This window comes from Geminocystis sp., from assembly GCF_041753295.1.
Taxonomy (GTDB): Bacteria; Cyanobacteriota; Cyanobacteriia; order Cyanobacteriales; family Cyanobacteriaceae; genus Geminocystis.
Map to the genome: position 1 here is coordinate 1 of NZ_JBGSUU010000104.1, position 57,671 is coordinate 57,671.

Annotated in this window: 44 protein-coding genes (1 of these 44 running past the window's edge); 28 read left to right on the forward strand and 16 right to left on the reverse strand. The window is 32.7% G+C overall.

Annotated elements, in window-relative coordinates:
* Positions 1 to 202: 202 nt before the first annotated feature.
* The 3 genes from ACEW8E_RS11650 (at position 203) to ACEW8E_RS11660 (ending at position 3,384) form a co-directional block, all read left to right on the forward strand.
* A complete protein-coding gene (locus tag ACEW8E_RS11650) occupies positions 203 to 760 on the forward strand; it encodes an FKBP-type peptidyl-prolyl cis-trans isomerase (RefSeq protein ID WP_373480513.1) in 558 nt (185 codons plus the stop codon).
* A 79-nt stretch (positions 761 to 839) separates the two neighbouring features.
* Positions 840 to 2,039 (forward strand): DUF4336 domain-containing protein, encoded by a 1,200-nt coding sequence (locus ACEW8E_RS11655; protein ID WP_373480514.1) that lies wholly within the window; start codon positions 840 to 842, stop codon positions 2,037 to 2,039.
* A 427-nt stretch (positions 2,040 to 2,466) separates the two neighbouring features.
* Positions 2,467 to 3,384, forward strand: a complete 918-nt coding sequence (locus ACEW8E_RS11660; RefSeq protein WP_373480515.1) for an NAD(+) kinase — start codon at positions 2,467 to 2,469, stop codon at positions 3,382 to 3,384.
* A 5-nt stretch (positions 3,385 to 3,389) separates the two neighbouring features.
* On the opposite strand, the gene ACEW8E_RS11665 is transcribed toward ACEW8E_RS11660, so the two are convergent.
* A complete protein-coding gene (locus ACEW8E_RS11665) occupies positions 3,390 to 4,556 on the reverse strand; it encodes a glycosyltransferase (protein WP_373480516.1) in 1,167 nt (388 codons plus the stop codon).
* A 329-nt stretch (positions 4,557 to 4,885) separates the two neighbouring features.
* Between ACEW8E_RS11665 and ACEW8E_RS11670 the strand changes: the two genes are divergently transcribed.
* Positions 4,886 to 8,812 (forward strand): hypothetical protein, encoded by a 3,927-nt coding sequence (locus ACEW8E_RS11670; protein ID WP_373480517.1) that lies wholly within the window; start codon positions 4,886 to 4,888, stop codon positions 8,810 to 8,812.
* 28 nt (positions 8,813 to 8,840) lie between these two features.
* On the opposite strand, the gene ACEW8E_RS11675 is transcribed toward ACEW8E_RS11670, so the two are convergent.
* From ACEW8E_RS11675 to ACEW8E_RS11685, 3 genes are all read right to left on the reverse strand, one after another.
* Positions 8,841 to 10,814 (reverse strand): hypothetical protein, encoded by a 1,974-nt coding sequence (locus tag ACEW8E_RS11675; RefSeq protein ID WP_373480518.1) that lies wholly within the window; start codon positions 10,812 to 10,814, stop codon positions 8,841 to 8,843.
* A gap of 36 nt (positions 10,815 to 10,850) precedes the next feature.
* Complete coding sequence (locus ACEW8E_RS11680; protein ID WP_373480519.1) at positions 10,851 to 11,720, reverse strand: hypothetical protein; 870 nt, start codon at positions 11,718 to 11,720, stop codon at positions 10,851 to 10,853.
* Positions 11,721 to 11,882: 162 nt separating this feature from the next.
* Positions 11,883 to 12,617, reverse strand: a complete 735-nt coding sequence (locus ACEW8E_RS11685; protein WP_373480520.1) for a DUF1698 domain-containing protein — start codon at positions 12,615 to 12,617, stop codon at positions 11,883 to 11,885.
* Between the two features lie 106 nt (positions 12,618 to 12,723).
* Between ACEW8E_RS11685 and ACEW8E_RS11690 the strand changes: the two genes are divergently transcribed.
* On the forward strand, positions 12,724 to 13,530 hold the full coding sequence (locus ACEW8E_RS11690; RefSeq protein WP_373480521.1) for a DUF3598 family protein: 807 nt from the start codon (positions 12,724 to 12,726) through the stop codon (positions 13,528 to 13,530).
* A 163-nt stretch (positions 13,531 to 13,693) separates the two neighbouring features.
* Here the strand turns inward: ACEW8E_RS11690 and glnA are convergent, their stop codons facing one another.
* Positions 13,694 to 15,115: a type I glutamate--ammonia ligase gene (gene glnA, locus ACEW8E_RS11695; RefSeq protein ID WP_373480522.1), complete on the reverse strand. Its 1,422-nt coding sequence runs from the start codon at positions 15,113 to 15,115 to the stop codon at positions 13,694 to 13,696.
* 303 nt (positions 15,116 to 15,418) lie between these two features.
* Here glnA and cobO point away from each other — a divergent pair, with 303 nt between their 5' ends.
* Positions 15,419 to 16,030, forward strand: a complete 612-nt coding sequence (gene cobO / locus ACEW8E_RS11700) for a cob(I)yrinic acid a,c-diamide adenosyltransferase (RefSeq protein ID WP_373480523.1) — start codon at positions 15,419 to 15,421, stop codon at positions 16,028 to 16,030.
* 22 nt (positions 16,031 to 16,052) lie between these two features.
* On the forward strand, positions 16,053 to 16,541 hold the full coding sequence (locus ACEW8E_RS11705; protein WP_373480524.1) for an N-acetyltransferase family protein: 489 nt from the start codon (positions 16,053 to 16,055) through the stop codon (positions 16,539 to 16,541).
* Positions 16,542 to 16,548: 7 nt separating this feature from the next.
* Here the strand turns inward: ACEW8E_RS11705 and trmD are convergent, their stop codons facing one another.
* On the reverse strand, positions 16,549 to 17,256 hold the full coding sequence (gene trmD / locus ACEW8E_RS11710; RefSeq protein WP_373480525.1) for a tRNA (guanosine(37)-N1)-methyltransferase TrmD: 708 nt from the start codon (positions 17,254 to 17,256) through the stop codon (positions 16,549 to 16,551).
* Positions 17,257 to 17,594: 338 nt separating this feature from the next.
* Here trmD and ACEW8E_RS11715 point away from each other — a divergent pair, with 338 nt between their 5' ends.
* Together ACEW8E_RS11715 and cphA are read left to right on the forward strand one after the other, a co-directional pair.
* Positions 17,595 to 18,413, forward strand: coding sequence for a cyanophycinase (locus ACEW8E_RS11715; protein WP_373480526.1), 819 nt, complete (start codon positions 17,595 to 17,597; stop codon positions 18,411 to 18,413).
* A gap of 158 nt (positions 18,414 to 18,571) precedes the next feature.
* On the forward strand, positions 18,572 to 21,190 hold the full coding sequence (gene cphA / locus ACEW8E_RS11720) for a cyanophycin synthetase (protein WP_373480527.1): 2,619 nt from the start codon (positions 18,572 to 18,574) through the stop codon (positions 21,188 to 21,190).
* A gap of 46 nt (positions 21,191 to 21,236) precedes the next feature.
* Here the strand turns inward: cphA and ACEW8E_RS11725 are convergent, their stop codons facing one another.
* Both ACEW8E_RS11725 and ACEW8E_RS11730 read right to left on the reverse strand, forming a co-directional pair.
* Positions 21,237 to 21,851, reverse strand: coding sequence for a DedA family protein (locus ACEW8E_RS11725; protein ID WP_373480528.1), 615 nt, complete (start codon positions 21,849 to 21,851; stop codon positions 21,237 to 21,239).
* A 317-nt stretch (positions 21,852 to 22,168) separates the two neighbouring features.
* Positions 22,169 to 22,744 carry a TerD family protein gene (locus ACEW8E_RS11730; protein ID WP_373480529.1) on the reverse strand — a complete coding sequence of 192 codons (576 nt, stop codon included), beginning with the start codon at positions 22,742 to 22,744 and terminating at the stop codon, positions 22,169 to 22,171.
* 11 nt (positions 22,745 to 22,755) lie between these two features.
* Here ACEW8E_RS11730 and lpxD point away from each other — a divergent pair, with 11 nt between their 5' ends.
* On the forward strand, positions 22,756 to 23,790 hold the full coding sequence (gene lpxD, locus ACEW8E_RS11735) for a UDP-3-O-(3-hydroxymyristoyl)glucosamine N-acyltransferase (protein WP_373480530.1): 1,035 nt from the start codon (positions 22,756 to 22,758) through the stop codon (positions 23,788 to 23,790).
* Between the two features lie 212 nt (positions 23,791 to 24,002).
* Here lpxD and ACEW8E_RS11740 read toward each other — a convergent pair whose 3' ends face one another.
* Together ACEW8E_RS11740 and ACEW8E_RS11745 are read right to left on the reverse strand one after the other, a co-directional pair.
* Positions 24,003 to 24,287 (reverse strand): glycosyltransferase, encoded by a 285-nt coding sequence (locus ACEW8E_RS11740; RefSeq protein ID WP_373480531.1) that lies wholly within the window; start codon positions 24,285 to 24,287, stop codon positions 24,003 to 24,005.
* Positions 24,268 to 24,867, reverse strand: coding sequence for a hypothetical protein (locus ACEW8E_RS11745; RefSeq protein WP_373480532.1), 600 nt, complete (start codon positions 24,865 to 24,867; stop codon positions 24,268 to 24,270). Before ACEW8E_RS11745 ends, ACEW8E_RS11740 begins: the two co-directional genes overlap by 20 nt.
* A 198-nt stretch (positions 24,868 to 25,065) precedes the next feature.
* On the opposite strand from ACEW8E_RS11745, the gene ACEW8E_RS11750 reads away from it, so the two are divergent.
* The 3 genes from ACEW8E_RS11750 to ACEW8E_RS11760 all read left to right on the forward strand — a co-directional run bounded on the left by ACEW8E_RS11750 (position 25,066) and on the right by ACEW8E_RS11760 (position 32,007).
* The gene (locus ACEW8E_RS11750) at positions 25,066 to 26,427 is read left to right on the forward strand and encodes an MFS transporter (RefSeq protein WP_373480533.1); all 1,362 of its coding nucleotides are present in this window, start codon (positions 25,066 to 25,068) and stop codon (positions 26,425 to 26,427) included.
* Positions 26,428 to 26,578: 151 nt separating this feature from the next.
* Positions 26,579 to 28,036, forward strand: a complete 1,458-nt coding sequence (locus ACEW8E_RS11755; RefSeq protein WP_373480534.1) for an aminotransferase class I/II-fold pyridoxal phosphate-dependent enzyme — start codon at positions 26,579 to 26,581, stop codon at positions 28,034 to 28,036.
* A gap of 149 nt (positions 28,037 to 28,185) precedes the next feature.
* Positions 28,186 to 32,007, forward strand: a complete 3,822-nt coding sequence (locus tag ACEW8E_RS11760; RefSeq protein ID WP_373480535.1) for an Eco57I restriction-modification methylase domain-containing protein — start codon at positions 28,186 to 28,188, stop codon at positions 32,005 to 32,007.
* A gap of 70 nt (positions 32,008 to 32,077) precedes the next feature.
* Here the strand turns inward: ACEW8E_RS11760 and ACEW8E_RS11765 are convergent, their stop codons facing one another.
* Positions 32,078 to 32,302, reverse strand: coding sequence for a type II toxin-antitoxin system HicB family antitoxin (locus ACEW8E_RS11765; protein ID WP_373480536.1), 225 nt, complete (start codon positions 32,300 to 32,302; stop codon positions 32,078 to 32,080).
* 1 nt (position 32,303) lies between these two features.
* Positions 32,304 to 32,507 carry a type II toxin-antitoxin system HicA family toxin gene (locus ACEW8E_RS11770; protein ID WP_373480537.1) on the reverse strand — a complete coding sequence of 68 codons (204 nt, stop codon included), beginning with the start codon at positions 32,505 to 32,507 and terminating at the stop codon, positions 32,304 to 32,306.
* Positions 32,508 to 32,882: 375 nt separating this feature from the next.
* Between ACEW8E_RS11770 and ACEW8E_RS11775 the strand changes: the two genes are divergently transcribed.
* Together ACEW8E_RS11775 and ACEW8E_RS11780 are read left to right on the forward strand one after the other, a co-directional pair.
* Complete coding sequence (locus ACEW8E_RS11775; RefSeq protein ID WP_373480538.1) at positions 32,883 to 34,352, forward strand: TldD/PmbA family protein; 1,470 nt, start codon at positions 32,883 to 32,885, stop codon at positions 34,350 to 34,352.
* A gap of 66 nt (positions 34,353 to 34,418) precedes the next feature.
* Complete coding sequence (locus ACEW8E_RS11780) at positions 34,419 to 35,309, forward strand: carbohydrate ABC transporter permease (RefSeq protein ID WP_373480539.1); 891 nt, start codon at positions 34,419 to 34,421, stop codon at positions 35,307 to 35,309.
* Between the two features lie 113 nt (positions 35,310 to 35,422).
* Here the strand turns inward: ACEW8E_RS11780 and ACEW8E_RS11785 are convergent, their stop codons facing one another.
* Positions 35,423 to 35,863, reverse strand: a complete 441-nt coding sequence (locus tag ACEW8E_RS11785) for a CAAD domain-containing protein (RefSeq protein ID WP_373480540.1) — start codon at positions 35,861 to 35,863, stop codon at positions 35,423 to 35,425.
* Positions 35,864 to 36,391: 528 nt separating this feature from the next.
* Here ACEW8E_RS11785 and ACEW8E_RS11790 point away from each other — a divergent pair.
* The 7 genes from ACEW8E_RS11790 to ACEW8E_RS11820 all read left to right on the forward strand — a co-directional run bounded on the left by ACEW8E_RS11790 (position 36,392) and on the right by ACEW8E_RS11820 (position 42,299).
* Positions 36,392 to 36,730 (forward strand): P-II family nitrogen regulator, encoded by a 339-nt coding sequence (locus ACEW8E_RS11790; RefSeq protein ID WP_373480541.1) that lies wholly within the window; start codon positions 36,392 to 36,394, stop codon positions 36,728 to 36,730.
* Positions 36,731 to 36,790: 60 nt separating this feature from the next.
* Positions 36,791 to 37,435 carry an endonuclease III gene (gene nth, locus ACEW8E_RS11795; RefSeq protein WP_373480542.1) on the forward strand — a complete coding sequence of 215 codons (645 nt, stop codon included), beginning with the start codon at positions 36,791 to 36,793 and terminating at the stop codon, positions 37,433 to 37,435.
* Between the two features lie 80 nt (positions 37,436 to 37,515).
* Positions 37,516 to 38,337 (forward strand): signal peptide peptidase SppA, encoded by an 822-nt coding sequence (gene sppA, locus ACEW8E_RS11800; RefSeq protein ID WP_373480543.1) that lies wholly within the window; start codon positions 37,516 to 37,518, stop codon positions 38,335 to 38,337.
* Positions 38,338 to 38,343: 6 nt separating this feature from the next.
* Complete coding sequence (aroH, locus tag ACEW8E_RS11805; RefSeq protein ID WP_373480544.1) at positions 38,344 to 38,778, forward strand: chorismate mutase; 435 nt, start codon at positions 38,344 to 38,346, stop codon at positions 38,776 to 38,778.
* 135 nt (positions 38,779 to 38,913) lie between these two features.
* Entirely contained in the window at positions 38,914 to 39,864 is a 951-nt protein-coding gene (locus tag ACEW8E_RS11810) for a cytochrome c oxidase subunit II (RefSeq protein WP_373480545.1), read from the forward strand.
* Positions 39,865 to 39,922: 58 nt separating this feature from the next.
* A complete protein-coding gene (gene ctaD / locus ACEW8E_RS11815) occupies positions 39,923 to 41,575 on the forward strand; it encodes a cytochrome c oxidase subunit I (RefSeq protein WP_373480546.1) in 1,653 nt (550 codons plus the stop codon).
* 103 nt (positions 41,576 to 41,678) lie between these two features.
* Positions 41,679 to 42,299, forward strand: a complete 621-nt coding sequence (locus ACEW8E_RS11820; RefSeq protein ID WP_373480547.1) for a heme-copper oxidase subunit III — start codon at positions 41,679 to 41,681, stop codon at positions 42,297 to 42,299.
* Positions 42,300 to 42,345: 46 nt separating this feature from the next.
* On the opposite strand, the gene msrA is transcribed toward ACEW8E_RS11820, so the two are convergent.
* Together msrA and guaA are read right to left on the reverse strand one after the other, a co-directional pair.
* Positions 42,346 to 42,999 (reverse strand): peptide-methionine (S)-S-oxide reductase MsrA, encoded by a 654-nt coding sequence (gene msrA / locus ACEW8E_RS11825; protein WP_373480548.1) that lies wholly within the window; start codon positions 42,997 to 42,999, stop codon positions 42,346 to 42,348.
* 86 nt (positions 43,000 to 43,085) lie between these two features.
* Complete coding sequence (gene guaA / locus ACEW8E_RS11830) at positions 43,086 to 44,633, reverse strand: glutamine-hydrolyzing GMP synthase (RefSeq protein ID WP_373480591.1); 1,548 nt, start codon at positions 44,631 to 44,633, stop codon at positions 43,086 to 43,088.
* Between the two features lie 284 nt (positions 44,634 to 44,917).
* On the opposite strand from guaA, the gene ACEW8E_RS11835 reads away from it, so the two are divergent.
* From ACEW8E_RS11835 to ACEW8E_RS11855, 5 genes are all read left to right on the forward strand, one after another.
* On the forward strand, positions 44,918 to 46,717 hold the full coding sequence (locus ACEW8E_RS11835; RefSeq protein ID WP_373480549.1) for an ABC transporter ATP-binding protein: 1,800 nt from the start codon (positions 44,918 to 44,920) through the stop codon (positions 46,715 to 46,717).
* Positions 46,718 to 46,835: 118 nt separating this feature from the next.
* Positions 46,836 to 48,161: a DUF4214 domain-containing protein gene (locus ACEW8E_RS11840; protein ID WP_373480550.1), complete on the forward strand. Its 1,326-nt coding sequence runs from the start codon at positions 46,836 to 46,838 to the stop codon at positions 48,159 to 48,161.
* Positions 48,162 to 48,380: 219 nt separating this feature from the next.
* The gene (locus ACEW8E_RS11845; RefSeq protein WP_373480551.1) at positions 48,381 to 49,769 is read left to right on the forward strand and encodes a methyltransferase domain-containing protein; all 1,389 of its coding nucleotides are present in this window, start codon (positions 48,381 to 48,383) and stop codon (positions 49,767 to 49,769) included.
* The gene (locus ACEW8E_RS11850) at positions 49,766 to 50,815 is read left to right on the forward strand and encodes a glycosyltransferase family 4 protein (RefSeq protein ID WP_373480552.1); all 1,050 of its coding nucleotides are present in this window, start codon (positions 49,766 to 49,768) and stop codon (positions 50,813 to 50,815) included. The genes ACEW8E_RS11845 and ACEW8E_RS11850 overlap by 4 nt, the downstream gene beginning before the upstream one ends.
* Positions 50,812 to 52,110, forward strand: a complete 1,299-nt coding sequence (locus ACEW8E_RS11855) for a glycosyltransferase (RefSeq protein ID WP_373480553.1) — start codon at positions 50,812 to 50,814, stop codon at positions 52,108 to 52,110. Before ACEW8E_RS11850 ends, ACEW8E_RS11855 begins: the two co-directional genes overlap by 4 nt.
* Positions 52,111 to 52,216: 106 nt before the next feature.
* Here ACEW8E_RS11855 and ACEW8E_RS11860 read toward each other — a convergent pair whose 3' ends face one another.
* On the reverse strand, positions 52,217 to 53,236 hold the full coding sequence (locus ACEW8E_RS11860) for an FkbM family methyltransferase (protein ID WP_373480554.1): 1,020 nt from the start codon (positions 53,234 to 53,236) through the stop codon (positions 52,217 to 52,219).
* Positions 53,237 to 53,471: 235 nt separating this feature from the next.
* Here ACEW8E_RS11860 and ACEW8E_RS11865 point away from each other — a divergent pair, with 235 nt between their 5' ends.
* On the forward strand, positions 53,472 to 57,671 hold the 5' portion of the coding sequence (locus ACEW8E_RS11865; protein WP_373480555.1) for a choice-of-anchor I family protein. 2,559 nt of this gene lie beyond the right edge of the window; 4,200 of the gene's 6,759 nt are visible here — the first part of the coding sequence; it begins with the start codon at positions 53,472 to 53,474; the stop codon falls past the right edge of the window.

Below are 57,671 nucleotides of genomic sequence, written 5' to 3' on the forward strand. Positions count from 1 at the left end.
TTCCTTCCTATCTCCCTATCTCCCTATTTCCTTCCTATCTCCCTATCTCCCTATTTCCTTCCTATCTCCCTATCTCCCTATTTCCTTCCTATCTCCCTATCTCCTATCTTTATTGAAAATTTTGTGTCTAATTCAGGTTTGTAATAGACAAAGGAGAAGTTGTGATAGACAATTAATAATTGACCCTCATAATAAATTGAACATGAAACCGATTATATTTAGCATGGGAATTGTTATGGTTTGTGGAGTATTTTTAATAATTTCCCTTATTTTTAATAACAATAAACCAGAAGCCATAGCGGAAGAAATAGGTACAAACAATGTTACACTAACTCAAAATGTGTCTTTAATCGCAGACGCTAGTCAACTTAAACCGAAAGGAAAAATGGATATAGATTTATCAACCGCACAAACTTCTTCTACAGGCTTAAAGTCTATTGAAACCGTAGCAGGAGATGGAGTTAATCCCCAAAGAGGACAAAAAGTAACAGTACATTACACAGGTTACTTAGCAGAAGAAGGCTTTAAAAGAGGCAAAAAATTTGATAGTTCACTTGATCGCAATCAACCTTTTACCTTTACTATTGGTGTAGGGCAAGTTATAAAAGGATGGGATGAAGGAGTAGCTAGTATGAGTGTAGGTTCTAAAACTACTTTGATCATTCCACCAGATTTAGGTTATGGTGCTAGGGGTGCAGGTGGTGCAATTCCTCCTAACGCTACTTTAATTTTTGACGTGGAATTGTTAGGAATTCAATAATCTGAAAATATCGCCTTCTTCCCTGAAGTTTTGAGAAAAAAAGTCCCCATAATTGGGGATTTATAGGCAAATTTATCCTATGAATGCAAACAAAAAGAAAGAGCAAAATTGGGATTATTGGTTTTTACTACCTCTTTATCCTTATCAACAACGCCCCACTTTAAGACAAGAAGTAATTAAAGATACTGTTTGGACTTTTGATCAACCTCATGGTTTATTATATGCTGTTGTGCCTATTCGCATGACTATCATTAAATTAGCCAAGGGAGGCTTATTAGTCTATTGTCCTGTAGCACCTACGAAAGAATGCGTTAATCTAGTACGAGAATTAGAAAATTGTCACGGAAAAGTTAAGTATATTATTCACTCTACCAGCTCAGGGTTAGAGCATAAAATTTTTGTTGGCCCTTTTGCTCATTTTTTCCCCACTGCCGAAGTCTGGAGTGCGCCTAGTCAATGGAGTTTTCCTCTTAATTTACCTTTAACATGGCTTGGTTTTCCTTCTCAACGCACAAAATTTTTACCTTTAGATTATCGTGAATCTCCTTTTGCTGATGAGTTTCAATATCACATTTTAGACATCGATTTAACTAAAGGTTCGTTTGTAGAAGTCGCTTTATTACATAAAGAAACTAAAACTTTATTAGTTACCGATGCGGTGGTGAAAATTCCCCAACATCCCCCCGAAATTTTACAGTTAAATCCCTTTCCTTTGCTTTTTCATGGTAGAGAAACAGCTTTAGATAATCTGGAAAATACTGCGGAAAATCGTCTCAAGGGTTGGCAAAGAATTTGTTTATTTGCTCTTTATTTTCGCCCTAGCATGATTGAAATAACTACCATTAAACAGTTAATTCAAGAAGCTATTAACGCACCTAATCGCTCTTTTAGTAACTATTTTGGCTTATATCCTTTTCGTTGGCAAAAAAATTGGCAAACATCTTTTCAAGCTATCGCTAATCGAGAAATACCATTAGTTGCACCGATACTTGAAACATTAATTTTACCTCAAGCGCCAAAAGAAGTAATTAATTGGGCAATCATAATTTCTACATGGGATTTTAATCAGATTATCCCCGCTCATTTTTCCTCACCGATAAAAGCGACACCAACACAATTTCGTCAAGCATTTTCTTTCTTAGAAAACAACCCTTTTTCTCCCTATAATTTATATCCTAGTGGGAATGATCAAATTTATCAAAAAGATAGTAAGTTTATCAAACAATTAGAAGCAATTTTAATTAAATTAAAAATAGCAAAACCACCCAAAAAATTATAAATTACTTTCTTCTTATAGCATCTTGATATTTTAGGCTTTTCTACAGTGGTTATGACAAATTCAGATAAAAGAAACATTATCAAGTTGGCACTATAACGATTATAAGAATTAACAATTAAATTGGTTCTAAATTTATATTTTCCCTAATACCTGATACTTGACACCTGATACTTGACACCTGATACTTTTTAAAAGAATAATTTATCACAAACAGAAGTAATAAAGTCATATTTTTTATTAATTTTTATTACTGATCAACTATTCAAATTGGACAAGTTCTGATAAACTATTACTAGTAACTCAATCTCATTCCAATTGTTACAAAACAAGGAAAACTTTTGTCCATTGAGTAAAAAAGTGAGGATTACACTAGAAGTAGTAACTTTACTCAAAAGATAATACCCATTATAACTAGGAAGAATTATTGATGCCCAAAATCGGCGTAATTTACAACGATATAAAACCTATTGCTTGTCAAGTGGCAGAAGACTTACAAAAGCAATTAGAAAGTCAAGGTTATCAAGTTTATTTAGCTACTGGTTATGCTGGTATTTTAGGATACTCTTATCCTCATCGCCCTGTGTGTCATAGTCCTATCGAACAAATTGCACCCCCCGGATTTGATAAAGACATGAGTTTTGCCATCGTCTTAGGGGGTGATGGTACAGTTTTATCCGCTTCTCGACAAGTTGCACCTCACAATATCCCTCTTTTAACGGTTAATACAGGACACTTAGGATTTTTGACCGAAATTTACCTAAATCAACTTTCTACGGCATTAGAGCAAGTTTTGAGGAGCAAATACGAAATAGAAACACGCTCGATGATGAAAGTTACGGTTATTCGTGAAGATATTGCTTTATGGGAAGCTCTATGCTTGAATGAAGTTGTAGTTCATAGAGAGCCACTAACAAGTATGTGTCATTTTGAAATTGCCATTGGCAGACATTCCCCCGTCGATATTGCGGCAGATGGGGTTATTATTTCCACTCCTACAGGCTCAACTGCTTATTCTTTAAGTGCTGGAGGGCCTGTTGTAACCCCTGACGTACCAGTATTTCAACTTGCCCCCATTTGCCCCCATTCTCTGGCTTCTCGTGCTTTAGTATTCTCTGATAAAGAACTTGTAACCATTTTCCCCGCTACTCCTAATCAAATGGTAATGGTAGTTGATGGTAATGCTGGTTGTTATATACTACCGGATGATCAAGTTCGTATTGTGCGATCGCCTTATGATGTTAAGTTTATTCGTTTACAATCTCCTGAATTTTTCCGTATTCTCAGAGAAAAACTAGGTTGGGGTTTACCTCATATAGCTAAACCAACATCGGTAGAATTACCTTAAAAAATTTATTTGACAACAATTAAGTTGAGTACTTGTGTTAAAGTTGTGGTAAGATTTTCCATGCTATAATTGCGCAAACAATGTTCCCTTGCTAAATTACCTTTACTTTCGGCTTGAAGATAATCAGCGAAAATAAGATTAATTTGTTGAGAAATAGCTTCAGGAGAGGAGGGAGGAATTAAATACCCTGTATCTTCTATAATACGAGGAATTTCGCCTACTTTTGTCGCAATAATCGGTTTTGCCATAGCCATTCCTTCAATTAATTCTAAAGGAAATTTAGCAATATTAGTTAAATCGTCTCTCGGTGTTACCATAATAATATGACTCATAGCGATAAATTCTGGCATATCATCGAAGGCTTGAGGTGGAATTTTGATGATCCAACGTCCCCATTTATCCGTTAAAGTATGAATATAAGCAGATTGATTTTGATTTCCTCCTACTAATACCAATTTTATGTCTTGTTGATTTAAAGTATCTAAGGCGGTAAGTATATCTTCTAATCCTTGATCTGGTTTTGGTGTACCCGTAAACATTAATAGTTTATAATCTGATAAGTCGTATTTTGCCCTAATAGCGATAGGATCAAAATTACTAGGATTAAATAAATCTGTATCTTTGACATTAGGAAGATAAGTTCCACCATAACGATATTCTAAAAATTTACTGCTAAGGGTGATACCGTTTACTTTATCTATGAGTTTTTCTAACCATTTAATATATAAAGGATTTTGCGGTTTTTTTAACTCACTATGGTTACTAAAAATATCGCTAATTAAATTTCCTTGATATTGCCAATTATCTCCGCCAAAATTTGCCATTTCCCAATCATCAATATCTAAAATTATTGGTTTTTTACTGCGCCATGCTTTAACTAATCCCATAGCAAAACTACTTAATTGAGGTTTAATTATATATAATATATCTCCATCAATTTCTGTCATAAAATTTAAAGCTGTTGTTATAAAACTAGGTAAATTCACACCGTGAAAGTAAGTAATAGGTAATGAATAAGGAGGTTCAGGGTATATCTGTTCTCCATACAAAAAACCGAAAATATTTACCTGATAACCCAGTTTTTGTAAACCTTGAGCGACAATGTAACCTCTAGTGTTACCTTGAGATGATAAATCGGGAATGATGACAGATATTTTGGTTTTATTAGCCATAAAAGAAGGTTTAATTGTATTATATTATTATTGATAGTTAAGAGAATAAAATAGTAAATTATCAGGAATATAATTTAAAGAAATTTTATCATTAATTAAGGAAAAGATTACTATGGAGGAGAAAAATAATCAATAAAAGCTGATAAACTATTTATCTAATGTATGGTACTTTGATCATATCTGAAATCATCAAAATTAGTACTCTGAAAATAGGAGATGTTTTAGAGATTTTGTAAAAAATACTTTTTTTCTGTTAACCTTGTCGTTACTTAATTTATACTAGAAAGATAATCCTCTTTGATATTTTAAAAATATACTTTTACCAAATTATGAACTCTACAGATTCCATAATAAGTTTTTCTAACCGTGTTTGGGTAAAATTAAATTCTTTATCTTCTTTATGTCAAAATAATTTTCTTAATAATCTTTATTCAATAATTCTATCCTCAGAATCTCAGGAAAAAATTTCTACGATATATAAACATGATTCAGTAATAATTATAAATTTTACCGATAGCGAAGACTTAAAAATATTAACAGTTTTATTAAAATCAGAAAGACAAGAATTAATTATCAAAATAATAGATTTAGTTAATTCAAAAGATATTAAAGATTATCATTTAAAAATGGAGAATAATCAAAAATTTATTTTTGAAAATATAAATATTGTTAAAGAAATTAACCTAATAGAAATTAATAGTTTATTTAGTAATGAATATCTATTTAAACCACAAGATTTAAGTTTAAATGATGATGATTTTTGGTGTTATTTTCCTTTAGAAGATTCTTTGAATAATTCTATATTATTATCTAATCAACAATATAAAATAATTAATGATGAAAATCTTTTACCAAAATTTATAATTGGTAACTATGGCACGGGAAAAACTAAAACTGCTATTTATTCAGCTATAAAAAAAGGTAATATCTTAAGGGAAAATTGTCAAGAAAAAATACTCTATCTTGCGGAAAATAAATTCTTAGCAAAAGATGCTAAAAAAATTAGTAATAGTATAACTTTACATGATAATATTAATTTTTATCACTATTTGTTATTAATTCAAACTATTATTGAAAAATATCCTCTTATCTTCACGCAAAAATTTTTAGCACAAAGACAAATAACTTTACATAAATTTACTGAGCAATTTTTCAAAATCAAAAAAATATTTATAGTAAAAGCTGAAGATTTATGGCAAGAAATTAGATATATTATTAAAGGCTCAATAAAAGCAATTAAAAGTAATAGTGGATTAATCTCTTTACCAGAATATTTAGCTATAAAAAATCAAAGTTTTTTACCTAAAAATACTGATTTTGAATCAATTTATAATTTAGCAACTCAGTATCAAGAATGGCTAAAACTACAAAATTACTGGGATGATTTAGATTTAACTCGGTATCTTTTAAATAAGTTACCTGATAATTATCAAGGAGAATATGAGTCTATTTATATTGATGGAATTGATAAATTTACAGAATTACAAATACAATTTTCTCTTAAATTATTAAAAATTAATCAAGAAGAAAATTATCTTCCTCAAATATTTTTAGTCGGAAATAATCAAATCAGTTTTAATCAAAATAATATTACTTGGAATAGAGTTAAGAAGATTTTAGTTGAATCTTATCATAAATTACCAGCATGGAGAATTATTAGAGAATTAATCGAACAGACAGAATTAAATTATAATTTTAATTATACTGATAATATCACTAATTTGGGCGTTATTGTTGCTAATTTGTCAGGGAAAAATATTCATCATTATTCTTGGATAAAATCCCAATATAAAATTTTAGTTATTGCAGATATTAGCACAAATTTTTTACCATCAAAATCTAATATTAGTATTAATAGTGCCATAGTAGTTTTTGATGAAGAAGAAAGAAATAAATTGACAGCAATGTTTCCTGAAGATAGCGAAAGAATTTTACATTTTGATAATATTAATGATTTAGAATTTGAAGAAGTTTTAATCTGGAAAATGTTTACAAAAATTTCTATGTTAAAAGAACATAATTCTCTTGATGATGAATCTTCTGATAAACTAAAGTATAATTACCTTTATTCCTGTACTAATTTAGCGAAGAAAAAGTTATTTTTTTATGATCAAAATATTGATGAAATTTGGAGTTTACCTAATATAAGTAATTTAATTGAGTGGGGATATGAAACGGAATTAGAATCATTATTTGAGAATAAATATTTAGAAGCAGAAATCTCATTAATTACGGAAAATTATCTTCACAAAGGTAGCGATAAATCTTATCAAATAGCTAGTCAAATATATCATCGTTATGATAACATAATTGGTGCGGCCAAAGTTGAGGCTTTATTAGAAGAAGAGCAAGGAAATTGGGGTAAAGCAGGAGATATTTGGAATAAATTAGGTATTTTTGATGAAGCAATTAATTGTTGGAATGAAGTAGATAAAAAACTTTGGTTAGCAAAATGGGCAGTAATAGATTCTGAAGAATGGCAAAAAAAAGGACTTTATTTTGAAAGGGAAAATGATTATAAATTAGCTAAATTTTGTTATGAAAAAGCTAAAGATTTTGAAGGTAAATTAAGATGTTTAGAAAGAGATAATCAATGGGAGTTAGCTGGAGATGAATGTGGAGAAAAAAACTTAGTTTTACAAAGAGATAAATATTATGAATTAGCAGATAAATATTATCGCCAACATCAACAAATTTCTGCCGCTATTAAAATGTGGACAAAATTAGAAAAATGGGATAAAGTGGCTTTAATTTGGGAAGAGTCGCAACAGTGGGAAAAAGCTGGTAATTGTTGGCAAAAACAAGGAGATGTGGAAAAAGCAGCTTTGTGTTGGCAAAAAGCAGAAAAATGGGCTTCTGCACAAAAATGCTGGGAAGAGTTAGGTAATTGGCAAGAATTGGCGTTATCTTATGAATCTGAGGAAAATTGGGATTTAGCGGCTCAAACATGGCTAAAAATAGCTGAAATTGAGAAGGCTGCTTTATGTTATCAAAAAGCAAATCAATGGCATCAGGCAGAAAAATTATGGTTAGAGTTGGGTTATTGGGGTTTTGTCGCTATTTCATTACAACAACAAAATAAATGGCAATCTGCTGCTTGCGCATGGAGTAAAACCAATCCCAATGAATTAGAAGCCTTGTGTTACGAACAATGTCAAGAGTGGGAAAAAGCTGAAAAATGTTGGCTAGAGGCGAAAAATTGGGCTAGGATTATCTTAGCTTGTGAAAAACAAGGAAAATGGCAAGAAGCCGCTGAAAGTTGGGAAAATTTAGGAGAATGGCATAAGGCTGGATTAGCTTGGGAAAAAATTGGTGAAACAGAAAAAGCCGCTTTTTGTTATGAAGAAGGAGAATGTTGGCATTTAGCCGAAAAATGTTGGCGTGAGTTACAAAAAAGTGATTTTCTCGCTAAAACCTTAGAAAAACAAGAAAAATGGCAAGAAGCCGCTCAAATATGGGAAAAATTAACACTATGGGAAAAAGCTGGTAATTGTTGGCATAATTACGGTGACATTGAGAAAGCAGCCTTATGTTATGAAGAAGGAAAACATTGGCGATTAGCTGAAGATTGTTGGCAAAAGTTAAAAAACTGGGAAAAAGTGGAGAATGCTTGTAAACAACAGGGAACATGGCAAAAAGCGGCTTATGATTGGTTACAGGCAAATCAATTAGAAAAAGCAGCTCTTTGTTATGAAAACTGTCAAGATTGGGAAAAAGCTGCTAAATATTGGGAAAAATCCCAGAATTGGGAAAAATTTTCTCATGTGTGTGAACAACTACAAGCATGGGAGTTAGCTGCATCTTCTTATTTAAGAGTTAATCAAACAGAAAAAGCTGCTATTTGTTATGAAAAAGCAGAAAAATGGAGTAATGCGGAGGAATGTTGGCGAAAATTATGGAAATGGGAAAAATTAGCGATGGTTTGTGAATATCAAGAAAAATGGGAAGATGCTGGTAAAGCATGGTTATTAAATAATGAAATTGACAAAGCCGCTATTTGTTATGAAAAATGTCAAGATTGGGAGAAAGCAGAAGAATGTTGGCGAAAAACTGCCAATTGGGAAAAATTAGCTACTATTTGTGAATATCAAGAAAAATGGGAAGAAGCGGCGCAACTTTGGCAATATCTCGAAAAGTGGGAAAAAGCCGCTTTAGTATGTATCAAAATGAATGACTTTGAAACGGCAGTTAAATATTATGAAAAAGGCGGATATCTTCCACAGGCGGAAGAATGTCGTCAAAAAATATCTAATTAATTTTAAGTGATGATTTTTTGTTTAATGATTATATTTTATACTCTAATATATAATTATCAGGGGCATCTTTAGGATTTTTTATTTTAATAAATGATGTCGTTTTACACAAACTATAAATAGCGGAGTTACAATAATATTTAGGGATAAAATAGTTAGTCAAAATATTGTTAACTTCTAAATATAAATCTTGAATTTTCATAATAGACTTATCTTTGATAATACTAACAATAGTTTGTTTTAAAATACCTAAATCTGGAGCAAATTTGACTATTTTAAAATTCACAAATAAATTACAATTATTCAATATTTGATAATCTCTCATTAATTGATTTAATTTAGGTAAAGTAACAGTTTTAAACTCTATAATTAATTCTCCAGCTAAAGCATCTTTAGCCAATTTATGATAAGTTTTTAAGTACTGTAAATCTTCAATTGTTGGTTTATAATGTTTATATTTATCAGATAGAGGTTTAAACAAATCATTATATAAATCAAAGGCTTTTGTACCTTTTTTACCCACTCCTGCACTTCTAATAAAAATCAATTTTTTACAAAGATTATTCTTAATGGCAAATTCTGACACTTCCATTAAAGTGCAAAAAGATTTTCCATTTCTATTATTACTCCAAATAATTCCTATTTTTTCTTTTAAATTTGGACATTCATAGGTAAAACTTTTAGTATTAGTTACTCCTGATAAAAATTTAGAATTGATGTTTTCAACACTTAAACAACTCAAACAATATTTAAGCATTTCGATATATTCTTCATCACTAAATTGAATTAAACTTTTAATTCTTTCCTGATTTTCTGTAAATGTTTTCTTCCATATATCTAAAAATTTAGGTTTAATAGGTTTTACTTTGTCTCTATCTTTTTCTGTTGTATCAACTTTTTTTTTACTAAGATTTTCTATATATTTTTGAAATTCTCCTCCTCCTAAATTTAAAGCCTCTCGAAGATTTATGCGATCGCCCGGTGCATTATCGATTAATATTTGTTTATGAAGAGGTGCAATGTCTGAATCTAGTTTTAAATTACATTGAAGGTGAAGAGGTTTAAGTCTATTTATCCATAATTTTTCACCTTCTTCTATAGTAATATCTTCCAAAGTAATTGTCTGATTAATCCTTGCTAATTCAGATTGAATCATCGTTTTTTTGAAAGTTTGCCAATTGTCTCTTACTGCACTAATAATAATCAAAAAATTGACTAAACGCTCATTATGAAAAGTGGTGTTAAAGTTAAAAACACTAGAAAAAGCCCTTTCAATTTGATCAAAACAAAGGATAATAGGTTTAGTAGCATCAGCGATTCTGCCAAAATTATTTAAAATTCCCCTAGCAAATTTTTCACTATCAATGGATTTATTAACTCCTAAAATACCTAAATCTTCTTCGTCTAAATCTTCCCCAGCTAACCACTCACAAGCTAAATCATAATTATCTGTAGCTAACTCATATAAAATACCAAAAAACTTTTTATTCTCAAAAATACCAGCAGGATAACTTTTCTTTAAATGGCTAATAAATGCCTTTTTTTCTCCTAATATTTTCTGCCATAAATTCTGATTTTCAAATACTGGTAAACCTTTTAACCATAATCTTAATTGAGAGTTGGTTTCTCCTTCAGGAATTTGCATTAAACTGGCGATGGTATATTGTAAAGTATGTCGCCAAAAATAATTATAATCTTCAATTGGTTGAATATAAACAAAAAAAGCCTCATCATTTAATTGCTTTTTTAAACGCCCTAATAAATTACTTTTACCACATCCAGCGTCACCAATTAATAATAAAGTTTTAGTTAAATGTAAAACATCTTTTTTAAGTAATTTTAGTTGTTTTTCTGTTTGAATAATAGCATCTTGATGAATAGAGTTTACATCTTCTGTTACTGGTTTTTCATACCAAAAGTTTCCAAAAGTTATATCATCAAAAGGATTAATAATAACTTCTTTTTTTTCTAGTAAATCTCTGAAAAATGTTTCTAAAGTTGACATAATTTTATATCGATTAATTAATAAATATTAGGGTGATTATTTGACAATTAAATAAAATATTGGTCCTCCTATTTTTTGAGGAATACCAGCATTATACTCTTCTGAGTTATATTGTGAGCCATCAACTAAACGACTCATAGATAACTTATTTTGTTTTTGTAAACTATATAAAATAGTATCTAATTCTTGCCTATTTAAAATTGATTGATATTTATTTCTTACATAAAATATAGGTAAATAATTATCAGTATTAAACTCTAAATCTAATTGTATAATAGTTTCTAAAACTTCCTCTATTGATGGCTTATTTTTCTCTTTAATTTCTTCTGATTCAGATATGATAATATCAGGGCTTTCTAAAAATTTATCACTTTTAAATAATAGGATATTTTTATTAGTATAACAATGTCTAATAAAAGTCAAATAATTGTTTAATAACTTTTTTGACAAATTAATATTACCTAAACCTTTACATAAAAACTCTTGAGCTAAAAATAATTTTCCATTACTTGTTAAACTTATAAAAATAATTTGTTTTTCTTTAATTTCGATTAATTCTTTTTTTACTAAATCAGCAATTAATTGATCTCGTTTAGAAGCAGGATTTAACTTAATATCACTAGGTTTGATACTGGTTTTAAGACAAGAGTTTAAAATAATTAATTCTAAGTTATTCTGTTTATCTAAAAAGGCTTTATTTTTTAAAAGTTTTTTACCATTACTATTAATTTTTATTTGTAAAATCTTTTCTTCAACGTCAATATAACCACGATTAAATAATTGCTCACATAAATTTCTAACAACACTAACTTTCGTTTTATCATTAGGTTTTATCTCTCCAATTTTTCCTCGATAATCTGTTTTATCTAACAGTTTTAATAATATTTTAAATTCTTGAATATCCATGTTTTTAGCTTTAATAAGTTTCCTGACAAAAAAATACACCTCAAAATTGATATTACTATCTATTTATCAGTGTCAAAGGATCATTTTATGCAAGTAGTCTAACAAAAATTAAAAGAAAACATTAATTGTCTCCATACAATCTATAACTTATAGTGTTACTATTTACACCCATGCGTGAAAAATTGCTCTATCTTTACGCCATTTTACCAATTCAGCTTTTTTGAAACCTGCCGTTAACAACCATGATTTGACTAAAGCAATATTTGGGCCTGTCCAGTTTGTAACATCTTTGCTTAATTCATTACTAGGATAAAACCGCATTAAAGGTTGTGGAAATAGACTAAAAAATAAACTAATATGAGTTTCTAAAACTAGCAATTCTTTTGTGACACTTCTTACTTTTTCTAAGGCATATAAAGGATATTTCATATGATATAAAACTCCTAAAAAAAACACCACATCAAAAGTACCAATTTCATCAGAATTTAAGTCTAAAACATCAATATTATAGTCTTCAACTTGAGAATTTAAAATTTTTCTTGCTAATTCAAAACCTTGTTTTCCTGCACCAAAATCACGCCAAAAATTATGATCTAAACCGTATAATTCCTGTTGTTGCCAGATAAAAGAATCTGTGGCTAAAACTCTTTTTGCTCCTCTTTTTTCTGCTGAAAATGAATAAAATCCATCCCATGCACCAACGTCTAAAACACTCTTATTAGTTAAATCTTCAGGAATACCTCCTAAAATCCACCGTTGAAATTTATTACAAAATTTTCCCTCTTTTCCTTGTTTTGTAATGACATCTGAACCAAAATTAAAATAATGATGCCAATACTTGACTTTTGCAACTTCTTGTGCTAAATCTTCGGAACTTAATTCACTTAAATTAATCATAATTTTAGGTCTAATTGTTAATAAATAGAAAGATTAATAAAAAATTAATACTTAATTATCCCATAGATAGATATACTGTTATATTAATTCTTAATTGTTAATTTTTATGTCTTCTTCTCAGTGGCTACGATTACTCAAAAATGTCGGGGTTTGGCAGGGATCATTTACACAATTTTCTTCCCATGGTACTTTAATCAAAAATACTCCCACATTGGTCAATTTAGAAGGTTTAAACGACAATAAAACCATTAAATTAACTGTTAATCGTCTTGATAGTAACGAGCCTCCTCATGTTAATGAATTAACCTATCTCAATCGTAATATTTTCCTCTTTGAAGAAGGACATTTTGCTAAAGGCTCTCAACAGTTTAGCCCTTTTTCTGTGTTTGGAGCAGAATTTGGCTTTTTTGTGGATGACCGACGTTTACGCATGGTACAGTTATTTAACAAAGAAAGTAATTTAGAACAAGTTACCTTAATTCGTGAATTTCGGGCTAATGGTTCTGGTGTAGAGCGATCGCCACTTACCGTACAACAATTAGAAGGACAGTGGCAAGGAGAAGCTATAACCTTGTATCCTGATTGGCGAGAACCAAGAAATTATAACACTAATTTAACCATAAAAATAGAAGGAGATAATTTAATTCAAACCTTAAAAACCCCCGAATTAAACTTTACTTCTGAGGGAAAAATTGACCATAATACCATTACTTTTTCAGGAAATAGACTAATATTATTACCCGATGGTGCATCTTCTACCACACCATTAAAAATAGAAAATAGACAATCTTTTTTCCTTGAATGTTCATGGTTAGTCGAACCTTACAAAAGATTACGTTTAATTCGACAATATGATGATAAAGGGGTTTGGATTAACGTTACTCTAGTTACAGAAACGAAAATTAATCTCTAATTAGGTGTGATGAAAAAGTATGAGTAATGAGGGCAGGTATCAGGTTTCAGGCATCAGGTATTAGCTTCTCAGAAAAATAGGGAGGAAGCAGGGATTTTCTCTGTTATATTCTGTCTAAACCTTTGATTCCTATAGCTTTTTTATTCCTAATAGCAAACCCTAATTAGGCATCATAGTATAAAGAAAACTCATAAGGATGAGGGCGAAGACGCATGGGATTAACTTCATTGCCTAGCTTATACTCGATCCAATTTTCGATAAAATCCGTAGTAAAGACACCACAATCGGTTAAGAAATCATGATCTTTTTCTAAGGCTTCTAAAGCCGCTTCTAATGAGGGAGGAGTAGAAGGAATTTTGCTCAATTCTTCAGGAGAAAGATCATAAATATCCACGTCTAAAGGTTCACCCGGATCGATTTCATTCTTAATACCATCAATTCCTGCACATAACATGGCAGCAAAAGCTAAATAAGGGTTACTTGTAGCATCAGGGCAACGAAATTCTAAACGCTTGGCTTTCGGATTATCCCCCGATAAAGGAATACGAATAGAAGCAGATCGATTACCTTGAGAATATGCTAAGTTTACAGGAGCTTCAAACCCTGGAACTAAACGCTTATAAGAATTAGTAGTAGGATTAGTTAAAGCCAAAAGGGCAGGAGCGTGTTTGATAATACCACCAATGTAGTGTAAAGCCATTGTACTTAAACCAGCATATTTGTCACCAGCAAATAAAGGTACGCCGTTATGCCAAATAGATTGATGAGTGTGCATTCCTGAACCGTTATCATTAAATAAAGGCTTAGGCATAAAAGTAGCGGTTTTACCATATTTTTTGGCAACATTTTTCACCACATACTTATAAGTCATTAAATAGTCAGCTGCCTCCACCAAAGTAGCAAACTTAATGCCTAACTCATTTTGTCCTCCCGTAGCTACTTCATGATGATGTTTTTCAATAGGTACACCGCACGAAGCCATAGTTAAAAGCATTTCTGTACGAATATCTTGCATTGTATCAGTTGGAGCTACAGGAAAATATCCTTGTTTATAACCCGGTTTATAACCTAAATTACCGCCTTCTTCCACTCGTCCAGAATTCCAACGTCCTTCAATACTATCAACGTAATAATAACCTTTATTTTCCGTTTGATCAAATCTCACATCATCAAAAATGAAAAATTCCGCTTCAGGTCCAAAATAAGCCGTATCACCAATACCCGTAGAAGCTAAATATTCTAACGCTTTAGCCGCAATACTACGAGGATCTCTGGAATACCATTCTCCCGTACGAGGTTCTTTAATACGACAAATCATACTTAAAGTTGGTTCGCTATAAAAAGGATCGATCCATGCCGTGTTAGGATCAGCTACCATAGACATATCAGAGTCATTGATGGCTTTCCAACCACGAATACTCGAACCATCAAAAGCTACTCCTTCGGTAAAACAATTCTCGTCTATTTGATCATAATAGAAAGAACAATGTTGCCAAGTACCCGGCATATCGATAAATTTCAAGTCAATAATTTTGATATTATGATCCTTAATCATTTTTAAGACTTCTTTAGGAGTTTTAGACATTATGATTATTATTTTGAGTTTATCTGTTTATTCTATTTTATTTATCTCAGTTCGATTTAGGAAGGTTTCAGGTTTCAGGTGATTAGTCAATCAAAAAATGTAAAAATTTCCCTCTCCTAACTTCCAAACTGGAGGAGAATTAAAGGGAAGATTGTCCACAAATCATTTAGTAATATTATCTACTTTTTTGTGTATTTTAAAACTTAATACTCTTTGCCCTTCATACCATCGAAATTTTATAGTTAACTCAGGTTTTATTTATATCGTTAAAATAATAAGATAAAACAACAGTATCTAAAATACATGAATATTCAATTAACTGACAGCGAATATAAGCAAAAAATGCAACGCCGTAAGGAAATTCAAGACCAACGTTTAGCTAATATGAAAGACGAAAAAGGCTTAATAGTCGTGCATACTGGCAACGGTAAGGGTAAAACCACCGCAGCTTTAGGTATGGTAATTCGTTCGTTAGGTCACGGTTACAAAGTAGCCATCGTACAATTTATTAAAGGTGCATGGCAACCAGCAGAAAAAGGAATATTAGAAAAATGGTCTCATCAATTAGAATTTTATGCTATGGGAGAAGGTTTTACTTGGGAAACTCAAGACAGAGAAAAAGATATTTTAATGGCAAATAAAGCATGGGAAAAAGCAAAAGATTTTATCCTTAATCCTGATTATAAATTAGTGTTATTAGATGAGATTAATATTGCTTTAAAATTAGATTATTTAAACTTAAATGAAGTGTTAGAAACCTTAGCACAAAAATCTAATGATAGTCATGTAATTTTAACAGGCAGAGGAGCAAAACCTGAGTTAATTGAAATGGCAGATTTAGTTACAGAAATGAAGTTAATCAAACATCCTTTTAAAGAGCAAGGAATTAAGGCACAAGCAGGAATAGAATTTTAACATTTATTAAATATTGACATTTATGGATAAAAATAATCTTAATATTCGTTTAGCTACCTTAAAAGACATAGAAACTTTATTTAGCTTAATTAAGGCTTTAGCTGATTATGAAAAATTGTCCCATGAAGTAATCGGAAATATCGAAAATTTAGAAAAACATTTATTCGGTAATCCTGTTTATGCGGAAGCAATTATTGCAGAATTAGATCATAAATCGGTAGGTTTTGCTTTATTTTTTACTAATTATTCCACTTTTTTAACGAAACCCGGAATTTACTTAGAAGATTTATTTGTTTTACCTGAATATCGTCGTCAAGGTATCGGCAAAACTTTATTAAATTTCTTGATAGATTTAGCAAAAAAAAGAAACTTTGGCAGAGTTGAATGGAGTGTTTTAGACTGGAATAAATCTGCTATTGATTTTTATGAAAAAATGGGGGCAAAAGTTCTTCCTGATTGGCGTACTTGTAGAGTAATAATTAAAAATCCTCCTATCTTTGAAGAATTATGAATTACGCCTATCTCCTATCTCCTATCTCCTTTTTTTCATTATATTTCTCCATCAAATCAGGGCGTTTTTTTTCAGTGGCTTGTAGTTGTTGGTGATAACGCCATTGAGCAATTTTTTGATGATTACCTGAACGTAATACAGGAGGAACTTCCCACTCTCGAAAAATGGGGGGGCGAGTATAATGAGGATAATCTAATAAACCATCTTCAAAACTATCAGCATAAAGGGATTCAACCTTCCCAACAGTACCGGGTAACAATCTTACTACGCCGTTAATAAGGGTTAAAGCCGGAATTTCACCGCAGGTTAAAACAAAATCACCTAAAGATACTTCCCTAGTAACTAAATTTTGTACTCTTTCATCTATACCCTCGTAATGTCCGCAAATCAAGACTAATTGCTGATAATTATGGGCAAAATCTTTGAATAAATCTTGATTTAATGTTTCTCCTTGAGGTGTCAATAAAATAACTTCTCTTGGTTCTAAAATAGGTAATGATTCTACCGCCGCAAAAATCGGTTCAGGTTTTAATACCATACCTACGCCACCGCCATAGGGTATATCATCCACTTGATGATGTTTATCGGTGGTAAAGTCTCTAGGGTTGATTAAGTTAACCTTAGCAATACCTTTGGCTAATGCTTTCCCTAATAAACTACATTCTAAGGGAGATTGAAAAAAGCTAGGAAAAAGAGTAATAACATCAATCTGCACGGTAATTCTTGACTGTAATGGTTAAAAATGTTACAGTATCGCTCTGTGTTTATTGATTATAATCCATAGTCGTTTATTTATCGTAATCAACTGTTGATAGTTAATTCACTTCTTAATTTCATTATCTGATTTTGTCATTCATTACCCTTTATTTTATAAACAGTCTTAATGGTTGTGTGTTGAGTGACTATGATTATGATAACCTGAATCACAGGAAGCAAATTGCCAAAACTGTATTATTTTATGTAAAAAATAGATAAGTTAACAGGCTTTTTTGTATCTGAGGAATATTAAAATATATTTAAAATTAGTCTAAGCAGGGAATTAATTAAAAAAACATGAAGCAACATCAAAGAAGTTCAGTCCTAGTTATAGGAGGGGCAGAAGATAAAGTCCATGGCAAAGAAATTTTGCATAGTTTTTGGCATTGTGCTGGAGGTACAGATGCTATTATTGGTATAGTTCCCTCCGCTTCAAGAGAACCGACTATTATTGGCGATCGCTATGTAAGTATTTTTGGAGAAATGGGGGCTAAAGAATTAAAAGTACTAGATGTAAGAGATCGTAGTCAAGGAGAAGATCAAGGTTTTCAAGAATTTGTGGAAAAATGTACGGGTATTTTCATGACAGGGGGAGATCAACTACGTTTATGTGGTTTATTAGCAGATACACCTCTAATGGAGAGAATTCGTCAACGAGTGAAATTAGGGGAAATATCTTTAGGTGGCACGAGTGCTGGTGCGGCGGTGATGGGACATCACATGATCGCAGGTGGTAGTAGTGGCGAATCTCCTAATCGTGCTTTAGTGGATATGGCTATGGGATTAGGTATTTTACCTGAAGTGATCGTTGATCAACATTTTCATAATCGTAACCGCATGGCAAGATTATTAAGTGCTTTATCTAACCATCCTGAAAGATTAGGTATTGGTATTGATGAAGATACTTGCGCAGTATTCCAACGAGATGAGTATATAGAAGTAATCGGTAAAGGTACAGTGACTATTGTTGATGGACAAGCCATGAGTTATACAAATCAGGGAAAAGTTGAAGCACAAGATCCCTTAGCTTTACATAACTTAAGACTTCATATTCTTGGTCATGGCGATCGCTACAATCGGAAGACTCATCAACCCATAGCAGGAAAAGTAGAATAAGTGACAAATAGAGTATTCTATAAAAGCATAATCATCAAAAGCGTTAATGATGATAAAGATCAAAGAATGTTCATCTTGAACAGTTAAATTAAGATTAAAAACGAGACACTAAAAATGCCTCTATCTATTACTTTTGTACCGTCTAACATCAAAAAACCATGAAAATCCTCAAAACACAAACCCTCCGTGGTCCAAATTATTGGAGTATAAAAAGACAAAAATTAATACAAATGCGTCTTGACTTAGAAGACGTAGCTGAAAAACCATCTAATCTGATCACAGGATTTTATGAAGGATTAGTGAAAATATTACCTTCTCTTGTAGAACATTTTTGCTCCAGAGATCATCGTGGTGGATTTTTGGAGAGAGTACAAGAAGGCACATATATGGGGCATATTATTGAACATATCGCCCTTGAATTACAAGAACTAGCAGGAATGCCCGTGGGTTTTGGACGTACCAGAGAAACAGCCACGGAAGGAGTTTATAACGTAGTTTTTGAGTATATCTACGAAGAAGCAGGAAGATATGCAGGTAGAGCCGCCGTTAGATTATGTAACTCAATTATTGTCAATGGTAGTTACTCTCCCGAAGAATTAGCTCAGGATTTAGCAGATTTAAGAGATTTACGAGCAAACTCCGCTTTAGGGCCTTCTACTGAAACCATTATCAAAGAAGCGGAAGCAAAAAAAATACCTTGGATGTTACTGAGTGCTAGAGCTATGGTACAGCTAGGCTACGGCGTAAATCAACAGAGGATTCAAGCCACTCTGAGTAATAAAACCAGTATTTTAGGAGTAGAATTAGCCTGTGATAAAGAAGGTACTAAAACAATCCTCGCCGAAGCAGGAATACCAGTACCCAGAGGCACAGTTATCTACTATCTCGATGAATTAGCCGATGCCATTGCCGAAGTAGGTGGTTATCCTATTGTTCTTAAACCCTTAGACGGAAATCATGGTAGAGGTATTACTATTGACATAAATAGTCAGCACGAAGCAGAAGAGGCTTATGATTTAGCTAGTGCAGCTTCAAAAACGAGATCCGTCATTGTCGAAAGATATTATAAGGGGCATGATCATCGTATTCTCGTTATCAATGGCAAATTAGTTGCCGTATCAGAACGCATACCCGCTCGTGTTATCGGTGATGGATATTCCACCATTGAAGACTTAATCGAACAAACCAATCAAGATCCAAATCGTGGCGATGGTCATGATAACATATTGACGAAGATTAGTGTCGATAAGACCTCTTTAGGAGTACTCAAAAGACAAGGCTATGAAATGGATACCATACTCAAAAAAGGAGAAATTGCGTATTTAAAAGCCACTGCTAATTTAAGTACAGGGGGTATTGCTATTGATCGCACCGATGAAATACATCCACAGAATATTTGGATAGCCGAAAGAGTTGCCAAAATTATTGGTTTAGATATTGCTGGAATTGATGTTGTCACTCCAGATATTAGTAAACCATTAAAAGAGGCTGATGGAGTGATTGTGGAAGTAAATGCAGCCCCCGGTTTTAGAATGCACGTTTCCCCCAGTGAAGGGCTACCTCGCAATGTTGCTGCACCAGTGTTAGATATGCTTTTTCCTAATAATAAACCTAGTCGCATCCCTATTTTAGCGGTAACAGGTACTAATGGTAAAACTACCACTACTCGTTTATTAGCCCATATTTATCGTCAGACAGGAAAAGTCGTCGGTTATACCAGTACTGATGGTATTTATTTAGGGGATTATATGGTAGAAAAAGGCGATAATACAGGGCCTTTAAGTGCTGGAGTTATTTTAAGAGATCCCACCGTTGAAGTAGCGGTTTTAGAGTGTGCTAGAGGTGGTATTTTACGCTCTGGTTTAGCTTTTGAAAGTTGTGATATTGGGGTAGTTCTTAATGTCGCGGCAGATCACTTAGGCTTGGGAGATATTAATTCTATCGAGCAGATGGCAAAAGTAAAAGGGGTAATTGCTGAATCCGTTAATGCTGATGGTTATGCCGTCTTAAATGCGGATGATCCTTTGGTAGCACAAATGGCTCAAAATGTCAAGGGAAAAGTTGCTTATTTTTCTATGAGTAAAGATAATCCTCTCATTGTTGATCATTTACGCCGTAACGGTATGGCTGCTATTTATGAAAATGGTTATCTCTCTATTTTTGAAGGGGAATGGACTTTAAGAATCGAAAAAGCAGAAAATATCCCCATCACCATGAAAGCAATGGCCCCTTTTATGATTGCTAATGCTTTAGCTGCTTGTTTAGCTGCTTTTGTTCATGGTACAGATATAGAGCTAATTCGTCAAGGAGTTCGTACATTTAACCCCGGTGCAAATCAAACCCCCGGCAGAATGAACCTTTTTGACATGAAAGATTTTTCTGTACTCATCGATTACGCTCATAATCCTGCTGGTTATCAAGCTGTAGGAGAATTCGTCAAAAACTGGAGTGGCGATCGCCTAGGGGTAATTGGTGGCCCAGGTGACAGAAGAGACGAAGATTTGATGCTATTAGGAAAAATTGCAGCAGGAATTTTTGATCATATTATCATTAAAGAAGATCAAGATAATCGAGGTAGAGATCGAGGTAGTGTAGCAGAATTAATCGTTAAAGGTATTTTAGCGGAAAACTCTCAAGCTAGTTATGATGTAATTCTCGATGAAACTGAAGCCACAGAAAAAGGATTAGAGAAAGTGAATAAAAATGGTTTAGTGGTTATTTTTCCTGAAAGTGTCACGAAATCCATTGAGTTAATTCAAAAGTATCAATCTATTTAATAACTTTTTTATCTTTATCTTTATTTACTTTTTCAAGAAATCTATTTTAACTAGGTTTCTTTTGAGAAGATTTAAGTAAGATAGGGATAAAAATCCAACCTAAGAATAATAATAAAACCACAAGACCAAATTGACTAATTAATGATAAAAGTTGCTCTAAAGAAACCACTTTTCCCACAAAATAAGCAATAGTTACAACAATAACGCCCCAAATTGTTGCACCCATAAAATTATAAAATAAGAACTTAGGATAAGGCATTTCAACTATTCCAGCAATAGGTCCAGCAAAAATCCTTAATAACGTGATAAAACGTCCAAAAAACACCGCCTTAGCCGCATTTTCGATAAATTTAATCTTGGCTTTTTCCACTTCATCATCAGGAAGACGAAAAAAACGAGATAGCTTAAGTAAAAACTTCCAACCGCCAATTCTTCCTAGCCAATAACCGAAATTATCCCCAGTAATTGCACCCGTGATGGCAGTTAATAAAACAAACCAGTAATTTAATTCACCGCTACCTGCTAAAAATCCACCGATAATGGTGATGGTTTCCCCCGGAATCGGTATTCCTGTATTTTCGATGGCAATACCAGCAAAAACTGCCCAATAACCGTAAATACTTGCTAATTCTTTGAGTTGTTCGAGTGAGAAAAATTCCATTATGTAATTAGTGCGCAGTTAAGAGAAAAAATAAGTAGTATTAAATAGACTTCTTGCAGAAGTGGAGTAATAAGTAATAAGTAATGAGTAATGAGTTAAGAAATTAACGTTTTCCATCCTAAAATAGATTTTACTTTTTATTTTGCAAGAGGTCTAATGATTTTTGGACAATCCCTCCTTTAATTCCCCCCAAGTTTGGGGGTTAGGGGGCGAAAATTTTACATTCTTTGATTGACTAATCACCTCAGTTTGAGGGTATTAAACCTGACACCTGATACCTTATACCTGATACCTTATACCTGATACCTGATAACTAATTACTTATATTTATCAAGAAGAGACTGTAATCCACCATCAAATCCTGAGCCTACAGCATTAATACGCCATTCACCATCTTTATTGTATAATTCAGCCATAATAACGGCGGTTTCGGTAGAAAAATCTTCCGTTAAGTCATAGCGTAAAACTTCTTCTTTAGTTTGTACATCCACAAGGCGAATATAAGCATTAGTAACTTGTCCAAAATTTTGATGTCTTGTTTCAGCATCATAAACAGTCACAGTGATAATAATTTTAGCTACATCAGAAGGCACTTTACGCAAATCGACAATTAAACCTTCGTCATCTCCTTCTCCTTCTCCTGTGCGATTATCTCCTAAAAGTTTGACAGATTGATCTGGATCTGGACTAATTAAGTTATTGTAAAAAATGAAATGTTTATCAGAAACTAATTTTTCGTTAGCGCCCACCAGAAACAAGGATACATCTAAATCAAAGTCTCCTCCTGTATCTGTAGCGTTAGTATCCCAACCTAAACCGATAAATCCTGCCACTAGGCTTGGTGCAACTTTAGCTAAGGAAATTCGTTGTCCTTTTTGTAGTGAAATAGTCATAATCTAATTATATGAAATTTAGTGATCTTATTAGTCAATTATCCCCTCAAAGTCATAGTTTTAGTACTCATCCTGAGCTTAATCCTGATCTTTATAGTATCACGGGTATTGATCAAGCACAGATTAATACATTAAGCTACGTTGAAGGTGAAAAGTTTGGGAAAATGGTAACAGTTACTACTGCTTCTGCTCTTATTCTACCATTAGATACCTCCTTACAAACACTAGCCACCGAAAGAGGAATTGCTTGGTTATCTTCTAGTTATCCTCGTCTTACTTTTGCCCAAGCCATTAATCTATTCTATCAACCCTTTCAACCTGAATCGAAAATTCATCCCACTGCCGTTATTGCTGATGATGTTAAATTAGGTAAAAATATTTCCATTGGTGCTCATGTAGTTATCGAAAAAGGTGTTACCATTGCCAATGATGTTTGTATCTTTCCCAATGTCGTTATTTATCCTCATGTTACTATTGGCGATCGCACTATTATTCATGGTAACGCCACTATTGAAGAAAGAAGTCAAATCGGTGCTAATTGTGTAATTCATAGTGGTGCAGTCATTGGCGGAGAAGGCTTTGGCTTTGTGCCGATTCCTGAAGGTTGGTATAAAATGCCACAATCAGGTTATGTCGTTTTAGAAGATGGAGTAGAAATCGGTTGTAACAGTACAATTGATCGCCCTGCTGTGGGTATAACTCGCATCGGTAAAAACACCAAATTAGATAATTTAGTTCATGTGGGACATAATGGAGATATTGGTGAAAACTGTGCTTTAGCGGCTCAAGTAGGGTTAGCTGGTGGTGTAAAGTTAGGTAATCGGGTTATTTTAGCAGGACAAGTCGGGGTAGCGAACCAAGTACAAATAGAAGACAATGCCATCGCCTCCGCACAATCAGGAATACATCATGATGTTAAAACAGGAGAAACCGTTTCAGGCTCTCCGGCAGTAAATAATAAACTATATTTAAAAGTATCCGCTATTTATAAAAAACTCCCTGAAATTTATAAAATAGTCAAAGATTTACAAAAAAATAAAGGATAGTTTAATAGTAAATATTTGATTTTTAGACAAAAAGAGCTTTTATTAATTTTAAAATTGGTCAAGAATCTGAGTTAATTTTTTTCCTGCTATTTCATCGGCAAAATTTTCTTTAGCATATTGACCAGCTTGTTTACTTAAAGTACCTCTTAGTGTTTCGTTTGACCATAAATCACTAATGGCATTAATTAGCTCATCTACAGCATAAGGTTTAACTAATAAGCCTGTTTCACCTCACCATGTGTAATATAATCTTCAGAACCAGTACATCGAGTGGCAATAACAAGACGACTCATGATCATAGCTTCCACAATAGTAACTTGACCAGCACCTGTAAAACTCTCCATTAAGGGAATAACATTTAACCGTGCTTTTTGAACTAAACGATGACATTGTGTGGAGGTAAGGCCAGACATAATTTCTACATTGGAGGGAATACTTAAACCTTTAAGGGAATGTTGAGCAGCTACAACAATAGTTTTAATACCGATTTTCTCCACAGCATCGAAAAAAAGTTTGATAATCCCGATTAGCCGATCCCATTGATAATATAAACGGATTCTCTATATCTTCCGATTCGGTAATGGGAATTTCAGCTCTTTGTAAAGGAATAAATTCAAACTTACTTTGAGGTATACCTAACCATGAACTTACGGTTTCACATTCTTTCCTAGAGTGAACGATAAATTTATCTACATCATAAAGAGCAGATTTAGCAAGTAATTGTTTAACCCCAGAATAAAGAAAACCGATATTAAAACAATAAGATATTAAAGGGATATTTTTGGAGGAAAAACGTTTTCTAGTGCCTACCATTGTTGCTAACTGAGGAAAAACAGTAATAACTCCTCCTGTGGTTTTTTCCCATGCTTCACCACTTTGATGCCAGTATTTTAGCCATCCTGACATGGAAGTATTTCGAGAAAGACGATGATGCCAACTTTTATTAGTGGAATTATCTCTACAAGGTACTTTAGTAAAAGAATGACGATCTCCTACCACAAAATCATCAAGCCATCGACAATTTTGTAATTCTTGCTCATCAAAATCAAAAAAAGGGGCGGCTACAGTCCAGTGCATAAATTGTAAATAAATAGAATGGTTAAAGTGTACAACAATTTTCTCTTAAATTAAATCAGTTGAAAATTATATCTTTTTCCTTTAAACTACAATACATCTTAATATTAAACATAGTTAATTATACTTTTACTACATTTTTCTTAAAATATTTTTTTAGATTTACAATAGAATATAAAGTTTTGTAACAACTCCTTAAACGTGAATCTCCCTAAAATATTTCAAAGTTTAGAAAAAAGCAAGTTAATTAATTTGTTGATTCTTTTTTTATGCGCCTTATTTTTTTGGACAAGTATAACCTGTTTACTTCCTACTTTACCTCCTTATATTCAAGATATTGGTGCAACCGCAAAACAAGTAGGTTATATTATGGGGTGTTTTGCCATCGGTTTATTATTATCTCGAGTTTGGTTAGGAAAATTAGCTGATGAAGGATTAATCAAGTTTGTTAAACAGATGAAATTAAATTCAGGAATAACTAACTTTTTTATCCGTATTTTTCACAAATTTATCGGTAAATTAGCAGATTATCCTAGTCGAAAAATTGTCATAATTATTGGCACATTAGTCGCAACTATCGCACCGATGGGATATTTATGGTTAAATTCTATTCCTCAATTAATGGTAATTCGTGCCTTTCATGGCATCAGTATCGCCGCTTTTACTACGGGTTATAGTGCCTTAGTGGTTGACTTATCACCGCCAAAACAAAGAGGAGAATTAATCGGTTATATGAGTTTAGCTGTACCCATTGGTATGGCCATCGGCCCTGCTGTGGGTGGATTTTTACAAGAATATACCAGTTATCAAATTTTGTTTACCGTGTCAGCGAGTTGCGGTATTTTAGCTTTAATTTTAGCTACCCAAATTCGAGAGTTTTATTCATCTTCTCAAGATAATATTTCTACGGAAATAGATAAAGCTAACCGTAGCAACTTCAAGGACATAATTTCTAATCCGTCTTTCCTTGTACCCACATTGATTTTATTATTAATCGGTTGTTTATTCGGTACATTGGTTACATTTTTACCCCTTTATTTACGTTATATTCAACTTGATTTTAACGTTGGCTTGTTTTATACTGCGGCGGCGATCGCTTCTTTTGTCGTCAGATTTATTTCAGGACAAGCATCAGATAAACATGGTAGAGGTATTTTCATCAGTATTAGCATTATTTGCTATATATTGTCTATGACTTTATTGACATTTGTCCAAAGTGCTAACATTTTATTATTATCCGCTATTTTAGAAGGTACAGGAGCTGGTATGTTAGTACCGATTACTTTAGCTTTAATTGCTGATAGATGTACTTCTAACGAAAGAGGAAAGGTTTTTGCTATTTGTGTTAGTGGTTTTGATGTGGGAGTAGCCTTAGGAGGGCCAGTTTTAGGTAGTTTATTATTAGACTTAGGCTATCGTTTTATGTTTGGTGCAACGGCAATCATGGCAATCATGGCACTAATAATTTTCATTGGTTTTTCTAACAAAAATATAAGCAATTCATGGCGTTTTGCCTTCGGAGATGCACCTGACTTATACGCTTTACAATCTTTAAATAATTAAGTTAATTTATTAGACCTCTTGCAAAATAAAAAGTAAAATCTATTTTTAGGATGGAAAACGTTAATTTCTTAACTCATTACTCATTACTCATTACTCATTACTCATTACTCGTTATCTACTTACTGAAGATATTTTATTATGGCTTTTTTAAATGAATAATCCTCAAGAAAAAACCCCATTATTAACCATATTAAAAGAATTAGCCCTAAAACAAGATGCTCCATTTTACACCCCTGGTCATAAAAAAGGTCAAGGTGTTAGTAAATCTTTAAAGCAACTTATGGGGAGAAAAATTTTTCGTGCTGATTTACCAGAATTACCCGAATTAGATAACTTATTCGCACCATCGGGAGTAATAAAAGAAGCTCAAAATCTAGCGGCGAAGGCTTTTGGGGCAAAAAAAACATGGTTTTTAGCTAATGGGTCAACTTCTGGTATTATTGCCTCTATCTTGGCTACCTGTGGAGAAGGAGATAAGATAATTTTACCCCGAAATATTCATCAATCGGCAATTTTTGGCTTAATTTTGTCGGGGGCAACTCCTATATTTATCAATCCTCAATATAACTCTGATTTTGACCTTTGTTATACCATTTCTGTTTCTCAAATTGCTGATGTTTTACAAACTCATGATAACGTTAAAGCCATTATGGTAGTTTCTCCGACTTATCACGGTATTTGTGCAAATTTGACAGAAATCGCCAATTATGCTCATAAGCATAGCATTCCTTTGCTCGTTGACGAAGCTCATGGCGGACATTTTTCCTTTCATTCTCAGTTACCAATGTCAGCATTAGAGGCAGGAGCAGATATTGCGATACAATCTACTCATAAGGTTTTAGGGGCAATGACTCAGGCTTCCATGATTCATCTTCAAGGTAATTTAGTTAATCCTAGTCGTATCAGTCTGGCTTTACCATTAGTACAATCTTCTAGCCCTAATTATTTATTGTTAGCATCTTTAGATGGTGCAAGGCAACAAATGGCTATTTCAGGAGAAAAATTATTAACTCATACTTTAAAGTTGGCAAATATAGCTAGAAAAAAAATCAAAAAGTTAGAATATTTATCTATATTAGACTTTATTAAACCAACGAATACTTTTACTGATTTAGATATAACAAGATTAACTATAAATGTTAGTAAATTAGGTTTAACTGGTTATGAAGTTGACGAGATTTTACATCAACAATTTAGCGTAACTTGTGAATTACCTTCTCTTCAAAATCTTACTTTTATTCTCTCTATTGGTAATAATCTTAAAGATATAAAAATGTTAATAACGGCTTTAAAACAAATTAAACAATATAGAAAAAAAGAACAAAATATTACTAAGATTAATCCTTCTTCTTTGCCCTATTCTCCATTAAGAATAACTCCACGTCAAGCATTTTTAGCAGAAAAAAAAGTTGTTTCTCAACATTTAGCCATTAATCAAATTAGTGGTGAAAATATTTGCCCTTATCCTCCCGGTATTCCTTTAATTATGGCAGGAGAAATTATCACTCAAGAGGCTTTAGATTATACTCAACAAATTATTAATTCAGGAGGCATAATCACAGGTATTAGTGATGAAAGTTTGGAAACTTTACAAATTATTAGTAATTAAAAATTCCATAACTATAAAGTATTTTAAAATTATGGTTTTAGAAATAATCTTCGTAAATTATAGGAAGATAAAAAACAGACGATAATAAGAAGAATTAACTTAAAATATATCTCCATTAATTTATAATTTATCAATTCTATCAATAATTTATGACTTATCAAACTATTCTCAAATCTTTAAATCCAGCTTATCTTAAACTGAAAATATGGCGATCGCATATTAATATTTTTGAAGAAAAATTAAGTAACTTATTAAGTCAAACTGAGGCAAAAATTAATGAATCAGAGGAATATCATAAAAATAATTTAAGAGAATTTTTGAATGATGTTTACTATAAAAATAACCACTATATTAATACTCAAGATAGAAAAGATTTAGCGATTTATCATGGTAAGAATAGTGACAGTAAAATAGGGATTATTATTGAGACAAAAAGTCCTAGTAATAAAAATGAGATGTTAAGTTTTAATAAATTTAATATTAAGGCTTTACAACAGTTATTATATTATTATTTACAAGAGCGAATTGTTAACAAAAACTTTGAATTAAAACAACTAATTGTTACAAATATTTATGATTGGTTTATTTTTCCTGCCAGTTTATTTGAAAGGTTATTTTATCAAGATAAAACCTTAGTAAAACAATTTAATGACTTTCGAGAAAAAAAGTTAACCAGCCAAAAAACAGATTTATTTTATCAAGAAATTGCTCAAGTTTTCATCGCTAAAGTAGAAAATGAGCTAAAAAAAGAAGTTGTTTATTTTAATCTCAATAACTATCAAAAGAAAGAAGAATTAGACTTAGTTTTACTTTATAAAATTTTATCACCCCAACACCTTCTGAATTTATCCTTTGCTAATGATAGTAACAGTTTAGATCAAGGTTTTTATAACGAATTATTACATATTATCGGTTTAACGGAAGTTAAAGAAAAAGGCAAAAAATTAATTCAAAGATTACCAGAAAATCAACGTTTTCAAGGCTCATTATTAGAAAATACTATCACTCAATTAGACACTTATAATAAGTTAGATAATATTAATAATTTACGAGATTATGGAGAAGATAAATCAACACAATTATTTCATATTGCCTTAGAATTAGTTATTACTTGGATTAACCGTATTTTATTCTTAAAATTATTAGAAGCACAATTAGTTAACTATAATCAACAAGATAAAAATTTTAGTTTTTTAAATAGCGATCGCCTCAAGAGTTATAATGATTTAGACTTACTTTTTTTTCAAGTATTAGCAAAGAGAAATGAAGAAAGAAACCCAGATATTGAAGCAAAATTTTATCATGTACCTTACCTTAATAGTTCCTTATTTGAAGTAACAACATTAGAAAATCAAACTATTGCTATAGGTAGCTTGAATTTAGGTTATGAATTACCTTTATTTAGTCAAACAGTATTGAAAGATTATCAAGGAAAAAGGAAAAAAGGACAGTTAAATACTCTACATTATTTATTCGATTTTTTATCCGCTTTTGATTTTAGTAGTGAAACTTCAGAGGCGATTCAAGAAGAAAATAAAACCCTGATTAATGCCTCAGTTTTAGGGTTAATTTTTGAGAAGATTAACGGTTATCAAGATGGCTCATTTTTTACACCCGGTTTTATTACCATGTATATGTGTCGGGAGACGATTCACCGTGTTGTTATCCATAAATTTAATGAAGTCAAAGGGTGGAATTGTCAGAATATTGACGAATTAGCAGATAAAATTGAAGACATAAAAGAGGCTAATCTTATCATTAATAATATCAAAATTTGCGATCCAGCAGTGGGCTCAGGGCATTTTTTAGTATCAGCATTAAATGAAATTATTGCCTTGAAAAGTTACCTAAATATTTTAGTAGATAAAAAGGGCAAAAAAATTAAGAAGATTGATTATACTATCAAAGTTGTTAACGATGAATTAATCGTCACCGATGAAGATGGTAAAATCTTTAGTTATAATCCCAAAAATTCAGAAAGTCAACGCATCCAAGAAGCCTTATTTCACGAAAAACAAACTATTATTGAAAATTGCTTATTCGGTGTCGATATTAATATTAATTCTGTAAAAATTTGTCGTCTTCGGTTATGGATTGAGTTGTTAAAAAATGCTTATTATAAATTCTCTAAATTAGCCTCTAAATCCCCAACTTTGGGGACTTTTATTAATAGTAATTCACCCCCAGAATTGGAGGCAGGGGGGCAAATTAACGCCCCTAAATCCCCAACTTTGGGGACTTTTATTGATAGTAATTCCCCTCCAGAATTGGGGGCAAGGGGGCGATTTTATCCCTCAGAATTGGAAGCAGGAGGGCGATTTTATCCCCCAGAATTGGAGGGAAAAGGGCGACAATTAGAAACCTTGCCAAATATCGATATTAATATTAAATGTGGTAATAGTTTAATTAGTCGTTTTGATTTACAGGAGTTGATTTTATCCCCGAAAATTAAGCAACAAATTACTGACTTTAAACAAGCCGTTAAAATTTATCGTAACCCAAAAAGTAAGGAAGAAAAAAAAGAAGCTACTAAAAAAATTGAAGAAATAAAATCTAGTTTTTCCACAGTAATTACGGCTAATGATGACGATGATAAAAAGTTACGCAATTTGCAAATAGAGTTAGATAGTTTACTAAGTCAAACTTCTTTATTTGAGGAAACAACGAAGGAGAAAAAAGCTAAGGAAAAGAAACAAAAGCAGTTAGAAAAAGAGATTAATTTATTAACAACGAAGATTGACGATAAGAAAAATAATCGCATTTATCATCATGGTTTTGAATGGCGTTTTGAGTTTCCAGAGGTGTTAAATGATGAGGGTAACTTTATCGGTTTTGATGTGGTTATTGGCAATCCTCCATGGGGAATTATATTGAATGATGATGCAAAAAATTTACTGAGTAATAAATATTCAAATATTATTTCTTCAAAAACAAAAGACACTTATTTATACTTTTATATGTTAAGTGAATTAATTATAATTAAACAAGGTTTTATTGCTCTAATTTTACCTAATACATGGACATTAATTAACAATACAGATAAATTTAGAAATCATCTTTTAAACAATAAAGTAATTGAAATTATTGATTTTGGTGATGGTGTTTTTCAAGAAGCAACTGTAGAAAGTTGTTGTTTAATTTTACAATTAATAAATAATAACGATTCACCAGTATTTACCACTAAATATATTAAAGGTAAAATTAATAGTCAAGCATTAATTAATAAAGATATTTGGAAAAAAGATAATTTATCAAGAATATTAATAGGCATAGATAATGAAACTATTAAATTAATTTCTAAGTTAGAATGTCAAGGAAAAATTTTTGAAAAAGACTGCCAAATAATTTGGGGAATAAAACCTTATCAAAAAGGATATGGAATACCAAAACAGACTCAAGAAATGATTACCAAGAGAATTTATCATTCAAATACAAAAATTGATTCATCATGGAAACCATTATTAGTCGGCAGTAACATTCATCGTTATTTTATTAATTATCAAAATATTCAATATATTAAGTATGGAAATAATCTCATGTATCCATCGAGTCAAATTAAAATGGATAATCCCAAAATTTTAATGAGACAAACAAGCGATAAAATAATATGTGCTTATGATAAAAATAAATTTTATTGTCAAAATTCTGTATTTATTATAACTTCTGAAAATATTAATCTTAAATTTTTAATGAGTCTTTTAAATTCAAAACTATTAAATTTTTATTATTCTTTTAAAAATCCCCAAAAAGGTAAAGTATTTGCTGAAATTAAACCAAGCATAATTAAAGAGTTACCAATAAAATCAGATAGTCTTTTAAAAGAGAATATTATTAGTTTAGCTACCCAAATTTTAGATTTAAAGGAAGAAAATCCGAATAATGATACATCAAAATTAGAGAGAGAAATAGATTTATTAGTTTATGAATTATATGACTTAACAGAGGAAGAAATTAAGTTAATTGAAGGGTAAAATTAATGTTTAATTCGTCTAAATAAGAGCAAAATTTGTATAACATAGTGCGAGATACAACTATATTTTATTAAACTTCTACTAAGTCGGTAATAGTGGGTTTTGGTAATGTTTCCCCCGTTGCCTTATAAGCGATAATTAAAGATTCTAATGCTTCTTCTCCGTTGACAACGGCTTCAGTATAAGTGTCACCATGAGTGCGCCATTTTTGCCCAACAAAATCAGGAAATCCCACTAAAAAACAATTATCTTCTTCACTCCATTGAATCACCATTTTATATTTATATTTGTTCATATTAATTACTTTTTTTTGTTTCTTTTATTGCCTGTATAATTAGTTTTTCTTGATATTTTTTAGCATCTCCTCCATCTTTTCCTGAAACTGTTACTTTTCCTTGATAATTAGGATGTATCCAGTTAGTGTGACTTCCTTTCCCCTCCACTTCTTGAAAACCAGCTTGAATTAGCATTTTTTTTAATTCTTTAATTTTTTTTGGCATTATTTATTTAGCTATTCCATATAAATAATAATCATGATTTAGTGCAAAATCTTCTATTCTGGTATCAACGGCGATATTATCAATATCTAAATTAATAGCAGTAATTCTAACATATAATTTGATCGCAAATTTCTATTTTTTGATTAATTTTTGAGGGATTCGGCGGCGGCACACCAAATATGGTGGGCGATAATGATTATTTACGCTATATCTAGTGTCAATTGTTGTTTAGTAACATGGTGCGAGGTACAACCATATTTTGATCAAGAAGTTAGTAACATGGTGCGAGTTACAACCATATTTTGTTTTCTTCCTTCAAGATAATTAAACCATTAGTTACAATAAACAATTAATACCAGTGAAAAAAAATATTATATGTCACCAATTTTATTAGTATCCCGTGAAATACCTAACTTATCTTATCATCCCAGTATTAATCACTTTGACTTAACATGGGAAAAACCATTATCTACATTATTAGGCATGGGAAGGGCGGCAGGTGCTGATTTTGTAGAATTTTTCCTCGAAAAAGCAAATTATATCAGTTGTCTAGCAGAAGATGACACCATCACTAGCATTACTCCTCGACTTTCGACAGGTGCAGGAGTTAGAGTTTTTCGTGGTAAACAAGACTGTTACGTTAGCACTAATAACTTGACGTTTTCAGGATTAAAACAAGCCTTAGAAAAAGCATTATCTATCTTAGGTTTTAATCTTCCTCAAGGAAGCGCTTTTATTCCTGAAATCAACCTTGAAATGTTTAGAGATTATGCCGCCGCTAAAAATAAAGATAGTTGGTTAAGTAACTGTAGCAATATGCAAGAAATGGGGGATATATTACTTAGCGCTAATAATAAACTTAACAAAACCGCTAATCATGTACAATCTCGCCGCACTGCCTATTTCCGTGATTGGCAAGAAGTTTTAATCGCCTCCAGTGATGGTATTTTTGCCCGTGATATTCGCTTAACTCAATCCGTTGGTTATAACTTATTATGTGCTGATGGTGATAATCGCTCATCTATCGGTAAACGAGACGGCGACACAAGTAACCCCGACTTTTTAAGAAAATGGAATTACGACACCGTAGCCGAAGAAGTAGCCGAATCCGCAGGTAAAATGTTGTATGCCGATTATGTAGAATCAGGGCAATATCCCGTTATCATGGCTAATCAATTCGGTGGAGTTATCTTTCATGAAGCCTGTGGACATTTATTAGAAACTACTCAAATCGAGCGAAAAAGTACTCCTTTCATGGATAAAAAAGGCGAAAAAATCGCCCATGAAAATTTAACCGCTTGGGATGAAGGATTATCCGAAAACGCCTTTGGAAGTATTGACATGGATGATGAAGGAATGCCTCCACAACGCACTCTTTTAATCGAGAATGGCATCTTAAAGAACTTTTTATCAGATCGAGCAGGAGCGATACGCACAGGGCATCCTCGCACGGGTAGTGGCAGAAGACAGAGTTATAGTTTTGCGGCGGCTTCTCGTATGCGTAACACTTATATTGATTGTGGTAAATATACCCTCGATGAAGTATTTAACTCCGTGGATAAAGGAATTTACTGTAAAAAAATGGGCGGTGGAAGCGTTGGCCCTACAGGTGAGTTTAACTTTGGTGTAGATGAAGCCTACCTCATCGAAAACGGTAAAATCACCAAACCCTTAAAAGGTGCAACCCTCATCGGTGAAGCAAAAGAAATCATGACAAAAATTTCCATGTCATCCCAAGATTTAGCCTTAGCGGCGGGGTTTTGTGGTTCAGTCAGTGGTAGTATTTATGTTACTGTAGGGCAACCTCACATAAAAGTAGATACCATAACCGTTGGCGGAAGATAAATAAGCAATTAACAATTAACAATTTTATCCCCATAGGGTGGGCAATGCCTACAAAATTAATCAATAATGTCTCAAAGTCTATCCTCAAAAAAAACAACCTTTTTTCAAATACTAAAACAACAAAATTTTATCGGTTGGTTATTTTTAGCACCTGCATTAATTTTACTGACAATCTTTTTATTTATCCCCATTCTTTCCCTTATTTATCTTAGTTTTACTAATGGTAATTTAGTTAGTAATAAGTGGATTGGTTTAGCAAATTATCAAAGACTATTAATAGATTCCGACTTTAAACAAATTATCTTTAATACCCTTTATTTTGCGATCGCCACTATTATTCCCAGTATTATCATTCCTTTATTTTTAAGTATTTTACTGAATCAAAAAATAATATTAAGAGGATTTTTTCGCACAGCTTATTTTATCCCTAGCATCACTTCTTTAGTCGCCATGGGGTTAGGATTTCGATGGTTATTTCAAAATAATGGCCCCATCAACGAATTATTATTATCATTAAATATAAATCCCATTCCTTGGCTAAATAGTACCTTTTGGGCAATGCCAGTTATTATTATCTTTAGTACATGGCGACAAATAGGTTTCAACTTAGTGGTATTTTTAGCAGGATTACAAGCCATTCCTCAAAACCGTTACGAAGCCGCCGAGTTAGACGGTGCAAACTTTTGGGCTAAACTTTGGTATATAACCTTACCTTCATTAAAACCAACCCTCATATTTGCAACCATAACCACCGCTATCTTTACATTTCGCTCCTTCGAGCAAGTCTATATCATAACCAACGGTGGCCCATCTAATTCCACTAATCTACTTTCTTACTATATTTATGAACAAGCCTTCCGTCAATTTAACTTTGGTTACGCCGCAGCAACTACAAGTATTTTATTAATATTTGCCATAATTTTAGTGGCCATTCAACTAATTATATTGAAAGATTAACATGATCAAACCTCAGTTCGATTTTTAGGTACGGAAAATAAAGGTAAATAATAGAGGCGTTATATCGCCCCTAGTTTGTGAGATAGTTAAAAAATAACCTTATCTAGCTATTCCTAACCGTGAGTTTTTTCACCTAATACTTGTTGTTTTAAGCCATCAAATTCAGCAAATAACTCTTGACGAGTAGAAGCCTTAAGTAAATAACGAGTAACAAACCAAGCACTATACCCTAAACCAACTAATTCTAAAATAGAGGATAGAAGAGGAATATGATCAATAGCATCTAATACAGATAAAGTAATATAAACAGTAATAGCCGCAGTGATAATTAAACCTAGGGTAGTTAAAGGTTGTTTATAATCAGAAAAAAAGCTACCTAATTGTTCAGGTACTTTCGCTAAAAAATCTACTACAACGTCCACCCATTCTTGCCAATTTTGATCATCACTAGAAGTAGAAGACATTTTCGCTGGGGTAATTACACCGGGTATATCTTCCTCGAATTGTGAAATTTGGTTAATTTGATTTTCTTGTTCGTAAGTTTGAGATTCCATACAATATATCTCCTAATTTAAGATAGTTCTGTTTTCGTCAGCATAACTATATTTACTGATTCTTGCCAGATTTTATACTAGACAATAAATTTTATTGACTTTTATTATTGTTATTACACTATATTTTTGGTAAATTATCTACATTTTTTTACATTACTTATCTCATAAGCAATACGGAGTAAGATAACTAATCACAAAACAGCTTAAACTACAACAATATAGTATTTATTTTATTACTAATTTTATATAAATATTACCTATCAGGTATTACGAAAAATTTTAATAAGTGTATAGATTTTTAAAACTATTTAACGAAACGTGCAATAGTTTTCAACTTTATTGTTATTATCTTAAAATAACGAAAAACTAATATATTGGAATAGTTTATAGTTTCTAGCTATACTATATTGTTTCTTAACAATTCCCTAAATGTAATCACTTTTACAAAAATTGGTCAGGTAAGAGTGTTAAAAAATAACAGGAAAATTGTATAAGCTATATATAAATAAAAATAGAGGAGTTATCAATTTGAAAAAGATAGAAGCTATTATTCGTCCTTTTAAACTAGATGAAGTCAAAATCGCCTTAGTTAACGCTGGAATCGTGGGAATGACTGTTTCTGAGGTCCGTGGTTTTGGTCGTCAAAAAGGGCAAACTGAGCGTTATCGTGGTTCAGAATATACCGTTGAGTTTCTACAAAAGCTCAAAATTGAAATTGTAGTAGAAGACAATCAAGTTGACATGGTTGTAGATAAAGTTGTCCAAGCATCCCGCACTGGGGAAATCGGCGACGGCAAAATATTTATCTCTCCTGTAGAAGAAACTATCCGTATCAGAACTGGAGAGAAAAACTTAGAAGCGATTTAACCAATCTTAAGGTTGTGTAGGGGTAATTTTATCTTACCCCCACCACCACCCATTTTATTGATGAGAATTAGTCAGAAAAAAAAAGCCTTAGAAATTTTAACCATTCTTAAGCAACTCTACCCCAATGCTACCTGTAGCCTTGATTATGAAACTCCTTTACAACTTTTAGTAGCGACAATCTTATCGGCACAATGTACCGATGAAAGAGTTAATAAAGTTACTCCAGCATTATTTAATAGATTTCCCGATGCTCCAAGTTTTGCGAGGGGTGATAGAGAAGAAATTGAGATATTAATTCATTCCACTGGTTTTTATCGTAATAAAGCCAAAAATATTCAAAATGCTTGTCTCAAAATAGTTAATGATTTTAACGGTAATGTGCCTCAGACAATGCCAGAATTATTAAGTTTGGCAGGAGTTGCTAGAAAAACCGCTAATGTTGTCTTAGCTCACGGTTTTGGTATCATCGAAGGGGTAACAGTGGATACCCATGTAAAAAGGCTCAGTAACCGTCTAGGATTGACGAAAAAAGATAATCCCGTACAAATTGAACAAGATTTAATGAAATTAATTCCACCACCAGAATGGGAGATTTTTTCTATTAGTATTATTTATCATGGTAGAGCTGTATGTAATGCTCGTAAACCTCAGTGTTGTGAATGTACATTGGCTCATTTATGTACTTATTTTAAGAGAAATTCTTAGTAATAATAATTGTTCATTGTTATAATGATATGCTGATTAAAATAATAATTTCTATTACATACACACACTAAATATTTATAATGATTTGGCCCTTTAAACCATCATCTAAAAAACAAATTGCTCGAATTGAAATTAATGGTGCGATCGCATCTGGAACTCGTGAACAAGTATTAGAAGCCTTGGAAGTGGTAGAAGAAAAAAAATATCCTGCGCTATTATTACGCATTGATTCACCCGGTGGTACGGTTGCTGATTCCCAAGAAATTTATTCGGCGTTAAAAAAATTAGGGGAAAAAATCAAAATCGTAGCAAGTTTTGGTAATATTTCCGCTTCTGGTGGGGTTTATGTGGGAGTTGGTGCAAATCACATTGTTTCTAATCCGGGTACGATTACAGGTAGTGTTGGGGTGATTATTCGAGGAAATAATTTACAAAAATTGTTAGATAGAGTTGGGGTTTCTTTTAAAGTGATCAAATCTGGACCTTATAAAGACATTTTATCCTTTGATCGAGATTTAACTAATGAGGAAGAAAATATTTTACAACAGTTGATTGATAGTACTTATGAGCAATTTGTCGCAACGGTTGCCGAGGGCAGAAAATTAAGTCTTGAAACAGTAAGAAGTTTTGCAGATGGTCGTATTTTTAGTGGTCAACAGGCTTTAGAATTAGGATTAGTTGATCGCTTAGGTAGTGAAAAAGATGCCTTTCGCTGGGCTTGTGAATTAGTAAAACTAGATCCTGATAAGACAGAATGTGAAACCATCGAACAACCAAAATCTTTTGTTAATCGTTTTCTAAATGGTCGTAGTCAGGTAAAATCAGGGGTAGGATCTGCTATGAATTGGTTAGAATTTGAATTGGCTACCAGTGGGCAACCTTTATGGTTATATCGTCCTTAATCTATCATGGAAAATTTGCAATTTACTGGAAAAATGAATCAACAGTTAATGACAAAAGTACGAGCAATTCGAGGTGCGATTACTGTCGAAGTGAATACTAAAGAAGCCATGAGAGAGGCTGTTATGGAGTTATTAACTGACATTGAATCCCGTAACCAATTAGATTATGAAAATGTTGTTAGTGTTATTTTTACCGTTACCCCTGATTTAGATGCAGTTTTTCCCGCTGCCATCGCCAGAGAAAGCCCTCAATGGACAAATATACCGCTATTAGATATACAACAGATGCAAGTAAAAGGTAGTTTAGCCAAATGTATTCGAGTTTTAATTTATCTCAATACAGCTAAACCACAATCAGAAATTTATCATTCTTATTTGAGAAAAGCAGAAAAATTACGCCCTGATTTAAGTTTAACCCACGCCTTTTTGAGTAATGAGTAAGCGCGAATGGTATTCCCCCGATGAGATGAAATGTAATTATAATTATCATCAATTTCTGAAGAGATTGCCACAGAAAGAGAAATATATCTTATCCTAAAAGAGAGAAGTTTATAATAATCGATAGGATTAATAACAGTGAATATTCCGGGTAATATTATCACACTGATAGCAGGTATATTGCTAACCTTAATCAGCTTGTGGTATGGACAAAATCACGGCTTAATGCCCATAGAAGCCTCTCAAGGTGCAGCAGAAGTTGATGATTTATTTAATCTAATGATGACTATTGCCACAGGCTTATTTTTAATAGTACAAGGAGTTTTGGTTTACTCTATTTTTAAATTTCGTCGTCAAAAAGGAGATAAAACCGATGGTCCAGGTATCGAAGGTAATGTACCCTTAGAAATAGTTTGGACTGCTATACCGACGGTGATTGTATTTATTTTGGCACTTTATAGCTTTGAAGTGTATAACAATCTTGGCGGCTTAGATTCAGAAACATCGAGAGATTTTCCTCAAGAAGAAATGCAAATGGCTGACAATCAGAATCAAGGAAAAATGGTTGCTTTTAATCCCCATCAAGGACATTTATCTTTAGGAATTGGTAACGCTAACGCAGATATAGAAGTAGATGTTAATGGGATTCAATACGCATGGATTTTTACTTATCCTGATTCTGGTGTAGTGTCGGGTGAACTTCACGTACCGATAAATAAGCAAATCAAACTAAATATGAAGGCAGGAGATGTTATTCATGCTTTTTGGGTACCTCAACTTAGGTTAAAGCAAGATGTATTACCGGGTAGAGAATCAACTTTTGCATTTAATGCTAATAGAATTGGCGACTATCCTATTATCTGTGCAGAATTATGTGGAGCATATCATGGCGGTATGAAAACCACTCTTCATGTAGAAAGTGAAGAAGATTACCAAAAATGGATACAAGAAAATACCTTTGCTAGTGCTCAGGAAAAAGCAGATACAATGGCAATGATTACAAAACCCATGACAAAAGAATCTCGTTTAGAAATGCACTCTCATCACTTGGGAGTAAATTCTGAAACTCTTGCTCAACTCCATCGTTAATAATAAATATAATCACATCTGTTTAGTTTTCTCAGAAATACATTTTTATTCAGCACTTATGACAACTAACATAGTTTCGGAAAAATCTCAACACAAAGAAAGGAAATTAAGAGACTACTTTACCTTTAATACAGATCATAAAGTTATTGGTATTCAGTATTTAGTTACTTCTTTCTTATTCTATTTTATCGGTGGTGCATTTGCTGAAGTAGTACGAACAGAATTAGCCACACCAGATCCTGATATTGTATCACCAGAGTTGTATAACCAACTTTTCACCCTTCATGGTACGATTATGATCTTTTTATGGATTGTACCAGCAGGAGCGGCTTTTGCTAATTATCTTATCCCCTTAATGATAGGCGCTGAAGATATGGCTTTTCCCCGTTTAAATGCTGTTGCTTTTTGGTTAGTACCTCCGGGGGGAGTGCTATTATTAAGTAGCTTTTTAGTGGGTGCCCCTCAATCAGGTTGGACATCTTACCCTCCTTTAAGTTTAATGAGTGGTAAATGGGGGGAAGAAATTTGGATTGTGAGTGTACTTTTGTTAGGTACATCTTCTATTTTAGGAGGTATCAACTTTGCGACTACTATCCTTAAAATGCGGATTAAAGATATGGATTTGCACAGTATGCCTTTATTTTGTTGGGCAATGTTAGCAACTTCTGCCTTAATTATACTTTCCACTCCCGTATTAGCTGGAGCATTAATTTTACTTTCCTTCGACTTAATCGCTGGTACAAGTTTCTTTAATCCTACAGGAGGAGGTGATCCTGTGGTATATCAACATCTTTTCTGGTTTTACTCTCATCCTGCTGTATATATTATGATTATGCCATTTTTTGGTGTAATTTCTGAAGTGATTCCTGTACATTCTCGTAAACCTATTTTTGGTTATCGTGCGATCGCCTATTCTAGTTTAGCCATTAGTTTCTTAGGGTTAATTGTGTGGGCGCATCATATGTTTACCAGTGGTACACCCGGATGGTTAAGAATGTTTTTTATGGCAACAACGATGTTAATTGCCGTACCAACGGGGATCAAGATTTTTAGTTGGTGTGCTACACTTTGGGGTGGCAAAATTGAGCTAAATAGCCCTATGTTATTTGCCATGGGCTTTGTGTCATCTTTTCTCATTGGTGGGTTAACAGGAGTCATGGTAGCTTCTGTACCTTTCGATATTCATGTCCATGATACTTATTTTATTGTAGGGCATTTCCACTATGTATTATTTGGTGGATCAGCACTAGCTCTATTTTCGGGCTTTTATCACTGGTTTCCGAAAATGACTGGTAAAAATTACAATGAAGGTTTAGGTCAATTACATTTTATTTTAACTTTCATTGGTTTAAATATTACTTTTATGCCCATGCACCAATTAGGTTTAATGGGGATGAATCGTCGTATCGCTTTATATGATGTGCAATTTCAACCTTTGAATTTATTAAGTACGGCTGGTGCTTACGTTATGGCGGTGTCAACTCTTCCTTTTATCATTAATGTGATTTGGAGTTTAGCAAAAGGCACACAAGCCGAGCGTAATCCTTGGAGAGCGTTAACTCTTGAATGGCAAACAGCTTCACCACCTATCATCGAAAACTTTGAAGAAGAACCAGTTTTATGGAGTGGTCCTTATGACTATGGTATTGACGATGAAGAGCAAGAAGAAGAAAGTGTGTCGGATATGTTAGCCGATGTCAGTGCTAAGTAGCTCTCTCAAGCCTCCTTTCCGATATTGGGGACTTTAAATCACGATATTTCTTCCCCAGAATCGAAGGTAGGGGGCAAATCCAAATCACAATTAATGAAAAATTATGCAAAGTCCAGCTATTGACTCTCAACTTACCGTTGGTTACGAAAAAGAAGCCGAATCTCACTCTCATGGACATCCAGATCATCGGATGTTTGGATTAGTATTATTTCTTATCTCTGAAAGTATGATCTTTTTTGGTCTTTTCAGTGGTTATATGATTTACTATTCTACTCTCCCCGAATGGCCTATGGATGGCATAGAATTAGAGTTACTTTTACCCAGTATTAACAGTATTATCCTTATTTCTAGTAGCTTTGTCATGCACAAAGGGCAAAGTTGTATTAAAAATAATGATGTCAAAGGGTTACAACTATGGTTTGGCATAACAGCTCTTATGGGTGTTATCTTCTTGGGCGGACAACTTTACGAATATGCTCATACGGGCTTTGGTTTAACGGATAATCTTTTTACCAGTTGTTTTTATGTGTTGACTGGTTTTCATGGTTTACACGTTACCCTCGGATTATTCTTTATTCTAGCTGTATTGTGGAGATCAAGAGGAGAAAATCATTATTCTAGTAATAAACATTTCGGAGTAGAAGCATCGGAATTATATTGGCATTTCGTCGATGTTATTTGGATAATTTTATTTATTCTGGTGTATTTATTACCTTTACAATAAGTATTTAGGGGCATAAATTGCCCCTTTAACCAATAGAATCAGTTATTTAATTGAAAGAAGGACAAGAAACATTAGTACCACCTAATCCGCAATAACCATTAGGATTTTTAGCAAGGTATTGTTGATGATAACCTTCAGCAAAATAAAATTCAGGAGCGGAAATAACTTCCGTAGTAATTTCCTCATAACCTGCTTTTTTTAACTCCTCTTGAAATACAGTTTTGGATTTTTCTGCTAGGATTTGTTGCTCATCAGAATAAGTATAAATACCTGAGCGATACTGAGTACCTTTATCATTTCCTTGACGCATTCCCTGAGTTGGGTTATGATTTTCCCAGAAAACTTTTAAAAGAGTTTCATAAGAAATAATCTTAGGGTCATAAACCACCTTTACCACCTCATTATGACCTGTTCTACCACTACAAACCTCTTCATAGGTAGGATTTGGGGTAAAACCAGCAGCATAACCCACCGCAGTGATATAAATGCCTTTTTCTAGTAGCCAGAATTTTTTTTCTGCCCCCCAAAAACAGCCCATACCAAACATTGCTACTTCCATATTTTCAGGATAAGGCGGCTTCATGGAATTACCGTTAACGTAGTGTTGAGAGGGAATAGGCATTGTCTTACTTCTTCCGGGTAACGCTTCGGAAGGAGTAGGTAAAGTTGATTTTTTGTCTCCGAGTCCAAATAAAAACATAATGAATGATGGCTAATGAATAATTAATAATTTTGTTTCCTTCCTCAAGTTGTGGGAAAAGTCACCATAACCCACGGAGAAAGATACTATTCCCATTCTATAGTACCGGGAGGTTTAGAAGTAATGTCATAAACAACACGATTAACCCCTTTTACCTCATTAACAATGCGATTAGATATAGCTTCTAATAAATCATAAGGTGCTCTTGACCAATCCGCCGTCATACCATCTTCACTGGTAATTAAACGCAAAACCACGGGGAAAGCATAGGTTCGTTTATCTCCCATAACACCAACACTTTTAACAGGTAATAACACCGCAAATGCTTGCCAAAAATCATGATACATATCCCATTTTTTGATCTCATCTCTAACGACAAAATCAGCATCACGAAGGATATTTAATTTTTCAGCCGTGACATCTCCTAAAATGCGAATAGCTAAACCAGGGCCGGGGAAAGGATGACGAGAGACGATTTCTTCAGGCAGTCCAATAGATCTACCTACTTTGCGTACTTCATCTTTAAATAATTTGCGCAGAGGTTCGACTAATTTAAACCGTAGATTTTTTGGCAAACCACCCACATTATGATGACTCTTAATTTTTACCGCAACTCTTTCACCAGTTTTAGGATCTACATTGGTATCGGCTGATTCGATCACATCGGGGTATAATGTACCTTGAGCTAAATAGTCAAAAGGTCCTAAACGGTTAGATTCTTCCTCAAATACTTGGATAAATTCATGACCAATTAAGCGACGTTTTTCTTCTGGATCTGTTACTCCTGCTAGTTTATCAATAAATCTATCTCTTGCATTAACGTATTGAACATTGATGTGAAACTGGTTATCAAAAATTTCTACCAGCCTTTCTGGTTCACCTTTGCGCATAAAACCTTGATCAATAAACATACAAGTAAGTTGATTTCCGATAGCTTCATGGAGCAAAAAAGCAAGGGTAGAAGAATCCACACCACCAGACAATGCTAATAATACTCGTTTATCCCCCACTCTGGCTCGAATTTCTTTGATAGACTCTTCCACAAAAGTTTTTGTTGTCCATGTTGGTTCGCAACCACAGATATGATAAACAAAATTACGAATTAATGCTGTACCATATTCAGAATGAATTACTTCTGGGTGAAATTGCACTCCATACAGTTTTTCTTGATGTTTGGCGATCGCAGCACAAGAAGTATTGTCAGTATGAGCGAGAATTTTAAAACCGTCAGGAAGTTGAGTACAAGAATCACCGTGACTCATCCACATGGTGGAATTTTGTTCTACATTAGTGAGTAAATCCGTAGGATCATCAATATGTAAAGAAGCCTTACCATATTCGCCTCTTTTTGATCTTTCAACCTTACCGCCCAATTGTTTAACCATTAGTTGCATACCATAACAAACCCCTAAAATAGGGATGCCTAGTTGCCAAATTTCAGGATCACAAACAGGAGCATAATCATCATATACCGAACTAGGGCCACCTGAAAGAATAATGCCTTTGGGGTTAATTTTTTTTAGTTTTTCAGCAGTAGTGCGATAAGAAATAACTTCAGAATAAACCTCAGTTTCTCGGATGCGACGGGCGATTAATTCTGAATATTGAGAACCAAAATCAAGAATAGCGATCATTTGACGTTGAATATCAATGGTAGAATCATTGTCAGTGGTGGATTGATCTTGTTCTTTAGAAATGATGTTGTCTGCTATAGTCACGGGTAATTAAATTTAATGTATGGATTTTAAATATATTCAGCAATTCTTCAGCTTAAAATATTTTAACATAACAGGGAATGAGTAGTTAGGAATTAGTAGAGACAAATTTTTAGATAAATGTTGTCAAATTTTTATTATTTCTTTCTACCTAATAAAAGGTATAATTAACTTATAATAATCAGGTAATTTTACATTAATTAATGAATATAAAAACCAAAGAAAATGACTGGGGATTATTATTAAAAATTGCCCCTTATGCTAAACGAAACTCATCTATTTTATTAATATCTTTAGTTTTATTAGTTCCTTTATCCTTAGCTGGAGCAGTACAACCTTTACTTATTGGTCAAGCTATTTCACTGTTAAGAAAAGAACCTACATGGTCATTTTTAAATTCTTATTCTATCTCCAATGGCTTAAATTTGTTAGGTTTTATTTTACTTTTTACTATTATTATTAGAACTATTTTTCAAGCATGGCAAGGATTTTTAGTGCAAAAAGTTGGACAGGAAATAACTGCATTTATTCGAGAAGATTTATTTAATCATGTCATTTCTTTAGGTGCTAGTTTTTTCCATAAAACTCCTGTCGGTAAATTAGTTACAAGAATTACTAATGATGTAGAAGCCTTGGGGGATGTTTTCGCTACGGGCGCTATCGGTATTCTTAGCGATTTAGTGGCTATTTTTGTCATTATTTTAACGATGTTTACGTTACAGTGGCAATTAGCTTCTATGTTAGTTTTGATGTTAATTCCTGTTACCGCTTTGATTATTTATTTTCAAAGACAATACCGTAAAGCCAATTATGTCGCTAGGGAAGAATTATCTGTACTTAACTCCATGTTGCAAGAAAACGTTGTTGGTATCAATATTGTGCAATTATTTCGACGAGAAAAATATAACAGTGAAATGTTCCATATTGCTAATGAGCGTTATCGAGTTGCTGTTGATAAAACTATTTTTCATGATTCGGCGGTGTCTGCAACTTTGGAATGGATTTCTTTAGTGGCCATCGCAGGAGTATTATGGTTAGGAGGATTATTCGTTTTAGAAGATAAACTCAGCTTCGGAGTATTATCAGCATTTATTCTTTATTCTCAACGATTATTTGATCCTTTGCGACAATTTGCCGATAAATTTACTATGTTTCAGTCGGGATTTACCGCCATTGAAAGAATTACCGAATTAATGAGTATTCCTTTAGAAATTAAAGACTCTGACAATAATATTAGCTTCGACATTAACGCAAAACAAGAAAAAATTGGACAGATAAAATTTGAAAATGTCTGGTTTGGTTATAAACCCGATGAATATGTCTTAAAAAATCTCAACTTTACCATTAACTCAGGGGAAAAAATTGCTTTAGTAGGGCCTACAGGTGCGGGAAAAAGCTCTATAATTAGGTTACTTTGTCGATTATATGAACCAACTCAAGGAAGAATTTTAGTAGATGGTATCGACATCAGAGATATTACTCAAGCAGAATTAAGATGTCATATCGGCGTTATTTTACAAGAAAGTTTTATCTTTGTGGGAGACGTACAACGAAATATAACTTTAGGAGAAGAATATAGTTTTAATGAGATTCAAGAAGCAGCAAAAATTACTAATATTGATAAATTTATTGATAAATTACCCCAAGGATATGATACTCAATTAAGAGAAAGAGGTGCGAATCTTTCAGGAGGACAAAAACAACTTTTAGCCTTCGCTAGAGTCGCTATTCGTAACCCTAATATTTTAGTTTTAGATGAAGCAACTTCTAGTTTAGATGTAGCAACAGAAGCAGATACTCAAGCAGCTTTAGACAAACTTTTAGTCAATAAAACTGCTATTATTATCGCTCACCGTCTTTCTACTATTCGTAATGTTGACAAAATTTTAGTATTAAAAAATGGAGAATTAATCGAGTCAGGTAGTCATGATCAATTATTAACAGAAAATGGTTTATATGCCAGTTTATATAAATTGCAAATGTTAACTAATAGTAGTAAATAAAAGTTAAATATATTAATGTATCAAATTATTGCAACTTCCCTTAATTTAATTTTTTTGTGCTACGCTTTTACTATGCTATTTAAACCTAGCATTTTAATTTATTAAGACAATTTTTATTATGGCTAATTTTAATTTCGGGGTAATTGATGGGGATTTTTTTACATCCAGTGGAAATCTGACTCAGTTAGACAATAATGATACTTTCTTTTTTCGTTTAGAAAATAATGATTCTGTCATTAATGTAAATCTCTTTAACATAATTGGAGGAGATGCGGATATAGAATTATATGAAGACAGTAACTTTAATGGCATATTAGACGCTACTGACTCTTTACTTGACGGATCAAGTAGAACAGGGACACAGGAAGAAGTAATTAAAAGAATCGAGACTGCTTCAGATTATTTTGTGAAAGTAGTTCGATTTGACGGTAACAGCATTGATTACGATCTTTCCCTAACTATGACAGAAGGATTATCTTCCACACAAACTGCCATTAATTTATCACCCAATAATCAACGTTTTTTTTCGGATTTCCTTAGAGGTATTACTACCTTTCCTCAAAACAGACAATTTGATGCTATTGAATATACAACTTCAGCTAATGGAACAATTTTCGGTCAAATAACAACTAATGCAAGTGATTCTCAATTTAATATTAAGGTTTTTGATGATACCAATAGTAACGGTATTTTTGATACCAGAGATTTACTGCTAACACAAAAAGAAGTCATCGGACAAACGGGCTTTATCAATGTACCCGTTGAAACAGGTAGAGGTTTTGTTCAAATTGAAAACTTATCAAATACTGGATATGACTATAGTATTGCTGCTAACTATCTTCAAGATAATCCTACCAGCACAAATACCAGTCCCCTAACTTTACAACGAGGAACGGCACAAATTGCTTATGTAGCCTATTATGGTCGTCCTGGCGATCCTAGTGGTGTTAATTTTTGGAATCAAACCCTAGGAAACGGAAACGTGAATTATTCTCCTCGTAATGGAGATATTCTGACGGGAAGTGAGCAAACTACTTATGATCGAATCGTTAATGATTTTGGCAATTCTGCCGAAGCTAATCGTTTATTTGGTGGTCTTAGTAATAGTGATAAAGTGAATCAAGTTTATAACTTTGCCTTCGGTAGAGACGCAGAAGCAAGTGGTTTAAACTTTTGGACAACTCAACTTAATAATGGTGGTGTTACCCTAGCAACTTTCGCTTTAGAAGTAGCATTAGGTGCTCAGAATCAAGATATTATTGTGTTACGGAATAAAATTACCAGTGCAGACTTGTTTTCTCGATCTATTAACACTCAAGGTGAAATCAATGCTTATAGTGGAAGTACTGGAGAAGCATTCGGACGAAATTGGTTAGAACCTTTTGATAACTTTATTTCACTGCAAGGGAATGCTGATACTGCATTAAGCGTATTCTCATCATAGTATTTTTTGATAATATATTCTATTTTTTTAGATAAATATTATCAAATCTTGTATAATTTTAACCTGAGTTGCCCATAGAATTACTAATAAACTCAGGATTTATTTACTAAGTTTAATCATGATTTCATGTCTTCTTTTGATTCAAATTTAATTAGAGTCTTGTGAATAAATTAAAAATTATACAACCTCTAATTAATCAATTTAAAATAAACATTACCTATGTTAAAAATTAATATTCCGAGTATTAATGAGAGAGAAATTAAGGAAAAAATTATTTCTGAAATGCAATTTTTACAAGCTCAAATAACTTTACATTCTCAAGAAAATGTTATTTGGAGTAATATTCAAGAACAAATTAAATATTTTCAAGGCTTTATAAATACTGCAAAATCAAGAGCTGAAATAAGAGATAGTTGGCCTAATTCTTTAAATAAATTTCCTTTTATATTACTTAAACCTTTTGGCATTATTTTTTTTAATATTTTCAATTTTTTATTTAGAGATCAAAGAGAAGTAAATTTTAATATTTTAAGTGCTTTAGAAGAATCTGTTAAACTTAATCAAATAATTTTAGAACAAATAAAGTCCATTACTTCTACATCTCAAGAAGAGTTAAATACTGTTAAATTTATTAGTTCAGATTTTCAAAATAAATATAAAGATTTAGAAAAAAAAATAAATAATTTAGAGCAAAAACATAGTCAAGAAATAAATAATTTAGAACAAAAATATAGCGAAAAAGTTAATAACTTAGAGCAAAAACACAGTCAAGAAATAAATAATTTAGAACAAAAACAAGAAGATATTTTTTATAAAACTATTTATTTGCAGGAAGATTTAATTCAACAAAAACAGTTAATAAATATATTTTTAAATCAATTATCAGGGAATAAAAATCAAAAAGTATTAAATCAACAAATCAAAAAAATAGGTAAAGAAAAATTTAATTATTTAGATAGTTTTTATTTAGCTTTAGAAAATAAATTTAGAGGAAAAAGAGAGGATATTAAAGAACAACAAAAAACAGATTATTTATCTTTATTACAGAAATTAAATATTAATGGTTTAGAGTCTCAAATTTTAGATATTGGATGCGGAAGGGGAGAATGGTTAGAAGTATTAAAAGACTATAAATATAATGCGAAGGGTATTGATCTTAATAAAATAATGGTAAGTGAATGTTGTGCTAGAGGATTTGATGTTATTAATCAAGATTGTGTGGATTATTTAAAATCTTTATCTAAGGAAAGTTTAAATTTAATTACGGGGTTTCATCTTATAGAACATTTACCGTTTAATATTTTATGGGAATTATTAGCTGAAAGTTTACGCGCTTTGAAGTCTGGAGGATTAATTATTTTTGAAACACCAAATCCTGATAATGTCTTAGTAGGAAGTCGTAATTTTTATATCGATCCTACTCATCGTAATCCTTTACCTAGTGTAATGATCAAATTTTTGGTAGAATCTATAGGCTTTATCAATGTAGAAATTATGAATCTTCATCCTATATCAGATCAAAAAATCGATGGAGGAGAATTAGCACATCGATTTAATGAATACTTTTATTGTTCTCAAGATTACGCTGTGATAGGATATAAACCATGAAAATTGTAGTTCTTTCCGTATCTGCACCTTTTATCATGGGAGGAGCAGAAATTCATGCAGAATCTTTAGTAAAAGCCTTAAAAGAATTTGGTTATGAGGCTGAGTTAGTCACTATTCCTTTTAAAACTTATCCAAATCAAAGAATTTTAGACACAATGTTAATGTTTCGTCTTTTAGATGTTACAGAATCCTGTGGGCAAAAAATCAATCTTGTTATTCCTTTGAAATTTCCAGCTTATTTAACTCCTCATCCTAATAAGGTAGTTTGGTTGTTACATCAACATCGAGATGCCTATGATTTATGGAATAATCCTGTATGTGGTTTACAATATAATCCAGACGGACAGCAAATTCGAGATACTATTATTAATGGTGATAATAATGCTTTTGACGAGTGTCGTAAAATCTATGCTAATTCTCAAAATGTAGCAAAAAGACTGAAAAAATTTAATAATGTTGACTCAACTCCTCTTTATCATCCCCCTAAAAATGCTCATGGATTTTATTCTCATAATTCCCAAAGTTACTTTTTTTTCCCCAGTCGCTTGACGAAAATTAAAAGACAAGAATTAATCTTAGAGGCGATCGCCAAAACTCATCACTCGGTAAAAGTTGTTTTTGCGGGGAGTGCAGATGATGGGAAATATGATCAAGAATTGAAAGAAATGGCGGAAAAACTAGGTATATCTCATCAGGCGATTTTTTTAGGTAGAATTTCCGAAGAAGAAAAATTAAAATATTACGCTGAATGTTTGGGGGTATTATACCCTCCTTTTGACGAAGATTATGGCTATGTAACCTTAGAAGGAATGTTATCATCAAAACCTGTAATTAGTTGTAGTGATTCAGGCGGTCCGTTAGAATTTTTGATAAATCAAGAAACAGGCATTATTGCGGAGTCAAATTCCTTAGCTTTAGCCCAAGCGATGGATAAATTATGGGAAAATCCCAGTAAATCAACCATAATGGGAAAAAATGCCAGAAAATATTATGACTCTTTAAATATTACTTGGTCAAATGTAGTGGAAAAATTAACAACAATATGAGAATAAATTGGTTTTCACCCTTACCACAAAAAAAAACAGATATAGCTAATTATACCCAAAGAATAATTCCTTATTTACAAAGTAAAGCTAATGTAACTCTTTGGACAAATCAACAGGAATGGAGTAAAGAAATAGAAAAGTATGCTTCTGTTAAACAATATAAATTAGAAGAAATGCCGTGGTTTGAATTAAATCAAGGAGATGTCAACATTTATCATATTGGTAATAATGCTAGTTTTCATGGAGAAATATGGCACATTAGCCGACAATTTCCGAGTATAGTAATTTTGCATGATGAAAAGTTACAGGATTTTTTCTATATGTTGAATTCTGATAAAAATAATTACATTCAACAAATGAAGGATACCTATGGACAAGAAGGGGGAGAAAACGCTAGATTATTTCTTAATGGTCATTATTCCATGGAGTTTATGGCGGAAAATTATCCCCTTACTCCTTTAGTGTTAGAAAATGCTTTGGGAGTCATTAGCCATAATAGAAATGTTTATCTTTCCCTTTCTCAAGAAAATAAATGGTTAACAGCATATACTCCTTTACCCTACGTTAATAATGAGTTTATTTCTGATAATAATGAACAAAACCAAGAAAAACCCTACAAATTAATTATCTTCGGTTTTATCGGTAAAAATCGGCGTTTAGATGCAATCTTACAAGCATTATCTGAGTTTAAACAAAAAGATAGTTTTCGCTTAAATATTTATGGGCAATTGTGGGATGAAAAATATGTCAAAAAACAAATTGAAATATTAGGTTTAGAAAAATTAGTCACCATACATGGTTTTGTCTCCCATAAAGAATTAGATTTAGCTTTATCAAATTCCCATCTAGGAATTAATTTACGTTACCCTACCATGGGAGAAGCATCAGGAAGTCAATTGCGCCTTTGGAGTCATGGTTTACCTTCCCTTGTTACAAAAATTGGTTGGTATGGTAATTTAAACCCCTCTGCTGTTGCTTTTGTCAGACACGATCATGAAATAAAGGACATTCATCAACATTTACAAAATTTCTTAGATAATCCCCAAGAATATAAAAACAAGGGAATAGAAGGGAAAAAAATCTTAGAAACTGATCATCATCCTCAATTATACGCCCAAGCTATTGTTGATTTTGCTACCCAAGTTTGTCAATATAGATGTCAGTCTAGTATCAATCGCATAATTAAAAGAGTATCATCAGAATTGAATTATCTTAACCCAAATCTTCTCTCAAATTCAAGTTTAGATAATGTCAGTGAAGCTATAAAATTTATCACTTTTAATCAAAAGAAATAATCATTCTTATTTTTATTAAAACAAGAGATTTAAGTCTGTTATAAATATTTTGTCAAACTTATTTAAGTCTTTAAAATATACATTTTAAGAATGTTATTTGTTACTATTAATTGATAGGTAAACCTATTTTTTCTTTAACTTTAAACCATTTTTTTCTAAGTTTCCAAAATTTACTACTTTCCATAGCTTTTATCATTTCTTTTTCTTGATCTAATTCTATTCCTAAATTTTTTAATGTATTTTCTAAATTAATTATTTTTTCCTTATGTTTTGCTATTATATCATATGTGTTTAAAATCTCACTATTATTTTGATCTATTAATTTTTGTTGTTCTAATAAAATTTTTTCTAAATGTTTAATTTGAAAGTTTAAATCTTTTGTTTGATTTTTATTAATATCAATATTTTTTTCTAAATTACTAATATGATGTTTTTGGTCATATTCTGAAAAACAAATAAATTTATCAAATACATTAACAGGAGTTGTAAAAAAATTCTTCCAGGGGGAAAATTCTTCAGCTAAATAAAAATCATTTAAACCATCGAAATAAATATGTTGATAATTATAATTATTTAAAAAATCAGAAATATTAGTTTCTTTTCTAATAGAAGAATTAGGAATAGTTGCTTCTAAAAGAACAATTTTTGGACGAAAATTTTGCCAATCATGGCCTAAAATTACTTTTTCTTCCCAGCCTTCTACGTCTATTTTTAAAAAGTCAATAGGTTGATTAATATATTGACGACAAACATCACCTAATGTCTTCACTATAACAGGATATTCCAGTACAGAAAAACCATTTTTTTTAACCAGTTTTTCAGTCATTTCTCTATCAAAAGTTGACAACCCAGTATCTAATAATTCATAAAAATTTGATTCTCCTTGTCGATCACTAATGGCTATATTAAGATTAAGATCATTAGGGCGATCCTTTTCAAGTAAATGAAAAATTTTAGGCACTGGTTCAATATTAATACCAGTCCATCCTTTTTCATAAAAAGCCTTAGTAACTGAATCATAAATAGGATGATGCGCACCAATATCAATATAAAAACCTTTTTCTTGATTTTTAAAAATACGATTTAATAAAACATCTTCAAAGTTTTGAGCGTAAGAAATAAACATAATTTTTAGTTAGATTTTTTTAATAAACGACTATAGCAATCCTAAATTATTTTAATTGTCTTGAATCAGAATTTAGAGCTAATAAAATAAATTCATTAGTGTTTATGGTGGAAGTTAACTATTCCTTATTATTTACTTAATATTCTCTTAATTTATTTGGGTTATTTTAGATATTAAATCAAGTCAAATTATGGCTTGTAAAATAAATAGTTAATTAGCCATCGCAAGAATTACAATGACAATTAATCTCAATCCTATTGGTAGATTTGCCAGTGATAATGGTGCAGAAATCCCCGCTTTTGATTCTCTTAGTAAAAGATTATTTATTGTCGCTGGTGATGTTGTCGAAATTTTAAACCTCGCTAATGTCACAAATTCTACTAAAATTGGCGATTTAGCGTTAGATATTTCCGCAGTAACCAACGGTTTTGAATTGATACCTAATAGCGTTGCAGTAGGTAAGAAAGGCACTGTTAGCGAAGGAATTATTGCCGTTGCCTTAGCTATCAAAGAAACTGCTACAGGTAATCAAGCTAGAGGAGAAATTCAGTTTTTTAATACTTCCACAGGGGAATTTTTGGGTAAGCAAACTGTCGGCTTTTTACCTGATATGGTGACATTTACTCCTGATGGTACTAAAGTTTTAAGTGCCAATGAAGGTGAGCCTAACGAAGATTATAGCTTTGATCCTGAAGGTTCAATTAGTATAATTGATATTAGTGGAGGAATAGCTAACGCCACATTACAACAAGCTACTTTTACCGCTTTTAACAGTCAAATCGATCAACTTCGTGATGATGGTGTCCGTATTTTTGGACCTAATGCTACTGTAGCTCAAGATGTTGAACCTGAGTATATCGCTTTTTCTGGAGACGGTACTAAAGCATGGGTAACGTTACAAGAAAATAATGCGATCGCCGTTGTGGATATTGCCACAGCTACTGTTGAAAGTATTTTACCTTTAGGATTTAAAGATCATAGTTTTAACTCTAGTACACTGGAAACCTATGAAATTAACAACTTACCCTCCATTGGTACAACTGTTGGTAATCAAGAAATTCTCTTAGGTGGTTTCTCTGGTTTATTTTTTGAAGGTAAAACCGCCGATGGGAAACTTAAGTATATCACCCATACTGATCGAGGACCTAATGGTGAACCCACTGGAAGTTTACGCCCTTTCTTACTCCCTGATTTTAGCCCTGAGATAATTCGATTTGAGTTAAATCAAACTACGGGAGAAGTTACTATCACCGATAGAATTAGTATTAAACAAGCCGATGGCACTCCCATTACAGGTTTACCTAATATCAATATTACCGATGGTACTGGTAACACCCCCTATAATGATGAAATCCCTGTTGATTTAAACAATAACCAAATCACCCTTCTTGATCCTTTTGGTGCAGACTTAGAAGGCATCGTAGTCGCGCAAGATGGTACTTTTTGGATGGTGGATGAATATCGCCCTGCTATTTACCATTTTAATACCGATGGTACTTTAATTGATCGCTTTGTACCCGAAGGCACTGGAGTTGCGGCTGGAGGAAGTGTCGGAGATTTTGGTATCGAAACTTTACCTGCGGTTATCGCCCAAAGAAGACAAAATAGAGGTTTTGAAGCCGTTGCCTTAGATACAGAGAATAACAAGTTATACGCTTTTGTTCAAAGTCCCATTCGTAACCCTGAAACCCTCGGTAATAGTGCGTTAAATGGTTTAAATAACATTCGTATTGTCGAATTTGATCTTACCACAAAAACCACTACGGCTGAATATCTCTACCGTATGGATAACCGTGATTTGGGTACGGAAGATAACACTCGCCCAGATAAAATTGGAGATGCGGTTTATATTGGCAATGGTGAATTTTTAGTCATTGAAAGAGACGATGATGCCATCGATAGCGATCCTCGTAGTAACATTGAGAAGAAAGTCTATCGCTTTAGTTTAGATGGTGCAACTAATATTACTAACCAATCTGCACCCATTGATTTAGGAGGAGGAGTTTTTAAAACCGTTGACGAAATGACTCCTGAAGAATTAACTTCTCAAGGAATTAATCTTATTAATAAAAATCTCTATGTAAATCTCAATAAAGCAGGTTACAACACGGTAGAAAAAGTCGAAGGCTTAGCCTACATGGGAGATAACACTATCTCCGTTATTAACGATAATGATTTTGGTGTAGCTGGAATTACCCTTAACGGTGATGGTACATTTACCCTTAATGATGATTATACTCCCGAACCCATAACTTTAGGTATTATTCAAGTACAATCTAACGGTTTAGACACAAGTGATCGAGATGATGTAATTAATATTCGCAATGCACCAGTTTTTGGGATGTATCAACCTGATTCCATTGCATCCTACACTGTTAATGGTCAAACTTACTACGTCACGGCTAACGAAGGAGATGCAAGAGTTCGCCCCACTGGAGATGGTATTTTAGAAGGTTTTAACGAAGGGGATATTTATAATGAAGAAATCCGATTGGGAAATGATAGTTATGTACTAGATCCTACGGCTTTTCCTAATGCTGCCGAATTAAAAGAAAACGCAAATTTAGGACGTTTAACGGTAACAAATACTTTAGGTGATACCGACGGGGATGGAGATTTTGACGAAATTTATGCTTTTGGTAGCAGATCATTTAGTATTTGGGATAGTGAAGGTAATCTCGTTTTCGATAGCGGAGACGATTTAGAACGTATTACCGCTCAAGCATTTCCTGACTACTTCAATGCTAGTAACTCCAATAATGACTTTGAAAATCGCAGTGATAACAAAGGCCCTGAGCCTGAAGGTGTTACAGTGGGAACTATTAACGGACAAACTTATGCTTTCGTAGGTTTAGAGCGCATCGGTGGGGTTATGGTTTATAACGTTAGTAATCCTAATACTCCTGAATTTGTCCAATATATTAACACCCGTGACTTTGAACAAGATCCTGAAACTAATTTAACAGATTCTGGTCCTGAAGGTTTAACTTTTATCAATGCACAAGATAGCCCTAATGGTAAACCCTTGTTAGTAGTAAGTAATGAGGTTAGTAACACAACAAATGTTTTTGAAATAGATACTGGATTTACTCCTTCTAATCAACCTGCCCAAATGCAAGGTTTAGGAACTTTTGAAGTCGATCCTGTTTTTACCGTAGGAGAGATTATCGCAAACCCTTCTGAGCAATACTATGTTCCTCCCGGTATTCTTGATGGTTTAGGAGCATTTGCTTTCGATGATGATACTATTCGAGTGTTAGCTAACCATGAATTAAGTAACAGTGTCGGTTATGCTTATACTCTTGCTAATGGTACTCAATTAACTGGAGGAAGAGTTAGTTTCTTTGACATCAACAAAGATACCCGTCAATTGGAAGGAGCTGGATTAGCTTATGACACCATTATTAACCGTGGTGGTGAAGTAGTGGACGAAGCCTCAGATCTTGAATTTATGGGCTTAAATCGTCTTTGTTCAGCCCATTATCTTGTGGCTAATCAATTTGGTCAAAATCGTGGTTTAGTCGATGGTTTATTCTTCACAGGGGAAGAAACCGAGGGCGGTACAGAATTTGCCCTTGATTCTCAAACAAAAACCCTCTATGCTTTACCTTGGTTAGGACGTGCTGCATGGGAAAATGTAACCCAATTAGATACTGGCACAACAGATAAAATTGCTCTCTTAGTGGGCGATGATCGAGGTGGTGCTCCTTTACTCCTATATATTGGTGAAAAAGGTCAAGGAGAAGGGGCTAATATTCTTGTACGCAATGGATTAGCTCAAGGCAAACTCTACGTTTGGACTGCTGATAATGGAGATATTGATCCTAGTCAGTTTAATGGTACTACACAAGGTCGATCAGGTAGTTTTGTGGAAATTGATTATTACCGCCCTGATTTAGCAAATACAGAGGGTTATGATTCTCAAGGTTTTGCCACTCAAGAAAAACAAGATGCTTTAGCTGTAGAGGTGGGTGCATTCAAGTTTTCTCGTCCTGAAGACGTTGCCACTAATCCTCAAGATGGTACAATCGCCGTATTAGCTTCCACTGGGCGTGATAGTTTATTCCCTGAAGATAGTTGGGGTACGACTTATAAAATTGATGTGGACTTTGGTGATTTGAATAATATTACTGCCCAAGTTGATATTTTTTTCGATGGTGATGACGCAGGAGATGGTCAATTTGAGGGATCAGATTTTGGTTTGCGTAGTCCTGATAACCTCGAATGGTCAAGTAACGGCTTAATATATATTCAGGAAGATCGCTCTTTTAGCGGATTTGGTCAAACTTCTGGAGAAGAAGCCTCTATTTGGGAATTAAACCCCGAAACAGGTATCTTAACTCGTATTGGTCAGATCGATCGGACTGCTGTACCAGAAGGACAAACCGATGGTAGCCCTGATGATATTGGAAACTGGGAATCTTCAGGTATTATT

Excerpts from the sequence above, each read along its gene's own strand:
- ACEW8E_RS11650 (WP_373480513.1), top strand. The coding sequence starts at position 203 with ATGAAACCGATTATATTTAGCATGGGAATTGTTATGGTTTGTGGAGTA.
- ACEW8E_RS11655 (WP_373480514.1), top strand. The coding sequence starts at position 840 with ATGAATGCAAACAAAAAGAAAGAGCAAAATTGGGATTATTGGTTTTTA.
- ACEW8E_RS11660 (WP_373480515.1), top strand. The coding sequence starts at position 2,467 with ATGCCCAAAATCGGCGTAATTTACAACGATATAAAACCTATTGCTTGT.
- ACEW8E_RS11665 (WP_373480516.1), bottom strand. The coding sequence starts at position 4,556 with ATGGCTAATAAAACCAAAATATCTGTCATCATTCCCGATTTATCATCT.
- ACEW8E_RS11670 (WP_373480517.1), top strand. The coding sequence starts at position 4,886 with ATGAACTCTACAGATTCCATAATAAGTTTTTCTAACCGTGTTTGGGTA.
- ACEW8E_RS11675 (WP_373480518.1), bottom strand. The coding sequence starts at position 10,814 with ATGTCAACTTTAGAAACATTTTTCAGAGATTTACTAGAAAAAAAAGAA.
- ACEW8E_RS11680 (WP_373480519.1), bottom strand. The coding sequence starts at position 11,720 with ATGGATATTCAAGAATTTAAAATATTATTAAAACTGTTAGATAAAACA.
- ACEW8E_RS11685 (WP_373480520.1), bottom strand. The coding sequence starts at position 12,617 with ATGATTAATTTAAGTGAATTAAGTTCCGAAGATTTAGCACAAGAAGTT.
- ACEW8E_RS11690 (WP_373480521.1), top strand. The coding sequence starts at position 12,724 with ATGTCTTCTTCTCAGTGGCTACGATTACTCAAAAATGTCGGGGTTTGG.
- glnA (WP_373480522.1), bottom strand. The coding sequence starts at position 15,115 with ATGTCTAAAACTCCTAAAGAAGTCTTAAAAATGATTAAGGATCATAAT.
- cobO (WP_373480523.1), top strand. The coding sequence starts at position 15,419 with ATGAATATTCAATTAACTGACAGCGAATATAAGCAAAAAATGCAACGC.
- ACEW8E_RS11705 (WP_373480524.1), top strand. The coding sequence starts at position 16,053 with ATGGATAAAAATAATCTTAATATTCGTTTAGCTACCTTAAAAGACATA.
- ACEW8E_RS11715 (WP_373480526.1), top strand. The coding sequence starts at position 17,595 with ATGAAGCAACATCAAAGAAGTTCAGTCCTAGTTATAGGAGGGGCAGAA.
- cphA (WP_373480527.1), top strand. The coding sequence starts at position 18,572 with ATGAAAATCCTCAAAACACAAACCCTCCGTGGTCCAAATTATTGGAGT.
- ACEW8E_RS11725 (WP_373480528.1), bottom strand. The coding sequence starts at position 21,851 with ATGGAATTTTTCTCACTCGAACAACTCAAAGAATTAGCAAGTATTTAC.
- ACEW8E_RS11730 (WP_373480529.1), bottom strand. The coding sequence starts at position 22,744 with ATGACTATTTCACTACAAAAAGGACAACGAATTTCCTTAGCTAAAGTT.
- lpxD (WP_373480530.1), top strand. The coding sequence starts at position 22,756 with ATGAAATTTAGTGATCTTATTAGTCAATTATCCCCTCAAAGTCATAGT.
- ACEW8E_RS11745 (WP_373480532.1), bottom strand. The coding sequence starts at position 24,867 with ATGCACTGGACTGTAGCCGCCCCTTTTTTTGATTTTGATGAGCAAGAA.
- ACEW8E_RS11755 (WP_373480534.1), top strand. The coding sequence starts at position 26,579 with ATGAATAATCCTCAAGAAAAAACCCCATTATTAACCATATTAAAAGAA.
- ACEW8E_RS11760 (WP_373480535.1), top strand. The coding sequence starts at position 28,186 with ATGACTTATCAAACTATTCTCAAATCTTTAAATCCAGCTTATCTTAAA.
- ACEW8E_RS11765 (WP_373480536.1), bottom strand. The coding sequence starts at position 32,302 with ATGAACAAATATAAATATAAAATGGTGATTCAATGGAGTGAAGAAGAT.
- ACEW8E_RS11770 (WP_373480537.1), bottom strand. The coding sequence starts at position 32,507 with ATGCCAAAAAAAATTAAAGAATTAAAAAAAATGCTAATTCAAGCTGGT.
- ACEW8E_RS11775 (WP_373480538.1), top strand. The coding sequence starts at position 32,883 with ATGTCACCAATTTTATTAGTATCCCGTGAAATACCTAACTTATCTTAT.
- ACEW8E_RS11780 (WP_373480539.1), top strand. The coding sequence starts at position 34,419 with ATGTCTCAAAGTCTATCCTCAAAAAAAACAACCTTTTTTCAAATACTA.
- ACEW8E_RS11785 (WP_373480540.1), bottom strand. The coding sequence starts at position 35,863 with ATGGAATCTCAAACTTACGAACAAGAAAATCAAATTAACCAAATTTCA.
- nth (WP_373480542.1), top strand. The coding sequence starts at position 36,791 with ATGAGAATTAGTCAGAAAAAAAAAGCCTTAGAAATTTTAACCATTCTT.
- sppA (WP_373480543.1), top strand. The coding sequence starts at position 37,516 with ATGATTTGGCCCTTTAAACCATCATCTAAAAAACAAATTGCTCGAATT.
- aroH (WP_373480544.1), top strand. The coding sequence starts at position 38,344 with ATGGAAAATTTGCAATTTACTGGAAAAATGAATCAACAGTTAATGACA.
- ctaD (WP_373480546.1), top strand. The coding sequence starts at position 39,923 with ATGACAACTAACATAGTTTCGGAAAAATCTCAACACAAAGAAAGGAAA.
- ACEW8E_RS11820 (WP_373480547.1), top strand. The coding sequence starts at position 41,679 with ATGCAAAGTCCAGCTATTGACTCTCAACTTACCGTTGGTTACGAAAAA.
- msrA (WP_373480548.1), bottom strand. The coding sequence starts at position 42,999 with ATGTTTTTATTTGGACTCGGAGACAAAAAATCAACTTTACCTACTCCT.
- guaA (WP_373480591.1), bottom strand. The coding sequence starts at position 44,633 with ATGATCGCTATTCTTGATTTTGGTTCTCAATATTCAGAATTAATCGCC.
- ACEW8E_RS11835 (WP_373480549.1), top strand. The coding sequence starts at position 44,918 with ATGAATATAAAAACCAAAGAAAATGACTGGGGATTATTATTAAAAATT.
- ACEW8E_RS11840 (WP_373480550.1), top strand. The coding sequence starts at position 46,836 with ATGGCTAATTTTAATTTCGGGGTAATTGATGGGGATTTTTTTACATCC.
- ACEW8E_RS11845 (WP_373480551.1), top strand. The coding sequence starts at position 48,381 with ATGTTAAAAATTAATATTCCGAGTATTAATGAGAGAGAAATTAAGGAA.
- ACEW8E_RS11850 (WP_373480552.1), top strand. The coding sequence starts at position 49,766 with ATGAAAATTGTAGTTCTTTCCGTATCTGCACCTTTTATCATGGGAGGA.
- ACEW8E_RS11855 (WP_373480553.1), top strand. The coding sequence starts at position 50,812 with ATGAGAATAAATTGGTTTTCACCCTTACCACAAAAAAAAACAGATATA.
- ACEW8E_RS11860 (WP_373480554.1), bottom strand. The coding sequence starts at position 53,236 with ATGTTTATTTCTTACGCTCAAAACTTTGAAGATGTTTTATTAAATCGT.